Here is a 57,671-nt window from a genome sequence, read left to right on the forward strand (position 1 = left end):
GGCGATTCTGGATCGACTGTTGCACCATTCGACCACGATCAATATCAAGGGCGAAAGCTATCGCATCAAGGAAAAAAAGAAAGCCGGGTTCTTCCGTCCGGAAGGAGCCGAGGACAAACAAGAGTAGGTGGAAAAATTCGGCGCGAACCCGTCCCCTGATGGGGCGCATGAAATCGACCCAACTGGGGAATTTTCAGCCGATTATTTTGGATTTTTCAATCGGTCTGTCAAGCGTCTGTGAATATGTCAGGTTAACTGTTCTATGAAAATGTCAGGGAGATGATAGCTGATTAAACAGCCGCCGTCCTCTTGCAGACTAGCCGGATGCTGTGCTACGCTGTAACTGCTTGCTGGAGAATGGTTTTCTCCAGGGATGGTTTGCAGCGGGCTTGCGCGGGGACGCAGGCGCCGCTTCTTTTTTGGCCGTTGTTGGCGCCGGGGTCTGTGTGGCCTGTGTCTCCACACAAGGCCAGGCCCGCCCTTGATCCCACAGCCACACTTGTCCATCCATGCCGACACGCACTTCGACGACGCTCTTCGCTTCCCAGCGCGGAACACCGGGGACGGGCTTTGGCATGTAGCATTTCCCTTTCCAGAAGAACGTCTGCCCGCCGCTGATGCGCCGGTATTCCCGACGCGTGAAGATATGCTCCAAAGGCGTTTCGGGCAGCGGCCGGTAGGCCGGTTCAGCTTCTTGCGGCGCGACGGCAAACTGACGATTGTGCTTGGCGATAAGTTCCGGTAACACGCGATTGGCTTCCTCCATCGTGCACACGTTGCGCAGCCTAAGTTCGATCACCAGGCGATCCTGAAAGGTTTGCCAGAGCCGTTCGATCCGTCCTTTGGCTTGGGGTGACAGCGCCTCGATATGGGTAATGCCCAGATCGGCGAGGGCCTGTCCGAAGGTGGAAAGCGACGGCGGCTCACCGGCCAATTCCTGCTCGAGGGTTGGCTTGCCCTTGGGCGGGTGAAAAATGGAGTGTTGGTCGCTGTAGAGCGCAAGCGGTACGCCTTTGCGCCTAAGCCCCTCGATCATGACGGTCACGTAGCCCTCCAGTGTTTCGGTCGGGCGGAAGGTGGCCGCGACCACTTCCCCGGTGGCGTCATCGATGATGCCGTGCAGGGTGAGCATGGGACCGCGATCCTCCAGCCAGGCATAGGGAGAAGCATCGATCTGCCACAGCATGCCCGCCTGAGGTTTGCGGGGCCGGGGTCGGTGAGCCTTCGGACGACGGCGCAGCCGCGCGGGACGCAACCCGCCTTCCAGCAGAATGCGGCGGACCGAAGAGACGCTTAAATGGATGTTTTCGTGTTCGGCCAACAGCTCGGCAAAGTGGGTGGCATTGCTTCCGAAGTAGCGCTCCTGATACAGGAGCATAACGCGTTGTTTGAGCGAATCGGTCAAGGTGTGAGCCGGCTTACGGCCCCGATTCCCATGTGCGATCGCTTGTGCACCTCCGTGACGATATTTGGCCTTGAGCCGATACGCTTGACGGACACTGATGCCCAGGTTGCGTGCAACATCCTGTTCCGTGAGATGGCCGTCGATCCATTTTTCAATGACCATAACGCGTTTCAGTTCGTTCTTTGTCAAGGTGATCTGCTCCTTGCTCATACTGACATTTTCTCGGATCAGTTACACCCTGACAATATCACAGAACAACAACAGGATTTTTCAATCGGTCTTGACAGCGAAAAATGCAATTGTTATACTTTTCGATTCAAATTGCGTATGGGGGAGGCTTTTTGATGCTGTATTTTCTTTTCCGGCTTCCACAAGTTCACATAAATTTTCACCATATCCTGAGTCGTATGTCCTAAAATTTCTTGCAGGCTATAAGGGTCCCCGCCATTTAAGATATACATTTTCGCAAATGTATGCCTCAGGGTATGAGGACTAACCCGGACGCCTTTGATGCCCGCACGTTCTCCGTATTCCTTTAGCGTCTCCTGAAAAGTTCTGCCTGTCATCGGTAAGCCGTCTAAAGAAACAAACAAAGTGGGATTCGGGATCTCACCTCGAACTTTCAGATATTTTATCAGCACCTTTCGAACATCATCGCAAAAAGGAACGTCCCGGGGTCGTTTACTTTTCCCCAATACTCCAATCAAATAACATTGCTTCAGATCCACCTGATTCACTTTCAGCGTCAAAACTTCTCCCAATCTCAGCCCTGTATCCAGCATCAGATACAGCATGCAATAATCCCGAAACCCCGTAAAAGTCGATTGATCCGGTTGCGCCAACAATCCCAAAACCTGTTCCTCCGTGAACGAATAAATAACGGGACGCTGCCCGCTTCTTATTTTTAGGTTCGCCGCGGGATTGCTCTGTATCCATCCCTCTTTGTGCAAAAATGAAAAAAATCGTTTGATCGTTTTGATCCGGTTGTTGATGGTGTTTAGCGCATACTTCTTTTCATCGACCATATATGCGACAAAATGTTTTCGGAGTACGTCGACGGACAAACCTTCCACTTGAGGTTCTATGCCTTGTTCCAACATCATTTTACGATAACTATTCAAGTTCTCTTTTTCAAAATCCACCGTTCTGGGAGACGCCGTTTCCGTCCTCTTGGCCTGGAGGAAAAGATCGACGGCTTCATCCCACGTTAGTGTGCCATTCGAGCCATGATACGATTGTATTTCTGGTATCGTGTTTTTGCGCCGTTGTTTTTTGAAGAGGCTCTTATCATTAAAAAAAGGAACGACGTTGCTGTTCACCAGTCTTTCCCCCTCAGAATGATGGAGTCTTTTTATCCTCTTTGAATCATTTGCCGTTCGTGAACACCGAAGCGGTATTTCCGCAACCCGCTTTCCCAATAACTGTCATTCATACTTTTCGACACCGGGACATCTGCCTATGAAGTTCCCGTTCATCATTCCATATATCGCATCACTATGGGCGTTCGTGTACAACGTCAAGTTATTCCCCACATGGGCCATATGCTGCGCTCCATTGGTTGAAAAAGAGATATCATAGCCTTCATATGCTTTTTTTACCTTCCGTTTAAATTCATCAAAGGTCATAACGCATCACACCTCTAAAAAAGTATTAAGAAACCGGTTACCTTGCGTTCCGCAAAAAGAAGCTGACATCCTTGGTCTTCAATTTATCCATGAACGAAGCAAATTCTTGTTCGTTATCCACGTAAATTTCGATCACTCCAGTCTTTTGCCGCGGATTAAATCGTTTCCCGACGATCCTTCCCCCGCTGTTCGCCACCTCCCACACGTAAGTATCCAAATCCCCTTCATGATCGCATTCGCCAAAGACAAGTGTTTTAATCATCCGGCTACATCCTCCATTCCTGTTCAAAAAGTTAAGGGGTTACTTCTCCTGTATCAGCAACAGTTGGAAATCATTTTGTGCAACGGTTAGTCCATATACCTGTTTCAAACGTTCTGGACCTCTGTCAATAGATTGGACACATGGAATCGAGAAAATTACGCAACATAATCGTACATTTGTTCGCATTGAATGGGTGTGAGATACCCGATCGCCGAATGGACTCGTTTGCGATTGTAGAAAAACTCGATATATTCAAAAATCTTGCTTTGCGCTTCCTTGCGGGTCTTGAACTTTTCCAGATAAACGAGTTCCTTTTTGAGTATGCTGTGGAACGATTCGATGCAGGCGTTGTCGTAGCAGTTGCCCTTGCGGCTCATGCTGCCCTTCATCCCGTATTTTAGGAGCCGTTGTTGGTACTCATGGGAAGCGTATTGGCTGCCCCGATCGGAATGATGAAGAACCTTACCTTTGGGCCGCTGACGGCTGTAAGCCTGGTCCAGAGCTTGCAAGACCAGTTCCTTGGTCATCCGCTCATCAGCGTGCCAGCCTACGATTTTGCGCGTGTACAAGTCCATGACGCTCGCGACATAGAGCCATCCTTCGTCTGTCGGAACGTACGTGATGTCCGCCATCCAGACTTGGTTGGGAGCTTGCGCTGTGAACTGCTGATTCAGCACATTGTCATGCACTGGCAGGTTGTGCCTCGAGTTCGTCGTCGCCTTGTATTTTCGGACGGTGCGCGACTTAAGCCCCAACTCCTGCATGATGCGGGCGACGGTTTTCTCGGACACCCGCATCCCTTGCTGGCGCAAGACTTGAGCGATCTTCGGACTGCCATACAGACGGCGCGATTCCAGGAAGATGCGGCTAATTTGCTGTTTTAACCGTTCGCGGCGTTTTTTCCGTTCACTTTCCTTGCGCCGGGTCCATTGATAATAACCGCTCCGGGATACATTCAAAATCCTGCACATCTCCGACACCGGATACTTGGAGCGGTGCTTGTGAATAAACGAAAAGATCAGTTCCGGTCTTTTGCGAAGATGTGCATCGCTTTTTTTAGAATCTCATTCTCCATCTCAAGTTGGCGAATTCGTTTCTGCATGTCGAGGAAGGTCTTTTCCTCCATTTTCAGATTGCCGCTGCCGCGAAAAGCGTTGACCGGATCCTGTTTGAATTCGCTGATCCAACGGTACAAGGTATTGTCGGATACACCCAGTTCCCGAGCGACTTGCGCCACCGGTTTTCCCTGTTCCTGGATCATCCTCACGGTTTGGATTTTGAAGTCTTTGTCATACTTTTGACTCATCTTCGGACACCTCGATTTTGCTAAATTTATTGTCGCATTCTCGATTCTCGGTGTCCACTATTCAGTCTAGCATCATTCCGCAGCCTTCTGCCGCGCCAATGTTTCCACTACTGTCGGGTGTGCTGCAAACACCGTTAGCTTTAGGCGATATCCCGCTGCCTCCAACAAGCACTCGTAACGTTTGTCCAATATGTTCACCTTCTTTTGGTCAATTTTTTGTTACGCTTTGTTCCTGCAGGAAAGGCATCGTTCATGCCCTTTGTACACCTGGTCATAAATGGATGGCTCGACCCAAATCGTTTTCCCACAACTGCGGCAAGTAAACAATATTCGTTTCATATTAACGCCCCTATTTACCTATTTAAATGAATAAAACCGCCCCGAAGGACGGCTTTGAGTTTCCAAAACGATATGCTAAATTTCTTCAATATACGAGTCTGAAGGACCCTGAAATTTATTCATCATAATCAGACAATGGAACCTGTCCGGCACAAATCACAGCCGAACAAAATTGCAATCCCTCCATAATTCCTTGGTAAAACAACCTCTCCTTTTCCTTGGCCTGAATCCAGTTACTGCTCTCCTCCCATTCCAAAAAAATCTTAAACTGTTCGGGGTTCAAAACTTGCTTCAACTGTTCACGTAATGTCTCGATTTTTTGAAATTCCTGCCGGAGTACGGGATGGGCTTGGTTTTGCCGCTCCCACAAGTCAAACCGCTGCCGCAACGTCGAAATGAATTCGTATTCCATGCCACACCTCACATCGTCTCGATTGGGTGTGTCGATGGTAACTCTGCTTCGCGGCTGAAGCAAGTGGTTTTGGAATGCATCCGAATTTGGTTGTACCCTCAGAAAAACAACGAATCCTTCCGGACATTAGTCGCACAGAAGGATTAAGGGAGATAAGGTTTGCTGTTTTCATACAACACATCCGGATCGAGGTCGATGTCTCCGGGCCAGACCACCGTTCCGGCATCACGGTCAACTTTGACTTGTTTAAAAAACTGCTCGTTCTTCAGAGGTTCGAATACAGGACCTTTAAGAAAAGGACGAATATCCACAATACGATATTCCCCAGGATTGAATTCCAAAACTAGATGGAAAGGTTCGACCGGTTGGGCGCTGCGGATTTCATGCATCATTCATCGTATCACCTCGCTTAAGACAACGGCGGAATTCGGAATAACGTTTGTCCCGCTTGAGCCCGTTTCCAATTTTCCTCTAATTCCACTCTATGCGTGATCACCCAAGCTGTCAACCGGTGGCCAATGCTGGGTGGCAAATACCCGGCAATCACCTTTCCCGAAAAATCCACCGCAGCGGTGTACTCCCCTCTCACATGAATATGGGGCGGCAAATGATCCTGGTAAAAAACGGCATAAAATTACCCGTCACATGGAGACGGGATTTACCCTTGATCTTTCCGGTTATTCATCTGGGCTTTCTTTTCCATTCCGTTTGCCGGCATCAAGCCAACCGCTTATCTCGTCCAGACAGGCATACAATTGGAACCCGTCCAAAAAACCTCGGATATACAATTTCTCTTTCTCCCCGGAAACTTGAAAACTCATGTGTTCTTCCCATTCCATAAACAACTGCAATTGCTCGCGCGAAAACGATGTTTGCAGCCGGTCGAAAGACTCGGTCGCGAGCTTCCTCTTTTCCCGATGTTTGGGACAGGTTTGCATACGCTGTTCCCATTCGTCGATCCGTTTGCGGAACGCGGTTATCAACCATTCCGGCACACCACCGTACACACCTTGCTCCCCTTTCTCTCAAAATGGTGTGTCGATGGTAACTCTGCCCGGACGATAAAGCAAGTTGTTTTTACAAGGTGTTCCTGAAATGTTAATCCGCTGCCTTTATTAATTGAATTCCGTATTTTTCTGCAAACCACATGCCTTTGTCCAATGTGAAAAGATCATATTTTCTTTCTATAGATTGCGGTTGCAATTATGAGTGCATCGGGGGCTTTTACAACTCGATTCTCTTCATTTTTTTGCTCCAGTCTGATTTCTCCGGCAATTGTGGCAATTTCATGATTTACATCAATAAATCGGCTGTGCTCAATGCTTTTGACGGCTTGCATTTCAAGATCGGTTTTAGCGCCGCTGATTAATTCGCATTTGGTGATCACGGAAAAGTAAAACTCATAAAAGTCTTTTTGAAGTGCCTGGATCGTTTCGACCACTGTTTTGTTATCATTCAACAAACCAATGGCAATGTTCGTATCGAGGATGACCCCCTTTTTCACCATCCTTCCCTCAATTCCTCAATTTCCTTTAACCATTCCTTTGCCCGTTCGTCGGAAATGGTTCCCCGAATGCCCATCAAGTCCGAAATCCCTGTTTCGTCATATTCGGTCATCAGGTTGTTTTTTAAATCGATGACGATACACCCATCTTCCTTAACGTTATACTGCTGAAGCAGCTGTTTGATTGCCTCCATCGTATAATTGTCAATTTTTTTTGCCATTGTTTTTTATCACCAACCTTGACCTTTGCTTAAATGCTTTACTAAATATTATTGCTTCACTGTATGGAATTGTCAAAGCAAGAAGGATGCTTTCCGCTTCCGTTTTTACGCTAATCCCGACTGTCCTGATAACGCCGTTCTTCGAACGACCAATCGACACTTTTTCCGTCAAAATGGCGGACCGTTTTTTCGACGACCGAGCGGATGCGCCGATCTTTCGGCGGCCCGCCGTCCCATCCCCGGTCGTAATTGGCCAAACACCTGCCGAAGCCGGCCGAACGGTCGGGATAAACCTGCAGACGGCTAATTCTTCCCTCAGCTATGCCGTACATGGACGGTTCGCCAAACACCTGCGCCTCCACATAAAACCCGTAGACTTCTCCCACATAACGCTTGCCCATAAACCAATTGCCTTTTTCCGTAAACATTGCTTGTTCCTCCCTTATTGCAAAATCCGCCGGTTATCCAATCTGGAAAACCTCTCCGGCCGCGATTCCCGTCTTTTTTTGAACTGCTTCCTTACGCTCGAATTCAGACAAATATGCTAATAACGGATCAGTTTTCTGCCGGAAGGCTTCAAGCGCTTGCTTCCTTTTTTCCGGATCGTTCCAAGTCGCAATGTCCTTTTTCTCTTCGATCATTTGCAACGCCCGCCGTTTGATTTCCGGCTGCAATTGTTTCTGTTCCATTTGCAGAGCGGCAAGTGCCAGAACAACCGCAACATCATTCATCGGATCGGGATAATCCTCAACGCACCGCTTCGTAACTTCCTTCATCGGCAGTCCTTCGCGCACCAACTGCCGGAAAAGGTCACGAATGTCCAACACATCATCGTTGTCGAAAATGCCGTATCCCCATGCCCCCATGCCAATCGCACCACACCGTAGACAACATCGCTTTCGGATTGTAATCCCACGTCATCGCCGCACGCTGATCCTCCCTTCGCATGACACAGCTTTGCTCCACTTTGCCGAAAAAGCAAGTCCAGTGAGAATATGATCTTCCGACGTAGAATTACGTACCTCAAGAACAGGAAAAGGACCCTTGGAAATGCAAGAGTCCTTCTCCAACAGGTCAAACTGAGTTTCCACATCGTTGCATGCCGCGAATAAACCTGAACTAATGGGTTCCGCCCGTTCCAAAGTCGTCATACGAAGAAAGATTGGCGTGGTAAAACACGATATCCCCGTCCTTCAGTTGGAACGTCACCCCAAATGGATCGGTGAAACTGCGCTTGAATCCCTCCATTTGCCACTGGTTGTTCAGCGGTCCGTAAATGTATTGCAAATGCGGGTGATCCAGGTCCTTATTCCGGATCGTCTCGATGTTGAAATTAACAATGATATACCCGTCCCGCAGAAAAATGGGGGATTGATCGTCCAGCCGATGCGTGCGCCCATACTCCGCCAGATTCGTGCCTTTCGGCACCACATACACCGCAGCGGGCAGACTGTATTCCCCGTACCACCGCTGAACCGACGCATTGGCCCTCGCCGCATCCACTCCGGAAGGAACATTCATGCTGCCGATGAACGTCCGCAATTGCGGCGGCAGCAGCATGATGTCGTAACCGCCGACGTACGTGGACTTTTTGGTGTTTTTCAGATACTGGTCGATATACGCCTGCTTGTTTCCGCCTGCGCCGGTCAAACTCCAGAGCGAGCTTGCGGTGTTGATCAGCTCTTGCCGGGGTACATTCCGCAGCCGCTCGTCCAAAGCGATATACCGCCGCTCCGCATCGTCTGCGGATCCGATCCGGATAAACCGCTTATTGCCGGAATGGTAGTATAAATCCACTTCCTGTCGGTTCCTGCCCTGTCTGTCCACGAAATAAAATTTCGGCGTGATGCGGATGCCGTCCCCCGCTCCGAACATATTGCCTTTGGTTTTCACTTCAAACTTCACATGATATCCTGTCTTCACCGCCACATTTTTCTTACCCGGATCCGGGTGGCTGCCCTGCCGGACCGGCAACACAAACGGCGGCTGGTTGCCGCGCGGCGATCCGTCGATGTCTTTCGTGCCCACCCAATACGCGTTTCCTGTCGGCGCGGCCCCGCCTTTTTGCGTCCGGAAGACCGTCTCCCAGTTGTAGTCCGCAATATCCGTGATGCGGAAATCGTACAGCCGGCCGATCACTTCCACCGGGACGACCTGGGTCGCCACATGGTTGGACACATTCAGATTGGCGTTCATCTCGGTTCCGAACCCGGTTTGCGGGCTGTTTTCCGCGAAGGTACGGAACAGCACATCGTAGTTGCCTTCATCGACCCAAACCGGCAGGAAAAACGTTGTGGTTTCCTGCGACACCGGAATCGATATCCATGTTTCTTTCGGATAAAATCTGGATTTGTCGCCGCTGTACACATCGAACGGAAACCATACCTGTTTTTCTTTGGTATACTTCGCATAGTCGCGATCTCCGTAACCCGGGATGTTCCGATGCTGGCCTTCGGTCGGAATAGTGACGGTAAACGGCCTGTCCAAAATAAGTGCCGAACGGCCCGCGCTCGGGGTGGTTTTTTGGTTATGGGCTCTGTCGTCCGAGACTGTGGCGTAGTTCACCACCGGCGTGTGAACGGTGACGGGATTGAGACCGTGAATCGGGAAAGATTGGTTCTCCCCGCCGTTGATTCCTTTGACGAGCGAATAATCAATGGTGCCGGAACTCGGCTGGTTGGCCTTGTTTGTCTTGCTCGGTTCGATGAGATAACCTTTTCCGTACAGCACGTCCGGACCAATCACGGGCGGCGAAGGAATTTGTCCGGGAGCCGGAGCCTGTTCTTCCACCGTCCGATTGTCCATCACCATTGTGCCGTTAAACACAAGCGAATCGTTTTTGACCCGGATTTTCCCGATCGCCTTTTCCGCTTCGCCCGTCCAGTCTTCATCGGGTACGGACGGCCGGCTCGAACCACCGTTAATGGTTTGTCCGGGAAGGGTGACATCGGAATAAACGGGATGCGTAATGTGCGATTCCAATGCATCCGTATGCGCCGCGGAAACGCTCGGCGGCGAATATCCGGTCGGCTGCACCGTGACCGTTCCCGATGGCAAAGCGTAATTGTTGAAGGTGGCTTTTTGGATCCCATACACCTCAAGATTGTCGATGACCCAATAACGGTATCTCCGTTCGATCGTGTAGTTCTTAGTTACCGTTTGTGTATCCGATCGTGGAACGGTGATCGTCGTCGGGTTTCCATCGGAATCGGGCGGTCCGGGCACCCTTTCCGTCCATTTCAACGTGTATGTCTTCGTAACTCGGATCGGATACTTGCACGTTCCGGACATCTCGGCAAATTCGTTTTTGTACAGATAGGCTTTGGATGATGCATTCACATACAGGCTCTCTGAAGTCGGAATGCCCTTCAGCACATCGAATCGCTCCGCGCCGCGCGGATCCGCTTGGATGACGCCTGTTGCCGCCGGGTCCATAACCTGTGCGCTCTGCACCGTTCCTTTAACAGGCCCGGTGCAAACGGCGTGTCCTCCGCCGCCTCCTCCGCAATTTCCGTCTTCGCAGGGAGGCTGCCCACAACCGTCGGCATTCGGATCACTTTCGCAAACGTCGTTCTTTAACCTGTACATGGCGACCATATTGGTTCCGCCAACGTAGACGGTAAAGTTCCGGGTGACAACTTTGGTGTCCCCTTTATCTTTTTCCTGTACGAAATTCCGTTCTTCCGGCCTGAGAACAGGTGAAAGGTACGAAAGGTATATCTCGTAAGTTTGTTGTCGGTACTCCACTTCTTCCGGAAACGACTCCAATATTTCGTGGCCGGCGGGGAACTTTCCGACGAGGGTTTCATCCACTTTGGTTCCGTCCGAAAGGTACAGGATTTTGTTCACCGGATAACCCTCCGGGTCACCCTCAAACACGATTTGCACATCGAAATATTGCCGCAAATCGGACGGTTTTGCCCAATTTTCCGCCTTCACAATGCCCGACAACGTATGAAAAGGGCCTTTTCTTACATGCGGGTTTTCCCTCGGACCATCGACGGACACCATGATCGCGCTTGCGTACAGCGTCATACCTTGTTTAATCGCTTTTTCGGCTTTGGCTTCGCCGATCGCCGCAAGCACTTCCTCTTTCGTCCACTGAAATGTCGTGATAACCTGCGTGTCCGTGATCCGCTCGTCGATAATATGGCCGCCTTCCAGTTTAAAGTGTTCTCCCGCTTTTTGTGACGTCGGATCGCATTCGCCGGTATGATCTTCCGTTGTGCAAGTGTCATGCATGTGAATATACCAGCCGACGGTTAAATACCTCACGCTGCTAGTGGCCTTCTTAGACTGGGTGACAAAAGTAAACTTCCCTCCATCGAAATACGCTTCGTTCGCACTTGCGAGTCCCGGGAGGAAAGAAGTCAGCAAAAACAAAAAAAAGAGAATCGAAGCGATTCCCTTTACTCTTACCGCCATATATTTCATCCCGCACTTCACTCCATTTTTCGGATGATACTGTTGTCAAACAAGCTGGCCATCGTCGACAAGGCCAGATGATCGCCGTAATTACCGGAATGATTGGTGCCCAGCCAAATATCGGCGTAACCCTCGTACCAATCTCCTTTTTCAAATTTGTCGGTATCCGGATTAAAGAATGTGTCGTGAAAAATATTCTTGTACTCCGCATAGTTGTCGATCTTGAAACGAACCCTCGCTCTTACGTACCAACCTCCCAGTCCCGAATTGTACAACATGCTCGGCTCCGGCTCGACAAAACCCTCGAGTTTTATTTTGTTTTCCTTCACCCATTCGGCGTACTCTTTGTTTTGCTGTACCCGGACTTTACCGAACGCTTGGTTCTCGTACTGAAACAATTCGTCGGCCCACACAGCGGAATCAATGGTTTCATAGTCCACATTTAATTTCAAGGCAAAACCGTTTTTCACCCGCTGCATGATCTTTTTCAAATCTTCGGTCGAAAAGATCTGTTCCTTGTAAATGTCGACGGAGACTTGGGTATGCCCTTTTCTCGAATGGGGATATTGAAATTCATACATCTCATTCGGTATGTCTTCCAAAATATAAGGATAATCGTTGGCGTTTTTCGGCAAATTCGCTGTGCGTACAAGCCGCCCCCATTCGTCGTAATTTGCCGTATCGTTCTCCTTCGTCGATATGTGCACGGTTGCCGTGAGGTTATCCCAAGTGACTTTCGCCCCCAGCACTTCGCTGACAAACCGCAGCGGGACGAACGTTCTCCCGCCCTTCATGATCGCTTTCGTATCAAAGGGGACTTCCGCACCGTTCACGATGGCCTTGTTTTCACCGACGGTAAGGCGGATCCGCTTGTCTCCCCGCTCAATCGGAACCGTCATCGTATCCGCTTCCCAGCCCACTTTCGCTCCCATGTTTTCGGCGACAAAGCGGACCGGTACGAGCGTGCGTCCGTTTTCGTCAACAAACGCTTGGGCGTCGGGAAACCAGATTTTCCGGCCATCCATCACGACGCTGACAAATGCCGGCGCCGTCACCGCGGCATAGGAGAGATTTGCGAAAAGACTGACACAGACCAGGATTGCCAAGCTTAGGCTCAACCACTTCCTCAATCAACTCAACTCCTTCCCGTTTGGAATTCTGAGAAAAAAAGGAAGTCCATTCGTGTCTCCATCTTAGTCTTGTTACGTGAAACTGTCCACTCACTCTTTCAACCGTTGCTGGAACGAACGGAAACGGTAGTTGTTTTGGGGCAGGAAACACGCTGATAAACGAAAAAGCCACAATCCTCAACTTTTTGTAGGGATTGCAGCTTGTTCATTTTCGATCCTGACATCTTGTGCTCATGCAATGGCCTCAAACGATGGGAGCAAAACACCGTCCGGACCAATCATCCCCAGCGCATAAGCTTTTTCGATCATGCCCAGTTTTTGATTTTCAAATGGAACATTGCCGTTCCATTGCGCGTTCAACCGGGAACTCCGAACCTCATGTTCCGGCAAGGCGCGGGCATACTGGGGATTCACCACACGATTCTTCTGAATGGCTTTCATAAATTCGGAAAAAGTGATCCCGTCGCGGTTACCGTACTTGCTGATTCCCATATCTGCGCCATAGGTTTGAAAACGATTGACCAGCGTAACTTTTGTGTACGCGGCAAATTCCGGAGTAAATCTCCCGTTCACATCCACTGCAGAAAAAGACACGACCAACACCTCCGAATGTTCCTTCATTTACTATATCGGCACATGGACTGGAAAACATAACGGTCGGCTTTTCCAAATTCTTAACGAGCGATATTGTGGCAACTTAAAGGAACGTATCCCTTTTTCGCAGCTTCTTTTTCACTGGTGAACGTTTCCTCTACGGGGTATGGAAACGAGCAGGTGCTGTGGTAATACACCTTCATTCCGTTTTTCACCGCTCCGACGATGAACGGCTGCTTTAGCACTCGGCTGCCGCCCAGCGCGTAGTTGTTGTAGAATCGTTGTCCGACCGGGATTCCCTGCAGAAAAGCCATCACGCCGACGTCGTCGATCGTGTTGCTCCAATCCTCTCCAGATATCACAGGAAGCGAAAAGGTGTAGGAAATTCCCACACGGGCGGCGTATTCGTTGTGCCGGTTGATCCGGTACGCCAGTTCGTTCTGGATTGCGTTTACGATGGTGCTGCGCCGCACCTGTTCAAATTTGTCCGGATCGCGCAGCAGAGGGACGATGGTATCCTCCGCGATTTCACTTCGAAAGCCCTCAACCCATCTCTGACTGCCCGCCTCATAGGCGATCACATAATCATCCAGCGTAAACGACAGGCTGTTCCCCCGCGCGTCGGCATATGCGTACGGTTTTTTCGGTCCCCATACGGAGCGCATCTCCGTTTCGCCTTCCGCGTTCGTGAACTCTTCTTCGGCATAGACGTAAAAACCGTCATACCCGATGATAACCACGGCCGGAATATAACGGTTCAGCACACCTTGGGAAACCGGATCGTCGGCAATACCGAAGTTCATGTAGAGCGTCCGGTAGAACGTGTCAATCGCTTCTTCCTTGTTCACCCTGACCCGTTTCAGCGAATCGTATTGCGCTTCCCGCCCCGGATCGACGTTCATGATCAGCGCCCTGGCCGCATCGTCCACTGCTGCGTCAAGTGCCGCGTCGTACCGCAATTCGGTGATCATCGTTTTTCGCTGCATCTGAGTTTCCGTTTGATTCACCATATAGAAGGGAAACAGGATGAGCACCCCGACGATGGCCCAGTTAATCATCTTCATTCCGGACCATCCCCCCGTACGTAATGAAGATTTTGACATGGGTACTACCGGCGTTGTTCAAGAAATCGTGCAGAATCGTTCCGTTCGTCCGGTTCGTGTTTTTTACCAAAACATAAAAGGTATCGCCCACCGACAGCCTGTAGCGACGCGACCGGTCGTCTTTCCCCGCGGCATTGTCGGGGAACAAAACCGGCAAAATTTGCGCGTTAAAGAACATCTCATAATGAACCGCGTATTCACCACGGAACGTCTCCGGCCGCAACGGATCGTCATAAACCGGATCGTACCGTTTGTGACCGTGCTCCATTTGAATGTCATAGGTGTTGCCTGTGGCGCTTAGCGTCTGCACAAAGTCGTTGTACATCTCCGGAGAAATGTACCCCTTGTCCCGGACCGCGTCGACAAACGCGGTCACCGCGCGCAGCGCGACCAGTTCCGATACGTCGTCCTGATGGTCAAACGCGGCGGAGATCGGGAAAATGTACAACAGAAGGACCGCGATCAGGATGGCAAACACTTTTGAGATGCTGTTCACACCCACCTCCCCCTCTCAAATCGAGGTAAACACCACGCGCGTCAATTCTCCGTTCTGCCCCCGTTGATAGAATGGTTTGTACCTGCCGTTCACCTGGATGCCGGACAACCGGACATCCTCCTTTTCCAGATCCGGCGGGTACACCGTGCCGTTCACAACCAGTTCCACCCCGATGTCCCGGATTTGCGCGACGGACTGCAAAACTACGGCGCCCGACACGCTGCCGTCACCCGCCAGCGGAGACAACGTGGAATGAATATTGGGGTCCGCCATTTGGTTGGACTCATACGTCCACTTCAGTGCGGCGGATCCGCTTTGAAACAGCATCAGGCCCACCGTGACGGCCGCCACGAACATCAGACAAGCCGCGCTCATTTCGATCATCGTTCGGACGGAATGTCCCATTGTCTGTTCCTCCTTGCAAAACCGGGCTCCCCCATAAGGAGGAGCCCGCCATCCAACATGCATCGTTACTGTTGCACAAACACAATGCCGCGAATCACGTTGCTCCGGTCTCTCACCAGCTGCGCCCGGAACTTGCCGCTCGGATTCACATAGTTGATGTCCGCTTCGTCCATCGCGTCTGCAATCGTTCCAGGTGCGGGGCCGATGACGGAACCATACGTGACACTGTCTACGGGCACACCGGTATTAATCACTTTGCCGTACCATTGCCCGGCCGGATTTTTTCCCGTCACGATCTGAATCCCGAATTGATCCTGATCGGAAAATTTGCGGAGGGCGTTCAACACCTGACTGCCGGAGACAAGCGTATTATCATACACCGTAAACGCCGTTTGGGAAAGTTCGGTTTGAATGTTGGAGAAATTGTTTTGCGCCGCTTTCGTCGCTTCCTGAGCGGAAATAAACATGACGACCGCAATCGTGATCAGGGCGATGGCGAGAAAAATGCCGGCTGCCATCACCAGCGCTTTTTGGGCGTTGGACATCGTTTCGTTCACTCCTTTTGGAATGGATCAGAATGTTGAAGAAAAAGAAAAAAGCCTTCGGAATGAAGGCTTCGGGCAATGACCCGCTATTGAATTCGGTGAATTTGTTCATAGTACACCGACATTTGACTCAGGCTGACGTACACGAGCGGGAAAACGAGGTACAAAAAAATGAGGGACACCATCGGCGCAAAACCGATCATTTTCCCCCAACCCGCTTTCGTTTCGATCAACCGTTCATAATCCTGCTTGCGCTGCTCCCGCATAAACTCCCGCTCCGATTCCAGATCGTCGAACGCCCTGCGGATCGGAACGCTTTCCGCGGCCAACTGCAGCCTGTCCACGATACGGGCAAAGGGCGCAAACGGCGCCTCTTCCTTCAGCCGTTCCAAAGCTTGCTCCGCGCCATGTTCGTAATGCAACAGGCACTGCTGGAGCGGTTCCTTAAAAATAAAAGCGAACCGTTCCATCCATTCCAGCAGTTGTTCCACGGAGATGCGGTCCATTTCCGACAGCATGGCGATGACGGCGTGAAACTGGTCCACTTCGTGTTTCATCTCCATTTGTCTGAGCCGTCTCCGGAACAGAAGCATCCACACGGGGACAAAATAGCCGCCCCAGCCGATCAGCAGGCTGAGCATCACCTCCCACCATTTCAGATATTCCTGATTCAGCGCCTCCAGCTTTCGCAGGATGCGCTGCGCGGCAGCATGAAGCTGCTGCTCGTTCTGCGCAAACTCCGGTTCTTGCCGCAATCGGGAAAGGACCGCTTCATAAATCCGGCTTTTCGCTTCCTTTACGTCCGCCAAAATTTTGCGGTCCAGTGCCGCCGCATCCCTGGCCGCTTTCGCCTCTTCCGGAGAAAGGCGTCCGAACATCGTGTCCGGCTTGTCCCATGCATACAGAAGCTGATGCGTCGCCACCGCATGAAGCGTCACAAACAGCGCAATGGACAACAAAAATCCGAGGACGCTCACCGCCACCCGCTGAACATAAAACCACTCCAAACGAAGCGGCGAGCTCGTTTCCTTAAGCAGCATGGTGCAGCGGGCGTACTCTTTACTTCCGGGGCCGGGCATGATCCGATCGACCAGCCATTGAACCCAGGGAACCTGATACGCCCGTTGTTCCCATGGTTTTCGCCTCCGCGCCGCCGGCTGTTCCCGGTCCAGTTCCCGCATGTGGCGCAGCAGGACGTACGATCCGAGAACAATCAGCAGAACGACGATTCTGGACATCCAGCCGAGTTTGCCGGCGTAGAATGCGTCCATCGCCGGAAAGTAACTTCTTGCCCAGTTTTCGATCGGCTTCGTGAAGAGAAGCGGAATCAGCGCGATGGCGGTCAGACCTTGCAACAGGAAACTCAGTTTCTCCCGCCGCAAAATGGCCAGGTTCAGTTCGCCGGTAAGCTGGCCGAGGGCTTTCAAGTACACCGACCCGTGCTGCGTCATTTTATCCCCGTATTCCCTGACCAGATGGGAAATGCCCGCCAGTCCCTTCAAAAAGCGGTTCGGCGCGGCCTCGTAATATTGCTCCAGCCTTTCCTCCGGGTTGCTGGACGTCAGCACCTCGTAAATTTCCCGCGCATGCAGCGCCATTTCGTGCGGCGCGGTTTCCGCCGCGTCGTAAATCGCTTCCTCGACCATCCCGTGACGGTGGTAGTGATGCCTCACATCGGTGAGAAAATGGCGAAGCTGATGAAGCTGGCGGTTTTCCAGGCGGTGAACGAACGCATCGGCCATCACCCCGTGTCCGACCCATATCCCGGTCGCAAGCAGGAGCAGCATCAGCACATCGTCGGTGATCCACAGAAGCGGCACAACGGCCGCGAGCAACACCCCCCACACCGCGAGAGCCAGCTTGACCGTTTCCAGCCGCAGTTTCCATTCGTCAACCACATGCAGCACCGCAAGCCGCCTGCGGATCCCCATCAAGTACATCCGCAGCAACGGAACCTTGGCGCACCAGACGTAAATTTTCTGAAAAAAGCTGTACGCGGCCTGCCGGCGCGACGCTTTGTCCGGGAGCCGCAACTCTTCGTATTCCCGGACCGATCCGGCGCCGGTGTTTTTTCGGGACACCATTTGAAACAAAAGCGCGGCGAGCATAAAGAACGCGACGGAAAATCCGAACGCGAACGTCAGCCAAGTTTTAAGCTCCATCTTCCGCCTTCACCCCCCAATGGGCGGCCAGAAACGACCGGAACGCCTGGCGGTCGGTCTCGGACATCTGCTCGAGCATTTCCCGCACCGTCCGTTCGGAAATCGGATGAACCGCCACATAGCGGCCGTCCCGGTACTCGATCACGTTCCGCGCTTCGTACAGCGCCCGGTCCGTGCTGCGGCGGAAATACTCGGCGGCCGTGTCCATGAACCGCTCCAGTTTTTGCTCCAGCGTCCGGGCGTTCCGGTAATCGGCGGGGTACGGCACGTCCTGATCCAACGGAACGCATTCCGTGATGCGTTCAATGTAACGGTGACCGTTATAATCTTTTTTCAGATGGATGTCGAAATGAAGGACGCTGATCACCTGCTGCTCCGCCACCTTCTCGTTGTGGAACACGCCGGTTTTGAGCAGGGAATTGCGGAGCGAGAACACCAGATCCCGGAACGTTTTCGCGTGGTGCGTAAACAGCGTGAAGAGCGATGCGACCTGCGACATTTGAATCATCCACGCCGCCACCGGATCGGTGGCCACCTCGCCGAGAATGTTGACGGTTCCGTCGGTCTTCTTCTGAATGTCGAGGCCCTCCTGGCCGGAGATCGTTTCCGTTTCCCGCAAGCTCAAAATGTTGCGGTCCCTGTAGATTTTCCGCAGATGCAGTTCAAAGGTCATTTCCTGCACCCGGATCGTGAAAGTTGCGGGAATATACCGCACCATCGCCATGAGAAGCGTCGTTTTCCCGCTGCCCTGCGCGCCGGTAATCGCCGTAATCCGCGCGCCTTTGACGAGAAACGGAATGAGCCCGATGGGAAGTTCGGAGTTTTTGTCCCGAATAAGTTGCTCCAGAGTCGCATTTTGCACGTCGAATTTGCGCACAAAAAACGCCCACGATTCGGAGAACCGGGGGCGCAGAACCACCACGCGGGAGCCGTCCGCCATTTCGTTGACTTTGTAGCCGTTGGCTTCGGACAACTGGCCGGGATAATTGAACTTGTAAATGTTTTGGCACACCCGCTTTAATTCCCGCTCCGACCCGAACGAGAGGAAAGCGAGATGGATCGACTTGCCTTTGTAAAAAATCCAGACGCTGTCATGGGATTTCGGCACTTCCCTGAGCAGCGAATCCGCCCCGAATTCCCATTCCCCTTCCCAGATGGCCGGAGGGAGACCGGAAACGCCGCCCGATACGCCGTCGATCCGCATGTCCCGGATTTCGTCCACGACGCCGAATCCCTTGTAGTTTTGGTAGATCCGCTGAACGACAATGTGCAGCTTGTCCTCAAACCGCAGGCGTCGCGCTTCCTTTTTATAAATCTCGTGAATTTCCTCCGCCGTAATCCGGTACGATTCCGTTTTCCCGTCCTCGATCAGGCGTTTCGGCCGGTCCAGATCGTACTTGCGGATCAGTTCGCCGAGCGCGTCGGGCCCGTACCGTTTTTTGTACTGGTACAGTAAAATCTCGAACTGGTCCTGCGGCGAAAGTTCGTACGGATCGTCAAACGGGATGATTCGGTTGATGTTGGATTCGTCCAGCTTGTACGTCTGCAGGAGCAGATCGAACACAAACTGTTTGACGTACGCCTTGTCCCGTATATCGCCGGAGGTGCATCCGCGAAGCGCCTTTTTCAGTTCCGCCCGCTTGTTTTTGCGGCGGCGCAGTTCTTCTTCGGACAGGCCGAGATCGTACAGGTTGCTGGTCGTTAGGTGATGCAGCGCCTGTTTCACGTACTCGGTCATCGCTTCGATCGTGTACATCCTCTCTTCCGCCGGCGGTTTCTTCGGTTTGCGTTCGCTCATGCGGAAATAGAGCAACGCGCCGGCAAGGGCAAGCAACAGAACCGTTAGGAGTCCGTTCAGCACCTGCGCCATGCGTCACTCCCCCTTCCCGCCAAAAAACGGCTTGTTCAACCCGCCCCATTCGATGACCGCCTTCGCCGCGGCACGCACACTTTGCACGAAAAAATGGTTCTCGTGATCGCGGGGAACGTTGCGGTTGCGAAAACAAAAATCGATCGCGCGTCCCTCCCGCGTCGCATCCATCCAGCCGGCATTGTGCGGAACCGGAAGGAGCGGCTCCTTCACCCTGTACCTTCGCGCAATATTTTTCGCGGTATAGGAAGAGTAACGATCGTACTGGCCGAGCAACAGGATCCGTTTTTTGCCGCCCGGCCGTTCATCCGCTTCCTGATGCCCGAAGAACCGATCCAACACCAAGCGGTTCTGATTCAAATTCACGACGACCAGGTCCGCATGTTGCAGCAACGTTTGTGTCCAGGCGGAACCGGTGCCGCTTCCCCCGTCGATCAGAACCAGGTCATAGGTTGAACCCGCCGTTTCCAGCAGAAGCGGAAGCACGTCTTTCATGCCGGGCACAAACACTTTGTCCGGCTTGTTCGAACCCGGCAGCAGATCCAGCCGATCCTTGAGCAACGGGACGGTGTAGTCCCGGACCATGGCCGGCGTAAGCTTCCGGTTGCGCAGCAGCCGTTCCAGCGCATCAATGCCGGTGTCTGCCGCATGGGCCAGTTCGTCTCCCTCTTGCGTCCGCCGCCGGATCAGCGCCTGTTCCAAACTGGCGCGGCGGCTTTGCAAATGCCCGAACAAAAGCAGGGAGGACGAATATTCGAGACCCAGCAAAGCCGACAGGGCGACGAGATTGGACGTGGTCCCGGTTTGGCCCGGCACCGGGCTCCAGAACACAACACTAAGCCCCACGCCGATCCCTCCTCATCCGTTTCCACGCTCTTTTCACCGTCCGGCCGTCCAGCCCGAACAGCACTTGGGCCAGCCATTGCACGTTTTTGGCATACGTTCCGGACAGTCCTTTTACGCTCACGCGTTCCTGGTGTTGATTGCCGATCATCACCGAAAGATCCTGATCCGAAAGCGGAATCCGGAATACCGGTTCCTCCCACCGGATGTGGAAACCTGAATAAAAGGAATCAAAATACGCTTCGGGGATCGTGCTTTCCACAAACGGGCACCACATTTTGAAACACACAAGCGGCTGTTCGCTTGCCTTGTCCAAACCGAGCCGCCGCATCAGGTCCGCGTTTTTTTGCAAGGTCAACTTCTCAAAGCCGCCGCACCAGACATAGTGATCGAAAGCTGGCAAATGCCGCCCGACAAATTCGGAATGATCCGTATCCAAAAGCAACACGTCGTAATGCGGCCATCCGCCTTCCGTTTGGTTCACGTGCCGATCCAACTGCCCATATGTCAAAAATCCGACAGCCACGTCAAAGCCTTCAAACTCCGTCACAAAAGCTCCCGGACGGTCGTCAGTCCGCGGCAAATATCCCAGCACCGTTTGCGCCATCGACGAATCGACCAGCAGTACGCGTTGCCCCGCCGCCGCCAGCAATTTGCCCAGCGCTAGAAGCAAGTGGCTTTTGTCCGTCGCACCGAGAAAAGCGATCTTTTTCATAATGCCCTCCCTTTACGAAGCCGAAGGCGGCTGGTTAAACACATCTTCCAGTTTATTTGCCGGTGGCTTTTCTTGACCGTTTTCCGGCGGCATTTCCTTCGTTTCCCCCGGAGATGCTTCGGGCACCGGCGACGGTTGGCCGGCGGCGGGATCGTTCCCGGGCCGGGCTTGTCCGTTTTCCTGACCGGCCGGCGGCTCAGCCGGCGGTTGGATGGTTTGGCGGCTCGCGTTGTTTTGCTGCGTGGCGATCCGCTCGTTTTGAAGTTGCTGTTGGACCGTGACGCTGCCATGGACCACCTTCATTTTATCCACGTCGCTCATGGCTTTCAGATCGTTGTCCAAGCGGGTCCGAAGCTGTCTGGCCAGTTCCGTCTTCGCGGTTTCCAAAATGTTCGGATCCGTTTCCATCAGGTTCAGCACTTTCGGATTGGGCGGATAGTTGGGAATGGCCGCCTCCTGCATGCCCGGATCCACGTACGCGAGGGCGTACAATTTCGCTCCTTGCAGGTAGGCGTCGATGATGGCGCTGGAAGCCATCAGGATTTCCCGTTCATCCATCGTGTACCAAACGATATTGCCCGACAGTTCCTGCACTTTCTTTTTGGAAAGGACAATATAGTCCTGGCCGGTTGGGAAGTTGATCCGCACGTCCACGTACTGGCCTTTTTGCAGGTTGGTCGGAAGCTGAATGACGTTAAATTCCTGCAGCCGCAAATCCCTCGGAACGGGGCCTTCCTCAAACAGCATGGAGGACACAAGCGGTGTGTTGGCGCGCAATTCGATTTTTGTGACTTTCCCGACCGCCTGCTTCGGATCGGTGATCAGGTTTTCCGAAACCAGATCCGCGGCAAGGTCAAGCACCCGTAAATCTTCGGTCTTTAGCACCGTTCCGGCCGGGAGATCGCGAACAACTACAACCATCCTCGTTTTTTGGGCTGCTTCCCGGTTTTGGAGTTCCTGGATCCTTGCTTCGTATTCAGCTTTCATCTGGGCTGTGGTTTCTTTGGTTTGCAAAAAGCTGTACAGCACCATGCCGGTGGCAAAAAACAAAATGATCAAAATACATACGAACGAAATCATGATGATTCGTTTTCGTTGTTGTCCCCTAAATGGCATGTCTCTTCATTGCTCCTTTCCATATGGTCAGAAACGTTTGAAGCGAAAGAACCGGTTCCATCTGGGTTCCTCATGGATTCCCTTTCCGAACCAGTAACGGTCGACAAACGCATGGATTCGAGCCGCATAAGCTCCTTTCGTCGCACATTCGCCGCGCCGGATCCCTTCACCTACGGCTTCGTCTTCGGGAAGATCCAATGCATATGGCCACGGAAGAAGTTCGCGCAAACGGTCTTTCGGAATCTTCTCCCGCATCCGGTTCCAGACCACCGCGATATCCGGCGAAGGATACAAGGCGGACAAGAACGGTTTCATCCGGCCAAGATTGCGGATGCTGGCCGGCTCGTCTGTGGTCATTAACCATAACTGTTCGGCCTGCTCCAAGGCCAGCTTCGTGATGGCGTCCAAATGGACTGGAGTATCGATGAGTACCGTATCCATTTCCGACTTCAGAAAACGGACGACGGCGATCAGCTGTTCCCGCTCCAGAATCAACGTCCCTGCCTTGGCGGGGGCAGCGACAATAAAAAAACCCATCTTCGTTTTCAGAAGACAGGCTTGGCTGGCTTTTCCATCCTCGATCCGGCGTACCAGGTCGGCAATCGTCTTGTTTGGCTGGAGTTGCAAGGTGGAAGCCACGGATCCGTGCATCAAATCCAAATCCAGGATGCACACCCGGCCTCCCTCCCGAGCCAGTTTCGCCGCCAAATGAAGCAGAAAGGTGGTCGTTCCGACCCCTCCTTTGGCCGCATACGCGGCAAGAACGGAAGGCGCATACCTGGCAAGTGCTGCTGAAACCGGCGCGGCCGGCGTTTCGCTTTCCTTTTGGGTCCATAATCCGGAAGGCGGCATGGATACCGAAGAAACCGGCTCATGCCCCAAAATAAAGCGGGGGAATTTCTCCTGTTCGTGCTGTTCGTTCTGCGGGATCACTTCCTCTGAAGGAGCCTTTTGTGCCCGGTGGGAAAGCGGCACCGGGTCATCCGGCTCCATATCTTCATCTTCTTCAAAGAGTAAGGAAGACTCCCGCGATGTTGACGGAGACGAAACGTACGCTTCAAAATCCGTTTCATCCGTGGGGGTGATCACGTTGGAAATCCCGATGGCCGCCCATTTTTCTTTTGGGATATTCTCGTCAGATAACAGAAGAACAGTCATCTTTTTGCGGACGAACACGGGCACGAATTTTTCCCAACTTGCGTCCGCGGCATCGAGAACGACCAGTTTCCCTCTGACTTTATGGGCCTCGTGCAACACCCGCACCACCCATCCTTTTCCCCGAAGCCGATTGATCCACTCCTCACGATGGCACGGCCGAAAAAGAACCAGCCGCATGTGTTCCGCCCTCCTTTCGCCATGCATGCCAACCAGAATCGGATATACCGTTTCCTATCAGGGTTTGGATTCAAACCCTTCAAAAACGCCTCGTGCGTATTCGTTCCGATGTTGCCGAATCCAATTGGCCGTCTCCGGGTAACCGAGCACTTCCGCCCAGTAGATCACAACAGGGACGTCCAGCATATTGGTGCGGCCCGATTGGCGAACCGCCTCAAGACCTTCATACACTTTTTGGGAAACTTGAATCATCGCATCTTCCACTCCTTTGGTTTAACTTGTGGATATGTTGTGGATACATTGTGAATATGAAAATTCGAAACGAAAACTGTCATTCCATCCTGAAGTCCTGACCGTTCAACACCCCGCGAAGCGCCCGTTCCAGTTGCCGGTCCGTTGCCTCCATGATGGTTCGCGGATCGTATCCCCTGTCCCCCGCATAAGCAGCAAGATCCCTGCGGAAATATGCATTCGAGACGCAGTGGGAAACAATCAGGACCGTAATCCAATCCCTGGGTAACGTAATGCGATTTTTCATCGTCATCCTCCATTCCTCTTTATTGCAGGGGGAACGTCCGCCAATAATTTCGGATTTCATCCAATTCTCCGCTGTACCACAGGCTTTTCCCGGCTGATGTTTCAAATTGCCATTGCCACTGGTTAATGCGATCTCGGCGCACATACACGGTCACCGGATTTCCGTATTTGTCTTTCGTATTTAATCGAACGACATTGGGGCTGATTGGCATGGTTTCAATGAATAACAGAAACTGGGACTGGCTCATCGGGACATCCCCCCGTTTTCTCAATGGTTCCATAAAAAATTCAGTCCGCCGAAATCGTGATGGATCGACCGCACATGAGCAATGCCGCGGCAGCAAGCGGGATGGCGAAAGAAATCTTCTTATTTTCGACCCGCTGATGTTGAGTACAAGCAAGTGCCAACCAAAGCAATGAGAACATGGAAGCCCATAAACACAAACTGGCAAATCGCGAAGGACCCAAGAGAGTTCCATATGCCATCATGAGCTTTACATCCCCGCCGCCCAACCATCCTTTCAGATAGGGAACAATCAAAATGCTTGCGGATAAAAAACCTGTCAAACTTTCCATCGTATTTCCATCTAAAACGTTCAGGAGGAATCCGCAAAAGATCCCTCCCAAGCTCACTCCATTCGGAATGATATGATCCTTTCCGTCGTACCAAGCGGCAAGCAATGCCATGGTGGCCACCAAACCAACGGACAACCCGGTGATCATCATTTCTTGTATACGCGGAAACCTGTCGGCCCCTGGTCAATGCCGAAGCGATAATGGTACATGAACAAAGCATAATCCACAAGCTTTTCGGCTTCCGAATAAGTGAATACCTCGATTGAACCGCGTTCACAAACTTGCTCTACCTTTTCCTCCAGCTCAGCATCGATATGCTCCCACTTGTGCCCATTCACCATGTCTCACCTCCGAAGTACTTCGATCGGGGCTCTTCTGTCCGATGAATCCGTCATCGACTTTCCACAGCTTCCGATCCTGTCGTCTGCTCGTCCATGTTACACTCGATTGAGAATCGTCCGGGCCGTTTCGGCATCGATCACGCAAACGTAACGGGCATAGTTGTACCCTTGAGGATCCACCGCCAGCACGCGCTTTTTGTCCGTAAGAATGAGCAGTGGGCAGTCCTTATGCTCCCGAATGACATCCAGATCTTCAAGCCGAATCGCCGCATCCATCTCCTGGGGAGTAACAAGAAAGATTGGAACATCCCGGTAAAGAATGTGTGTGGTATCTGGGTTTCCTTCATATCCCGGAATCCGATTGTATTTCCGCAATTTCTCGTACACTTTCACATCCATTTTCATCATGCGTGGCCCTCCATCCGTACAACTGGAATCAATCCGCCTTCTCTGGCGGGTAATTGGTAATGAACAACTCCTTAACCGGCTGCCGGCCGCTTTGTTGTCTGCAGAGGGTATACCGGGTTTCCACCTCTTCGATGTAAAACGGTTTGTACCATTCACGAACCACAGGATGGTCGTTAATGCTGAGGAGAAATTTCCCTTTAATCCCGGTCAGCAAATCCCGCAATTGAAGCTGATGCTCTTTTGTGAATTTGTAAATGTATCCCGAAAGCTCGAAATAGGGAGGATCGCAATAAAAAAAAGTGTCCGGCGAATCGTACCGCGGGATCACTTCTTCAAAGGACCGGTTTTCAATGTACACTCCGATCAGTCGTTCATGGGTCTCCTTGAATTTCTTCTTCACATCGCTCATATTATAGGCGGGCCTTGTCCGGGAGTATCCCCAGTCGTCACAATCGTTGTATTTGCCCCCGAAATGGGAATAGACCCGGTAGTAGAAGTCATAGGCGCGCGTCACGGGGTCCCGTTCCTCGTTCCTTCGCGCCATGATCCGTTGGAATTCGTCGCGGGCGTACAAAGCCCATTCAAACCTTTGCGCCAACTCCTCCCAGTTTTCCTGGATCACGCGAAAAAAATTCACCAGCTCCGAGTTAATGTCGGCAAACACCTCGACTTTTGACCGTTCCTTTCCGAACAACACCCAACCGGCGCCTCCAAAAACTTCCACATAGCACGTATGAGGGGGAAAACGACGGATGATTTCTTTCCGCAAGCGGGATTTTCCCCCTTGCCAACGAATCGGGCTTTTGAGCATACCGATTCCTCCTTTGCCTAGACGCTGTTTCTGTCGATGGAAGGATGGCTGTTGCCATTCCCCATTCCTTGTGACAAATAAGTCCGCAATGTCTTTCCCCGGTAAAAAATGCGATCATCCGGTACACTCAGGTCTTTCGCATACTGAAAAACTTTGTCCAGGATACATTTCCATTGGGAACTCTGTCCCAGAAAATAGATTTCTTTCCCCGGTACAACCCCTACGAGATAAAATTCACCCTGGTCTTTGATATACAACTGTAAATCCATGGCACAACCGACGCTTTTTTTAGAAAAAAGAAACGGGTTAGTATTCCCTCGGAAGCAAAGCCGTGGCTACGAGATAATCACCGTAATTATCGAAAATCACCCATATTTTTTCAGGTAAATGGAGATTCACGGTGTCCAGGATTTTGTCGTTCCCATCGGTAATCTCTACCCGCCCATTTTTCGGTTGAAAGGAAATAAACGGCGATTTGTCTTTATGGGCGATCGCTTTGTCAAACAACGTCCGTAGCACATGAGGGGGCAAATCCAGTCTTTCAACGCCCCTTGTCATCACCGTTTGAATCGGCTTTCCCATACGAATCCTCCTCATTTCCAAAATTCAAAATGGTCAAATGGCATAAAAAAACGACTTCGTTTCCGAAGCCGTACTTGCCCTTATGCTGTTACCAGCGTCTAGAACAAAAAATCATAAGAACTCGTTTTCCTGAACTTGCGATAAAATTCTTCCGGGTCGTGGCAATTCAGTTTGACGGTTAAGTACCCTTTTTCGGCCAACGGGTCGACCATGCGATCCAGCACGATACCGCCGCACTTCACCACATCCGAAGCATACGCATCCAGATCTCCGTTGTGCTCACATTCCCGAAAACGCAATATGACTCTAATCTTTCTCACCCCTGTTTTTTACGGGCTATGTTGACCGGAGGCATTTTTTGAGATCGCAGAAGAAACAAGCCGTTGTACAGAATTTGTATCAGATCCCGATGGACCACCCAAGGTTCGACAACCATTCTGCCCGTTTTCACATTGACAACCCGGAATGCGACCGATTGCGGAGCGGTCGGAAGAAATTTCATTTGTACAGCATACATGGGAGGGGTCCCTTTTCTTCCAACCTCCTCCCACCCGTCTTTAAGCAAAGAATAACTCTGCGTCTTCTTCCAAATCATGATATCTCTTTCCTTTCCACTGCAGCGGTTCCCGAGTATATATCTGTTTTCTAACTACGGAATCCATTTTTCCATCGGGTCGACCGATTGACCGTGCTCTGTCATCCCCAGATGGAGATGCGGTCCAGTGGAACGGCCCGTTGATCCGACCGCTCCGATCATTTGGCCGGTATAAACGAACTGACCGGCTTCCACACCGATCACCGACAGATGCCCGTAAAAACTATCGACTCCATTTTGATGGTCGATGCGAATGTAATGGCCATACCCTCCGTAATTCAACGAAGCGGCCGTGACGAACCCGTCCCGAATGGCCAATACGGGTGTTCCTACCGGAGCGGGCAAATCGATCCCGTCATGGAACGCGGTTTCCTCTGTAAATGGATCGCTGCGTAGGCCGTATGAGCTTGAGACCGTGGTATGGCCGATCAACGGCCACAGCCAACCGTCCACCCGAATCAAGGCGGATCGGTACTTCGCTTCCACATCGACAATTTTCGCGATTTCGTCTTCTCCCAGCCGAAGCGAACGAAGCGCATCATCAAAGGATCCCTGCCAGTGGGATACGGTTGCCGCAAGCGAAAAGATGGCATCTTCGGGATTGTCGGGATCCATCGCTCCATCTCCATCGCCGTCGCGGTGAAATTGCTCCCAAAGAAAGTCGGGAAGACCTGAAAAACCAACCCCTTCATTCACGGCGGGATGGCGGCCGAAATCCGTATTCACTTTGACGATGGCCGCAAGCTGCGACCAGGAAACGAAGCCGTTTTCCGCCCGCAGAAAGACCGTTAGCAGCGGAAGGGGAACGTCGAGTTGTTCCACATGGCCCAAAGGTGTCCCTTTGTAAGTGGCTTCCGATGAAGCAACCAGCATTCCCATCAGCGCCACGCCCAACAACAGAAACAGCATCACCAGCATCACGCCGCCGATGCCGACGGAACCGATGATCCAGTACACCCGCTTTTTATTCGTCTGCGGCATTCATGGAAGCCTCCTGTCGATGTTCCATTCCCATCACTCCGTCTCCTCGTCGCTTTCCGGTTTCGGCTTTCGTTTGGGCCACCATTGCTTGGCCTTGTCTTTGGTCCTGTTCCAGGATTCCTTCGTCTTATTCCAGGATTCTTTCGTTTCGTTCCAGTGCTGCGTCACTTCGGCTTTGGTGGTTTGGTACATCTGATGCGGCGTCGGCGCTTCAAAAAAGCTGAGGATGTGCTGCAAAATCTTTTTGCGGAACAGGAAGGCGCAGAAAAACAAAAGGCCGACAAAGATTTGCTGGATGACCAGCAGCCCCGAGCCCCTTGCCACAATGTCGGAAATCAGCAACGTGAGTCCCAAATAAAAGCCGTAAACCACCTTTGTCCCCAGCGTCCCGATGAGCCACGTAACCCACTTGCGGGTGAATGCAAAACCCCTTTCGGGAAAAACACCGAGCAGAAACACGATTGGCGCAAGGATGATGATGGCCAGCGCCATCTCCTGCGCCAGAACCAAAATGAGCGAAATCGTCCCGACAAAGAGCAGCAACGTCAAGGTGGCAAGCAAAGCAAGCAAGGCGATCAGAAAACGGGTTCCGGCGGAACCTCCCCAAAAATGACCGACCAGATCGTCGTGATTGCCGTGGTCGATGTTGGGAGAACCCAGCACTTTGCGAAGGATATCCCGCTGCGGCATGCTGGGCGCGTATTGCCGGAGCAGGTGCGACCACTCCTCCCCGGGCCGAACGTTCAGTTCCACTTCCTCGTCCCGCGCCAACTTTTGAATTTCTTCGGCCTCCTCTTCGGTCACACGGACGTCATCGGCATTTTCCCGGTTCAATTCGCCGATGGTCCAAGGGCGATCCACAAACAGTTTCCAGATCCGGTTGGACGTATTGATCAATTGCTGATCGGCCGCGGACAACAAGCCTCCCTCATGAACCTGATCGCCGGTGACGGCCTGATACGGCGCGGCGAGCGATCCCATCGTAATCTGGGTAAGCTGGTCCATTGTTTTTGACACCCATCCGATGCTTTGACCCGCATTGGCCATGAACCAGAGCCCGCCGGCCAGGACCAACACGGCGCCGATCGTTCCCGACGTAAGCCTTGTCGTCTGGTTTTTCCAGTACCCGACCGCGATCATCCATGCCGCCAGTAGCAAAAGAATGAACGGAAGAAAACGAAAAAACAAACTCGTTTTCAAACCGTCCATAATCGGCAGGATGATGGATAACTGCGCATTCACCAGGTCCGTATGAAAACCGAGTTGCATCAGAAATATTCCGAAGCGGACCATCAGCGTATTGAGATAGAACAGGAAATTGGACAGACCGTTGAGCAAGATCGGGAACGGGTTATGCATGACCGGCTTCCAGCCTTTCCATTCGATGAAGTCATAACCCAGATCCCACGCATAGTTGTCGGGAGGATACGCTTTGTAATCCAGCGTTTTCTCGCCGGGGACGATCCCCATCTCCTGTTCGTTCGGGATGATGCGATCCATGGGATCCCCCTGCCCGGCATATGCAATCGCCGTATCTTCCGCAAACAGAAGGCAGAAACAGAGAAACAATAGAGCCGCCCGTTTGCTCATGGCATTCCCTCCCGTGCCCCGGAACTCGGCGTGGTATGAAAGATGCGAAGCAAATCATCCGGGGTCGGTTCGATCCGGACTCTTCCGATCCGGCCCGAAATATCTTTCATGAAGCAGTCCCCGGATTTCAGCTCCCGAAACGCATGGATCATCTCCTCGTCCTGCGGGTCCAGACCAAGCAGCGTCAAATTGTCCGCGATCGCCCGCGGGTCCTCCGTCCGGAAACAGAAAATGCAGCCGAGATTGTTGCGTGTCTCTTCTTCGGCCACATCGGAAGGATTTTGCGTGACGATGAGCGGAACGACATCAAAGGAGCGGCCCATGCGAATAATTTCATCGATCAGGAGCGCGCCTTCCGGAAAAGCTTTCAGCATCCAGCTTTCATCGATGCCGAACACTTTGAGCACATCATGGGGGCTGTAAAACATAAACTCCCGCCCCAGAGCGGCCACCAGATACATAATCCCCAATCCGAACCGCTCGTTCGGGGTCATCCCCCCTTGCAGCCGGTCGTTTCCCCGCCTTTTCGGCAACGGAAGACCGGCCAGGGTAATGACCACAAAACGCGCATGGGTCAACCGGGTCTGCTCCTCGCCGTCGCGGGCAAACACAAATTTGCCGTAAGGGCTTTTGGAGTACGACTGCAACCGGTTGACACACCTTCTCGCTTCCACCCGCATCGCTTCCACCGGCGCTTCGTCCGCCAGGTGTTGCATTTCCCTGATGAGTTGAAACAAATCCCGTTTTTCACCGGCAAACGTTCGCTCCACCGCTTCCATAATGACATCCGCCCGCTCGTCGTTTTTCGTCCCTTCAAGGAGCAAACTCAAAAAGTCCAGGACAATCCCGTGGTTCCGCTCCTCACTCTGCGACATCCGAAACGGGTTGAACCGGGTGTTGGAGTCCGCGGCGAAATTGAGCAGCACCATCTGCCGGCGGATTTCGGGAATAAACATAAAACAGGCGTCTTCCCCTTTGGGATCGATCGCAAACACGATGCCTCCCTGGTTAAACGCCTGATAATACAACGTCTTTTTCAATACCGATTTTCCGGATCCGAGGGTGCCGACGACGACCATCGCCCCGGAACGGTTCAACGCTTTCATGGGCCGCTGGAGATCGAGCAACACCGGAATGTTGTGCACCGTGCGGCCGATATACTCCCCGTCCGGGTCGCCGATTTCGCGGCTGCCATGCAGAACGGCCGCGGCCAAATATTTCGGGTCCATCGGGATTCGGCGTTGTTCGTCCATCCGCGAGCCGGGCAGAAAAAGCTGAAACGCTTTTGCCTGATCGGCCGGCGAACGAACGATGCGCACGTGGCGCGCCGCGTACAATTGCAACAGTTGGGACACCCGCTCTTCCAGTTCCTTGCGGTTTGCCCCGGATACGTTCAGCCAGGCGGACATCCAGACGAGCGGCATCCCTTTCTGGAGCTTGTTTTCCAATACCCGCCCCCGTTTTCCCGCCCATTCCAGCGTAAGCGGCGCTTCTTCGGAAGCCTCCCGGTACTCCCTGCGTTGATCCCGCAGCACTTTGCGGCTTCTCTGCAAACCGCCGGCCGCCTCGTGCGGTGTCTCGACCTTGAAGTGTAGACTCACTTCCGCCGGAAACGGAAGATCTTCCAGCATGTAGAGCCACTCATTTCCGACGGTCGGGATATCCTCCGGCACATCGACGACGGCGAAAAACGCCTGATAGCTTTTCACCCCGTCTTCCCGGTCATCGTGATGGACAATCCACGTTTTCATTTTTTCCTCGCCAACCAGATCCCCGGAAAGCTGCAGAGGCATCGATTTTTTCGGGCGCAGGCTCACTTTTTCGCCTTTGACGATCACTTCGTGAACCGAATCGGCCCGCAGCGCAAGTTCCGGTTCCCGTGTCAGCCCCCGGTAAAACCCGCGGCGGATCAGCCATTCGATGTCTTTCGGTTGGCAGCGCTCGCCTTGCAAATGGCTGAACACATGGGCATATTGCAGCGCCTCCGCGGCCCTCGCCTGGATGACCCGTTCCATCTCCAGTTCGCCGCGCGGCCGGTACCAGAACTGTTCCTGCACGCTCCGGACCAAATAGCCGAGGACACGCTTTATCGTTTCCATCGTATGGCGAAGCCCGGAAAAATCGATTTCGGGCATGTCGCGGAATCCCGAGGAAAGCCGAAGCAGCAAATAGAGGGAACGCTGCCAGGGCCGGCGTTCGGCGAACCGTTGCATGACGGCCTGAACATACCGCTCGTATTCGGGGCCCGTTCCCTTTCTTCCGGCCCTCCACTGTTCCGCATCCATCATGCGGGTCACGGACAACAGCTGACCTTCCCCATGAAAGCCGTGCAGAAAATGCTGAAAGCTGGCCACCGTTCCCCGCTTTTTTTCCAATGACTGATAAGCATAAGGTTTTAACGGGATCTGGTACACCGCCCAAGGCTGCAGCAGGTGATCGAACAGAAGGTTTTGTTCCCAGTAGAGGATCGGAAATTTCACAACGTCTCACCTCCCCTTGGACGACAGGACGATGAATCGGGCAAAAGGTTTGAATTCCGGGACGGTTTTGGAAGTCGCCGGATGTGCCAATGGCCGGAATCCGTCACATGCACTTCCACCGCATCTTTCGTCGTCCAATGTTGGTTCCGGGATTTCTCCCATGAAGCCGGCGCCCGGGACCGGAAGTGGAGCCGCCCCGTTTCCACGGGGATGACGGCCAATCGCCCACGCTTCCCTTTCCATTTCACTCGCACGCCGCCGGGCAATTTTGCATACACCATCCGTTTCACGCGTCCCTGAAAAGGGGTTCGCCCGCCAATCCATTCCTCCAGCCCGTCCGCGCATGACTGAAGCGTATACGGCCTGCACCATCCTTCCAAACGGAGACGCCCCTTTCTTTCGGAAAACCGGACTTCCCGCCACCCGATCAGCCATTTCGGACGCAGCAAAAATTTCAGCACATCGAGCAAAAATCCCGGCACGCTTTTCCCAGCCGGGTCGAGTTTGACACTGTAATACGCGGCGGCAATGGGTCCCGCCAGCATTACAACGAGGGGATCCAACGGGATCAGCCAGGCCAGAACGGGTATCACGTAGCAAAACACGAAAAAGATGAACACATAGACGAACCAGAGGATAATCCCATCCTGCCGGATCGGGACCCAGAGCCGGATATCCCCGATGTGATAAATGAGCGGGCGAACCCGGTACAACGCCCGGTACGATTCCGCCTTTTCTTCCTCCATCCCGCATCACCCCGGCAACGTGTCGGTCAATCCGTCGATTTCAATATTCAGTTTCCTGAGCACGTACAGTGCCAAATATTTCGCGATGCCGGGGAAGAATACGAAGACCCCGAGGATGACCGACAGGACAATATGGCTCCATAACCGGTTGTTCTCCCCGTTGGCATACATTTTGACACCGCGGTAAATGGCGATGGTCAAAAAAATCGCCTGGAGGATGCGTTTGATCACGAGAAGACCGGTATCGATAAAATCTCCGTTCACTTCCCCCACCCCCAAACCAACTTCTTATCCGATCGACTGAACAAAAAACTTTTGATTGTCCTCCTTTACCCGAAGTTTCCACACTTGCGGAAACACGGTACCGGTAGCCGCATCCCGCACCGTGAACATCGCCCTTACGGTGTAAGGACCGCTGCCGTACACTTGCATGTCGTCCAGGGAAACCCACTGAACGCGGCCCTGCAAGGGGATCAAAGTGCGGTCGCTGTCCACATAATTCGCCAAATTCCCCGGCACGGCTTCCGCGCACATCGCCTTTAAAAATCCCTCGATCGAAGGACGCATTCTGAGTTTCACTTCACTCGCCGCGTGAGGCTCGGCTTGTCCTTCATCGGGCAGTTCCGGCGGCTCTTGCACGGGAAGAAGGACAGGGAGATCCATAACGGCTGCTCCCTGTTCCGGCCGCACTCCCACCGGCACTTCCACGTACCAGATGCTGCGGGCCGGATTCAAAACAACCGCCCGAAGTCGGACCGTATACCTGCCGTTCCCTTGCCGTTGTAAAGAGACGAACTCCACCGCCAGGACCGTTTGTTTGGTTTCTTTCCCCGCCGGCTGAAGGAAACTGAAACGGGCAACATCCGACCGGTTGACGTAAGGTTTCAATCTTCCGCCGCGTTCCTCGGATGTTTCCTCTCCGCTCCAGGTCATCCACTCGCGGATAAAATTCGCCGCCGTGCTGATGGCCATCTGTTGCTCCAGCATCATTTGTTCGGCTTGTTGGGATTCCTCCGCCTCCGGCCGGATCCACAGGGAAATGGAGCCGAGCGCGGATACCGTGAGCATGATCCAGAGCAGGATTCTGGGTACCAGTCGCAGGCCCATCCGGCTTCACCTCTTTTTCTTCCACTTTTCCGCCGGCGATCGTTCCCGCTGCTGCTTGCCCAAAAGGGGTAGCGCGTGGGACACGGGGGAGAGGAGATCCATTTCCCACAAGGTCTGCCGCTTGCCTCCCGCCCCCAGCCAGAGCGCTTGTAGCGGCCCGTGTGCGATCCAATCCGGCTCGCTGATCGCCCAGACTTTCGGCACACGCTGTCCAAACAACACACCATGTAACAGCGGATCCCAGACGTCTTCCAGAATGTGCCGGGTTCGCCCCGGAATTTTCGTCAGCACCAGCACGTGCACCGACTCCACACGTTCCCAAATACCCGCCAGTACCCGCGCATAGTTGAGCAATTTGTCTTGCAACCGGCTCAAATTTTCCGATCCGGTATCGTACTCCAGGTGAAACACCAATCTCCCCTGGGGCCTGACGTACAGGCCGCAACCATCCGGACGAAGCGGATAATATTTGGCACCGGAACTTTTAAAGTGGGCATAACGTTCCGCCGCATCCCGGGCGGACAACCATTCCGCCATTCCTTCCTGTTCCCGGGAAAGGCTGTGGCGAATTAGCGAAATGAAAAACTCGTTGGCCCCGTATTCGTGCTCCAATTGCACCGGCGGGTCCTGCCACGATTTCTGCCGAAAATGCTGCTCTTCCCCGGACAATACCGCCGCGACTTTCGCTCCGTCCGGCAAAAGGGCATACCCGACACGGTGATTTCGCAAAAACGTGAGCGGAACCCGCCGCACCAGCCCTTGGCGCTTCAATTCCACCATCATTCCGTAAATGCTTGATTTCCGGTAATGGAGCAGCACTTCCAACTGACCGGCCGTCAGGACGGTATGTTGGTACAGCGCCAGCAGCACTTCCTTTTTTGCTGCCTCATACATGTGCGGCATCATTCCTCCCTTCTTTCGGGGGGCGGAGTGGAGATGTGATTGTCTCGTTTTCTTCAGCGGTGCGATGCCGCGTTGTTTCGCGCTTTGTTGGCACTGAACAATGAATGGGTTTTATGTCTCATGTTGTGTCTGTTTTTATGTCCGGTTCGATGTCGGGTTTATGGTGCGTACGGTCACTTTCTCCTCCCCCGGTTTCGGTCTGTCAGTTTCGCTTCGTCAAGGCGATGCAACATGAGCTCCCGGTCGACGTCCTCCACGGGGCGGCCGTCATGCCGATCGGAATAGGCCCAGGCTTTGCGGATCCATTCTTCGTGCAAAATCGGTACCATGTCGTTCTTCATCGTAAAAAGTTCCAACTTTCCGTTTTGTCCTTTGGTCCTCACGATGGCGTTCAATTCGGGCAAATTCATCAGGTCGCCCGGGGTAATCTGCGGTTTTAACCAGCGCGTCAGCCGATCGGCATCCGGACCGCCAAGCTGCAGCAAAATAAGCGTCCCCACGTTGCCCAAAATGGCTTCAAGGATGCGGTCAGACAACTGGGTTAAATATTGGGTGGCCAAAAAGAGCGAAAGACCGAACTTCCGGTCTTCCGACAAAATTTTGGCCACAATCTCCGTGGCGAATAGGTGCACCTCATCGGCAAAAAAGAAATGCGCGCGGGAGCGGTGCGGCGGCCGCCTGCGGCATGTAAAGTGATAATCGATCATAAACAGGCTGGCCAGTATCCTGAGCAGATCCGGAACACATCCTGAACCGTCAATCAGGACCATGTGTCCTTCATCCATCACCTGACGGGTATGGATGCTGCTCTGAAGTTGTCCCAGCATCCGGCGGGACGTCGGGTAGGTCGTCAGCGCTCCGAGCTTGTTGAGAATCGGTCCCAGATGCTCCCCGATATTATGGATTTGCTGAAACTCCGTCGTCCAGAAATGCAGCAAGTGCGGAGACAGGTGCGGCAGGATTTGAGCCCGGTACGAATCGTTCAAAAAGATCTGGACGATCCCAAGCACCGTTTGCGGAGGAGCGGAAAGCAGGCTGAGCACGGCATTGCGCAGGTAATGTTCCGCACGGGGACGGGAACCCGGAAACAGTTGCTGCAAGGTTGCAACAAACTCCCCCGTGAGCGATTCCGCTTCTACCTGATGGTCGTTTTGGAACAAGTTAAACCCGCGCGGCCGATCCGTCGGACCGAGCGGGATGATATGCAGACGCGGATACAAGGATTCGGGAATGTAACTGAGCAGCGTTTCAATCCCTCCGCCATGCGGATCGAGAAAGGTAAACCCCGGCGCTTTCTCCGGATTCCGCTCCAGTTCCCGCACCATTCGGACCATGATCGACAGCAGCGTGGACGTTTTTCCCGAACCGGTGGTTCCCGCCAAAAAAGTGTGCTTCAGCAATTGATTCACCGGCATCCGGATGTCCCGTTCCATGCCCGGCACATTGCTCTTGCCGATGAAAATCCCTTCGTTCAAATCGTGCGGCGGCGCGATCATCTTGGTTGTCACGGACTGAATATGAGCCGCTGACGTTGTGCCCGCATCCGGCAACCGAAGCCAGGCAGCAAGTTCGGAAGCGGTCAGCAAAACCGGCCGGGATGGCGTTCCGCCAGCGAAGCGATGCTGGATTTTTTCCGCGGCAACCGGGTGTAAAAAAATCCCGTTGAGTTCCCGCATCGATTGGAGGGCGGCATTCATCGTTTGCAGCCGGGCTTTCGAAGAAAAGGAATGAATATATGCCCGAAAGCTTGTCCAAAAACCCGGTTCCTCCTCTGATCGTTTGCCCTGCAATGCCCTTAGCAGACTCGATTGATGTTCGGTGAGCTGGCGTTGTTTCGGCCTCGTCTTCGAATCTGTGCTCATTTCCCGCCAGATGGCTTTCAACGAAACCGGTTCATTGGCCGGCGATTGCAGCCATTTTTCCGCTTTCACGATTCGCTTGCGCAGGTCGCTTCCGGCGGCTGGAGCAAAGGTCATGTCCAGCCACACTTCTTCCCCGTCCCGGAGTTCTCCCGCTCCCATCGCCATCATCATGGCGTTTAGCGGGTCCTTAAAGGCAAAGGGCACGACAGAAAGCAGGCCGCGGTTCACTGTCCGCCCTTCCGCTCCCAGTGCGGATTCCTGGACTTCCGGAAGAAAAAGGGCATCTTCAGACGCAGGCAACAAATAGATGCCTGAAAAATGGGTCTGAAATGCCGCCGTAAAGCCCATCACCCGAATATCCGGAACGGCATAAAACAGGCGAATCCGGCCAGCCGGCCCTTTGCACTGAACCAGAAAACGGAAATAAAGCTGACCGTAACGCCAGCGAAGGGAAAGGGGTAATCCCAGGTGAGCAATGTGCCTGACAAATGACGCAACTTCACCGGGACCGGCTGAAGACAAGTCCGCTGTCGGGCAAATCTCGAAAACTTTCATCCGGCCTACCGGCCCCTTGCCCGGCTTGCACCATTTCGGAAACAAAAAAGAGAGCATCGCCGCTCCCCCTTTCCATCGCCGATACCCTTTTCCGAAGACAGGTTGATTTCTCCCTCCTTTCCGAAAACGAAAAAGGAACGAACTCCCGACGGCGGGATTTCGTCCCTTTTTTCTTACGATACCATCTTAACAGGATTCCATTACAATTTCGACACAATTTCGTAACAATTTAGGCCCAATTTCGGCGCATGTTTGTACCAAAAAATCCCCATTTTCGTTACATGAAAATCACATTTTTGTTACATATCCCGTGTTGATGGCCGTTTCCGCTTCATCCATCGGGCCATCTCCTCGACTTGCCGCATGACAAAAAATTGATCCTCTTCTGCAATCCCTTCAAGCAATAAGTGTAAAAAATGCCAACTTGATGATCGAAAAACCACTGTCATTGGCCGTTCCAAATTCACCGTCCATAACAGTGGCTGATGTCAAATACTAACGATCAGTCCGCTTTAATTGATAATATAGGATACATCGAATTGAACAGTAGATTGAGACGGGTTTCCTACATAAATAGAATATTCTTCAGTAGTGTTAACCTGAAGCGTCGCCGAATCTTCACCTCCTGTGAGCGTTGCGTAATAAATCGTGTTTGTTGATTGGGACAGAAGCCCAACCTGAAGATCAGAAGTGGTCGGAGTCCAAGATGCATTAATCGTCACTTGCGATCCCTTGCCAATCGTTTGTCTGTCAAATGTGTATCCCTTACCCGGACTTAGATTTCCGGTACCCAATGGTTCTATACCGCTCGGTTGAACAGAGGCCGTCATTTTTGTCGTTGTAACGGCTGGATTAGGGCTGTTTAAGCCATTCTCAGGAAGAGCGCTCAAAAACCGATGATCCCCGGAGCTCTCATTTAAAGTAACGGTATCATCACTTCCCAGACCATTGATGAGGGAGCCATTTTGAATCACCTCGATTGATCCCGATTTCACAGCCGCTTCAACCTCTGCACCTTCACTTCCCAGGCCATTAACAGCAGGGGTAGGGACAGATTCGAAATAAGAATCAAGAAAAATGTGTTTACTTTCATTATTCTTAATCGATCCGCCAACTTTCTCAGAAGCTATGTTAAGTTTCCTTTCAGCAGTAATAGCTGGCTGAGTGGCATTTTCATTTCCGGCATATGCAGCGGCCGTACCTATGAATACCATGGCAAGCGTCATTGCAAAGGCAAGCATGCGAACCGATTTTTTTCTCTTTGAACCTTCACTTTTCAAGATCATATCAATTCTCCTCTCAAGATATTTACGATGGTCACTGAATGCGGAATATAATTTGGCCTGCCGATCTGCTACATTCCAAAGAACGTTAAGGATTAATCCGCAATATCTCCTCCTTTCCTGAGGATCCATTGATTTAACCACGTTTTCGTCACAGGAAAATTCACAGAACCGATCCAAGTCCCGCCGGGCCATGCATGCAAAAGGGTTAAACCAATGAATCGCATTGATCAACATCATCAGGCCTTTTACCCATGGGTCACGTCGCTTGTAATGCGTCAATTCGTGAAGAAACACATGGCGGTATTCTTCCGGTGTAAATTCCATGTCGGGCAACACAATGCGCGGCTTAAACAATCCATAGAGAAAAGGTGTTGTGATGTGGGGCGATATGTAAACCGGAATGACTTTTTTGATGCCCAGTTCCTGTCTGCATTCCGAAAGCGCATTGAATAATGGTCCATCACTGGTTAACCGGCACATTTGAACCATGCGGAGATGCAACCTGAAATGCTGTGTAAGTACGACACTGATAAAAACAATCGTCCCCGCCATGAAAATAAAAGGTGAAATTTGAAAAATAAATGACGCTATCCCCTGGTGAATGCTTTCCACGGCGGGATTAAGATGATCTGCGGGAATCGAAACAAGAGGTTGAAGCGGCCCAGTAACAGAGACTCCTTCTGTACCCCTGACCCCGCCTCTTGTCGCAAAGTCCAGATCCATCGCGGGAACCAGTTTATAGTAGGGAACAAGGAAAAACGAGTAGAGGATAAGGTAAGAATAATAATGCCATCTTGCCGTGAAATATTTTCCGGTTAGCTTGTTGAGAATTTTGAGTATTAGATACAAAGCCCCCGCCACAACCGACATAAGGAACAATTCGTCATACGCATGAGTCCACATAGTCCACCTATTCTTCCAATCTCTTCATCAGTTTTTCAATATCTTCTCTTGTCAGATCACCGCTGTCGCACAAAGTACTGATCAAGCCCAGCACGGAGCCTTTATGAACATCCTTGATAAATTGCCTGGTTTCAAAGTTCCGGTATTCCTGTTCCGTAATGCACGGCTCGTAATGGTTCGCTTTTCCGACTCTAATGGCCTTGATGATTCCTTTTTCCATTAAGCGGGCCAAAAACGTGATCACTGTGTTTTGCTTCCACGTGTTGCCCTCGGGCAAACGTTGAATGATTTCCGACGTCGTTACCGGTCGTGAAGCCTCCCAAATAATCTCCATGATTTGTTTTTCCGCGTCGGATATTTGTTGAATTTTCTTCATGCAAATCCTCCTGTTTTAATCTACATTGTGTAGGTTAATTTCATTCTACATATTGTAGGTTGAAATGTCAATCCCCATTGAACTCCAACTCTGAAAAGGTGTCCGAGCACTAAAAGCAGCCGCTGGCGAATCGGATTGCAGAACGGGACCTGATGCGGAACGTAACAGTCATCCATGCGAAGTTCAGCGCCAGGCAGATCTAATTTCCCCTGATCCAGTGCACAGACCCTGCTGAACACAATACACTGAAACACCAACATAAGTTCCATGCGCAAGCCTTGCGTCAATTTCAAAAGTTTTGTTGGACAACCATTGGCCCGAGTTCGACAGTAAATCGGCATTTTGGGGCACATGAAAAATCAAGAATCGCATAATAGCAAGGGTCTTCGGGTTTGCCAATAGAAAAAATACGAATTTTCATAGGCACACGTTTTGGTTTATGTTTTCTTGTATATAGCGATTTTTTATGTTATTATATAGGCATGTACATACGCCGCGTTTCTCGAAAAAATAAAAATGGATCCACAACCGCTTACCTCCAATTAGCACACAATGAATGGGATCCCATCGCTAAACACGCCAAAGCCAAGGTCATTTATTCGTTCGGTCGGGAAGATGAAATCGATCGCTCAGTCCTGGAACGCTTGGTGCAAAGCATCGCCCGCTATCTTACGCCGGAAGCGGCTTTGCAAGCACAGAATGCGATCGGCGAAACGGCCCAGTTCCTGTTCCAGTCCAGCAAACGTCTGGGTGGGGCCTGGTTGCTCCATCAACTGTGGCACAAGATCGGCCTGGATGTAATCCTCGAGAAACTGTTCAGCGATCGCAAGCATCAAGCGTCGATTGAACGTCTGATCTTCGCCATGGTGGCGAATCGGGCGCTGAATCCCTCGAGCAAGCTGGCCATGGAAGATTGGGTGAAGGAAGATGTGTATCTGCCAGGCATAAGCGAGGTAAGCAGTCAGCAACTGTACCGGGCGATGGATGAACTGCTGGACGTTCAGTCGGAGCTGGAGCACCAGGTGTATTGCTCTGTCTCAGATTTGCTGAATCTGGAGGTCGATCTGCTCTACTTCGACACCACCTCCTCTTACTTCGAAGTCGATCCGTTCGATGTACCGGAAGACGACACTTTGCGCAAGCAGGGATTTTCGAAGGACAAACGTCCGGATCTGGTTCAGGTCGTCATCGGATTGGCTGTCACCCGTCAAGGAATTCCGATCCGCTCGTGGGTATGGCCGGGCAATACGTCGGATATGTCCGTCGTCGATCAGGTCAAGCGCGACTTGGTCGGCTGGAAACTCGGCAGAGTGATCAGCGTCATGGATCGGGGATTCTCCTCCGAAGACAACTTGCGCACATTGCAGCGCACAGGCGGCCATTATATTGTTGGGGAGAAAATGCGATCCGGCAAAGAAACGACGGACGCAGCGATGAGCCGCAAAGGCCGATACCATCATGTTCGCGAGAATCTGCAAGTCAAGGACATCGTCGTCGGTGATGGAGAAGCACGCAAGCGCTATGTCTTGGTTCACAATCCCAGGGAAGCTGAGCGGGATCGCCTTCGCCGTGAACAGATGATCGACCACCTGCAAGTGGAACTGAATGCACTCAAGCAGTTGAGCGGCCAAGCCCATACGAAGGCAACGTGTAAGTTGCGCTCCCATCCGACCTACGGAAAGTATTTGCGCCAGCTCAAGGACGGGACGCTCAAGCTGGATAAGCAGGCGATCCGCGATGCGGAGAAGTACGACGGCAAGTATTTGATCCGAACTTCGGATGACACGCTTTCCGCGGAAGATGTGGCGCTTGGCTACAAGCAACTCGTCGATGTGGAGGATGCGTTCCGTACGCTGAAGACGACACTAGAACTTCGCCCGATGTTTCATCGTCTGGAGGAGCGCATTCGCGCGCATATTCTACTCAGTTGGCTGGCGTTGCTGCTGGTGCGCATTGTCGAGGTGGAAACCGGCGAAACTTGGAGTGCATTTCGCAAGGAACTGGATCGCATCCATCTCGGACATTTTTCTTCGAAAAACGGAGACGTGTACCAGAGCACCGAATTGACCGCCAAACAACGAAAAACCTTTGATACGCTTGGGATTGAGGCTCCTCCGAGGTTCCTCGAAATCCAACCCAAGTCATAGATACACGCCGTTTCACATGCTTATGCCCGAAAACCCAGACTGCGCAAGGGATGACGGGCATTTTATTTACCTAGCAACTGTCGAACTCGGGATCGATGGGAGAGCGATTGGATCATGAGTATCCTGGATCGCGAATATTTTCAGTTGCATGGAGCAACGGGGACATCGAATGACGAACAGTAGCGGCCGCTGTCAGGAGGCATCCTGAATGATATTTTTTGATCTGGATGACACCCTGTTGGATTTCAAAAAAGCGGAACGAAATGCCATAAAAGCGTTCTATCGTCAATTCGGCGGCAGACTGAAACGGTCTGAGGAAAAGTTTGTCGAAGATTGGATGGAAATCGGCAAAATTCACTTCAATCGATTTTTGCGCGGAGAACTTACATTTGAACAGCAGAAGATCGAGCGGATGATGGATCTTCTTTCGGGAACCGATATTGAAATAAACCGGGATCGTGCACTGGAATATTTCGGGATATACCTTCATCATTTTGAAGAAAACTGGATTTCGTTTGAGGATGTTGTCTCCTGTTTGGATTCATTGAAGGGCTATAAACTCGGGATCATCACAAATGGCGATCCAGTTCAGCAACGAAGAAAACTGGAAAAGCTCCGGATATCGGATTATTTTCAAGTTGTCGTTGCTTCCGGGGATATTGGCGTATCAAAGCCTGATCCCGAGATCTTCCTGGAGGCCTGCAAGGTTGCTCGGCGAAAGCCGGAGCAGTGTATCATGATCGGCGATAGTTTGGAAACCGATGTATTGGCTTGCGAGAAGGTTGGAATGAAAGGCGTCTGGCTGAATCGCAAGAATGATGAACGTCATGCCAGAACCATAAGAAGTCTGACGGAGATTCATCAATATTTGGGATGACGGGTAGCGGTGTGACCGCCGCACGATGTCCCACGTCCAGTTCATGACCGGGAAAGTGATCTTCGATCCGCACGGCGTTGTGGGGCAGCTCAAGCAAGAAGCAAAGGAATGGAAAGCGAAAAAAAATAACGGGATCGCTCCGTCACGGATCGAGCTGAAGAAATACGGGTTATGGGACGCGTATGACAACCTGTCGGATTGCTTTGAATCGGGCAGGAGCGATTTTGATTACGTCTATTATCAATCGCTGTACCTTGTCTTCAACGAATACTGCGCGCTGCTGAATATCGAGAGGATACGCAAAGTTGTTCATGACGGCTGTTGAGGTCGAGTCGGACCGGACTTAAGGTCTGCTGAACAAGCCAGCTTGGCAGTGTAAAATCTTCGCGGGAGTAAGAAGATGGAGGAAGCGAGCATTAGAAAAAGAGCTTCTCCCTTGGTGAAGCGAGTTTGCCGAAATACGCACCGAAAGGAGGAAGCTCCATAAGCAACTTGACCCCAACGATTCCGCAGATGAAAGAACTGGAGCGATGGTTGTTTCGAAAAATGCATCTAAACGGCTGTTCAGCTGACCCATGCCGCCAAAGACGCGCGAGCGAGGGGATCTGCCTTGTAGACGGCTTTCGGGATCGCCGGCACGCGGTCACGGTTGAAAAGCCGTTTTCGGGCGAGCAGATCGGTGTCTTGCGTCCGCGCAGAATTTATTTCCGAACCTCCAACGCCCGAAGCAGCATCACCACGGCTTCGACCCGCGTGGCGGTAGCGCCGGGCGCGAAGCGCAAACCGTCGCGGCCGAGGACAATGCCCGTTTCCCGCAGCGCTTCCGCCGCGCCTTTCGCCCAGGCCGGAATGGCTTCGTCATCGGTAAAGTCGGTCCGTACCACGTTGCGGTCGGCCATCCCCAGTGCTCTGGCGATCATCACCGCCATCTCCGCGCGGGTGACGGGCTTATCCGGGCGGAAGCTGCCGTCTGCGTACCCGGACACGATGCCTTTCTCAACGGCCAGCGCCACCGCTTCCTTGGCCCACTTAGCGATCCGGTCCTTATCGGCGAAGGGCGGCGCCTTGGAGCCGGATGCGCCGGCGGCTGTTCCCTTGGTATCACCCAGCCCCAGGGCCTGAACCAGCATGACGAGAAACTCGGCGCGGGTGATGGGGTGGTTCGGCCGGAATGTCCCGTCCGGATAGCCTTTCACCCAACTTTTCGCCGCCGCTTCCCGAATGAACGATTCCCCCCAGTGGCCGGCGATGTCGGTAAAGCTCGGCGCCGGTGTTGCCGGAGGCGTCTCGATTGGCGGCTCTTTCTCCGCTTCGGTCGCCAGAATGGCAAACTTCGCGAAACGGTCCGTCTCCGCCGTCACCCATTCGCCCTCCACCTTGCCGCCCATGCTGATCCACTTCTGCTGTTCTTCGTCATAGTAGAAGATGGAGACCTTCCGGTTGTCTTCCGATTTGGCGGGATCAAACTTGATCGAGATTGTCACTGGTTTCCCGAGAGGAACGGGCTTGTCTCCGGCAATCTCGAACACGGCGCTGGCGAAGGTCTGCCCCTCGCCGGCCGATGCCGCATCGGCCGCTTTCGTGATGGTCACGAACAGGGGTTGTTCAGTGGTGCCAGCCGGGATTGAAAGGACGAAATCATTCCCCAAGCGGATCGTTTTCCCTTCCCCCGCGGCAACGAACCACTGGTTCAGAGGCAGAACTGAACCTCCTCCGCTTCCTCCTCCGCTTCCTCCTCCGCTTCCTCCTCCGCTTCCTCCCCCGCTTTCTCCTCCACTTCCCGCGGAAGGGTCATAGACGCGCACCGTGCGCCGTACCTGGTCCGCGGCGTTGCCCGCCGAATCCGTCACGTCATACAGAATCGTATACGTCCCCAACTTGGCCGTATCGACCCTATCGCCGGAGACGACCACCCTGGCCGTGACGTCGCCGTCCAAGTCATCCGTGGCGGTGTAGCCCGGGTCTGCAAAGGCGGAACCCAGCGGCGCCTGCATCGCCGCGTCGCCGCGCAAGGTAATAACGGGTTTGACGCGATTGATGTTCGTGATCTCGATTTGTTGAACCGCCTCGTGGCCGGCCTGATCTTTCGCATAGACACTGAGCCAGCCGTTGTCCGTTACGAGGATTTGCGCGTTCAGGGTCGACGGATCCGACAGATCCAGCGGAGTGCCTTTGCCGCTTGCAAAGTACGTTTGATCGTGCTGACCGTCTTCATATTTGACCTCAGCCAAGTCGCCATCTTGGTCTTCAACTTCTACTGTAACGCTGACAGCCTGATTGGTCGGGGCTTGCGGAGCGCTCAAGCGGATGCTCGGAGAAGAGACGTCGATGTAGAACGGTTCGGAATGACGGGACCAATGTCCGGTCCTGCCATTGTCAACTTCGATCTCGGCCATGACGTGCAAATACCAGATGCCCGTCTTATCAGGCGCGAGGATTTCGGCCCCGCTGTTGAAAGAAGTCCAGTTTTCGGAAGCCGGATCTGCGGAATCCCATACGGGCAGCGCGTCAGATTCGCTCCACTGATAATACGCGCCCATGAACGAGGAATTTACCGTTACCTGTGTCTTCGCGCTTCGCACCCAGACGTGTCCGCTCCCGTCCGGATTGAACGCGATGTCGCTCGGATCTATGGACTCGATGGGGATAAATGGATAAGTGCCGGCAAATTGAGTTGCATATTTTTCGGGAGCGATGATGTTTACGGAGGAATTCCATTTGCCAGAAGGGGCAAATACATCTATGCCAAAGGTTGTGTGATCTCCCTCAATCACCACAATCGATATCAGGTTATATGCGAAGGCTCTATAATCGATATAACCGACATTCTCCGGAATGGTCACGCTGGTGAGTTGATTACTGTAAAAAGCAAAACCGCCAATCTCCGTGACGCTGTCCGGAATGGTCACGCTGGTGAGTTCATTATTGTAAAAAGCCATTTGGTCAATCTTCCTGACGCTGTCCGGAATCGTCACGCTGGTGAGTTGGTTGGACCGAAAAGCCCCAATGCCGATCTCCGTGACGCTGTCCGGAATCGTCACGCTGGTGAGTTGATTATTGTAAAAGAGATCAAACGCAATCGTTGTCATATTGTTCGAAAGTTTCACGCTTTTGAGCTGGTTGTTGGCAAACGCAGAACTGCCTATCGTTGTCACGCTGTCCGGAATGGTCACACTGGTGAGTTGATTACGGTTAAAAGCATATGGGCCAATCTCTGTTACGCTGTCCGGGATGGTCACGCTGGTGAGTTGATTATTGGCAAAAGTATATGTACCAATCTTCGTGACGCTGTTCGGAATCGTCACCTTTGTCAGCTTGTTTGGATTAGAGGTACGATCAAATGCCCTATCCCCGATTTTGGTCACGGTCAGTCCGTTGATCGTTTCGGGAATGTCCACTTCCGTGTCGGCTCCATCGTATCCCGTAATTACCGCCTCATTAGACCCCAAAACAATGTAATGAAAACCTTCAAACACCAATTCGTCGGCCCTCACCTGTCCCGCGTGCGAGCCAACGGCCAGCAGCGTCACGAATGCAAGCATCCATGCGCACTTGGCGAGAAAACGCGATTCGACCTTCATGTTGCAAACGCCCCACCTTTCGAAACGTGTCGACAAATTATTTCATAGATTAATAATTTAACTAAAATATAGCAGAAATCGGGAAAGTTGTCACGCTACCTGTCAACGCCGGGTTGAAATTGACCCGCTAGCGCCGACTTAAAATTGACCCACCCACGGTCTCAAGTTTCCTTGTCGGCAAGTTGCCGCCGTTCTTTCAGGCGGTAGCTGTTGCCGCGAATGTTCAGGATGTGCGCATGGTGTAACAGCCGATCTAGCACGGCCGTTGCCAGTGCGCGATCCCCTGGCAGCTCGCCCCATTCGCCGAAGCTTTTGTTGCTCGTGATGACAAGGCTTCCACGTTCGTAACGTGCGCTCACGATGTGAAAGAACAAGTTGGCGGCCACCGCGTCCAGCGGCATATACCCGACCTCATCCACGATGACCAGTTTCGGTCGAAGGTAGACGCGCATGCGGCGATCCAGGAGATTCTCCTCGTACGCCTTGCGTAAGTCGCTCATCATCCGGGTCAGACTGACGAAATAGACCGACAGCCCTTGCCGGATCGCTTCCACACCGAGCGCCACAGCCAGATGGCTCTTACCAACGCCGGGAGGCCCGAGCAACATCACGTTTTCTTGCCTTCCCACAAACGTCATCGTCGCCAATTCCCGAACCATCCGCTCATCAATGCTGGGCTGAAACGAAAAGTCGAATTCCTCCAGCGTTTTGCGATAGGGCAAGTGCGCCAGCTTCGTCCGCACTTCGAGATTACGCTGCCTCCGCTTTGCGCGCTCGTAATCGAGCAGCGTCTGCACAAAGGTCAGGTAGTCGCTTTTATCGCGTGTGGCCCTCCGCAACGCATCCTCCAGAATCGTCGCCGCGTGTTCCAGTCCCAGTTCGGCCAGGCGTTCGCGAACGTCAATCACGGCACTCACGCGCTCACCTCCGCCAGTCGGTCATAAAGATCGAGCGAGAGAGTTTCCACCGTTTCCATCGGGACTTGTCGCGCGCACGGCCGAGCGGCGGCGTGGCCTTGGGCAGCCTGAAGGCCGGCGTACTGACCAGGCAGCATGACGACAGCACGCGAACGGTGCACCTGGGAATGTTCGGCGACCAGCCGGCCGTCGAACCACACCTCAAGGCGGCCCCGCAGCAAGCGTACGGCGACTTCCCGACCGCTGTAGGCCCACGGCACGCCATAGCGCACCCCGTCGAAGCTGACAAAGCCATCCTGACTGACGCGCCGCGTCTCGAAGCGAAACGGAGCGAGTTTCTCCTCAGCGGGCAAGTCCTGGAGCTTCTCCCGCGGCAGCCGGTCACAAGGGCGTTCGCCCGTGGTGCCGTGCACACGGCGATTTTTCTCGTCACACCACCTCCGAGCCTGCGCGTTCAAGTCTCCGAGATCGGTGAATGTGCGTCCGGGCAAGAAGTTGTCTTTGACGAAGCGAACGCCGCGCTCCACCTTGCCTTTTGTTTGCGGACGCCGTGCGCGACAGACTCTCGGTACCCTGCCAATGGCAGCGGCGAAATCGGCAAACAACGGATGCCACCGCGGCTTGCGATCGTCGCCCATCCCCAGGATCACCGTCTTCATCCGGTCGGTGAGCATGACGTTCGGAACACCGCCAAAGTACTCCAGCGCATGAATGAGGCAATGCAGGAAGCTGCGGATGTCGCAGCGTTTGGCGAATTCGACGTATATCGCCCGCGAATAGCCGAGCACCATGACGAACACCGGTACCTTATGGAGGACACCCTGTTCATCGATGTACTCGCCTATAGTCTTGCCACCTGTATAGCCTTGAAGCTGGATGCGTTCCCACAGCATCTCGCAATTGGTGATGCCTTGGGCTATGTAGTCGTCGAGCAAAGGTTTGAACGGATCCAGTTTCGAGCCGCGTTTGGGGCGCGGCTGGCGCTCGGGGATGCCGTCTGAGCGCAAATATTTGCGTACCGTGTTGCGAGCGATAACCGGTCTCTCGGACGATTTCGCGAATGCTCTTGCCCATAGCTTTGAGTTCGTGTAAGCTAATCACTGTCCCACTCCTGAGCATAAACAGTCTCCTCTGCGTATCTTGGTCGATATCCTCAGAGGGCTTTTATTCTACAGGGGTGGGTCATTTTCTTTCCGGCGATCCCGGGTCAATTATACTCCGGCGGCAACAAATCTGCAAGTCAAGGACATCGTCGTCGGTGATGGAGAAGCACGCAAGCGCTATGTCTTGGTTCACAATCCCAGGGAAGCTGAGCGGGATCGCCTTCGCCGTGAACAGATGATCGACCACCTGCAAGTGGAACTGAATGCACTCAAGCAGTTGAGCGGCCAAGCCCATACGAAGGCAACGTGTAAGTTGCGCTCCCATCCGACCTACGGAAAGTATTTGCGCCAGCTCAAGGACGGGACGCTCAAGCTGGATAAGCAGGCGATCCGCGATGCGGAGAAGTACGACGGCAAGTATTTGATCCGAACTTCGGATGACACGCTTTCCGCGGAAGATGTGGCGCTTGGCTACAAGCAACTCGTCGATGTGGAGGATGCGTTCCGTACGCTGAAGACGACACTAGAACTTCGCCCGATGTTTCATCGTCTGGAGGAGCGCATTCGCGCGCATATTCTACTCAGTTGGCTGGCGTTGCTGCTGGTGCGCATTGTCGAGGTGGAAACCGGCGAAACTTGGAGTGCATTTCGCAAGGAACTGGATCGCATCCATCTCGGACATTTTTCTTCGAAAAACGGAGACGTGTACCAGAGCACCGAATTGACCGCCAAACAACGAAAAACCTTTGATACGCTTGGGATTGAGGCTCCTCCGAGGTTCCTCGAAATCCAACCCAAGTCATAGATACACGCCGTTTCACATGCTTATGCCCGAAAACCCAGACTGCGCAAGGGATGACGGGCATTTTATTTACCTAGCAACTGTCGAACTCGGGATTGGGATTCTCTTCTATAATGTTCTTGTGTGCTTTTGAAGTAGTATGGGAAATAAAATAAAAAAGAGACACATTCGCTGTCCGAATGTATCTCTCTTCCCTTTATGAACATGTCTGCAGATCCGGACCCGTTGTTTCATTGTTCATCGTTTCTTTACCGTCCAGAAAATCGGGCAAACATGTTTCACCGCCCATGGCTTGGTAGATCTTGTCCAAGATTTTATTGCGCCGCCAGTAATACATCCTTTTCGATAAGTGCAAGCGATCCATGGTCAAAGAACTGGCCAGTTGACTGAAATAACGAATTTCCACAAACTCTCTTTCCTCCGGGGTGAGCGTGGGGAGAGAGACGTCGATCAGGCGAATTCGCCTTTCCAGTTTGAACATCTCGTTTTCCAATTCCGAACGATGCACAACCGTTTTTAAAACGGGATCTTTCTTCCGGCCCTTTCCATGGATCGCTACCAAATCAAAGTGCTGTGCCAGGTTCGGGATGTCTTCCAGTTGAATTTTCAATGCTTCAATTCTGGATTTCCACAGATTGTAGGACAGCAACCAGGATTCGACCAAACCGTAAGGGGTCGTTTGTGTCATTCCCTCCTCCCCCATCCTTGCTGCCGTATGCTTCCCTCCACTCGAAAACGCGAATCGTGACGTATCCTTCCTTCCAAAAAGCAAAATTGACTTTCTTCGCGGCCGCGAATCGGCTCGAACAAATGGCCGTGGTGAGGCAAAACGCCAAGGCTCATCGTCATCCCTCCTTTCCGTAATCAGGGACTTCGGAGGTAAAATCAACTGAAGCCGAAACGGAGGGTCCCTGTCAGACGTTTACCGTCACCAAAAAACCGTTTTTCTCCAAACCTGCTTAGGAAGGGCTTGAGCGGAAATGCGGGGCAGGCCTGTCCACTTTGATGCGATTCTTCTTCATTCCTCATCACCTCCCTTCTGATTCAGCACCATTTTACAGGTGAAAAAGAAGCCAATGACTTGGCTTCTGCTGAATCCTGCATATGCTTTTTAACGCTTCCTTCTTCGCTCCCACCTCCATTTTCGCTGATTAAGGTGAACATATCGAATTTCGATAAACGTGATGCAAAGCGTCAGTCCCACAATCATCCATACAATGACCCAGGCACACAACTTCCCATCCAACACAGATCCCGTAAGCGCTCCCTTCCAGTCAACCGAAAATCCCAAGCAAAATAGGTCAAACGATCCAGTCTGTATTTTTTATGATACGGGACTCGACAAAATATGGAAGGATGATTTTTTCGTCATCCCCCTTGAATTGGGCCTCTCCTTTAAAACAGCCCTTTTCGTTTCGCGATTTGCGCCGCTTCCTGGCCCGAGGTGGCCCCCAATTTCTTCATGATATGTCGAATATGGGTTCTGACGGTGTTCGTTGATATTTGCAGATATTCGGCAATGCCGGATCGGGTATATCCCTGGGCCAGTAATTGAAGAATTTCTTTTTCCATGGATGTGATCCGTTGCTGCAATTCACTTTGTCTCAGCCGGTGCAATTCCCCCAGGATCACGCCCGCCACTTCTTCCGGGATCACCGTCACGTTTTGATGGGCCTGACGGATCGCTTCCGGAAGTTTTTCATATTTCGTCTTTGGGATATAATTGACGGCCCCGGCGGTGAAGGCATCCAGAATCACTTCACTTTCTTCCACGGAAGTCAGCATCATCATTTTGACAGCCGGTTTTTGTCGCAACATGTCCAAAGCCGCATCCAGCCCGTCGTACTTTCCGGGAGTCAGCACGATATCTATAAGAACGACATCCACTTCCGTCTGTTGGAAGATCGAAAGGGCTTCTTCCTTGGTTGCCGCGGCATGCACCAGACAAAAATCCGGTTGTTTCCCCAAATACGCGGCCAAAGCGTGTTGCCACACCGGATCATCCTCCACGAGCAAAATTCTGATTTTCTCCAAACCCGTTCACCTCCTATTCAACACTCGGGATTAGACCTGTTTTTCGGCTTTGGAAAAAAGAGCGTCACCGTCGTGCCTTCGTTTAAAACACTTTCAACCTCAATAAACCCCTCATGTTTTTGCATGACGTTGTAGCAAAATGACAATCCCAATCCAAAATTTCCGGATTCCTTCTTGGTCGAATAAAACGGTTCCATCACATGCGGCAAATCTTCCGGTGAAATACCTACCCCGTTGTCCATGACTTCCACAATGACGTGTTTTTGCGTCTCATAAAGAGAAAGGTACAGCCTCCCCCTTTCTTCCATCGCCTCCATCGCGTTGGTGAAAAGATTTTTCAATACTTCCCGGATCAACACTTCGTCACAAAACACCGAAGTGTTTCCCGTCGAATCTACGATTACCTGAAATTGTTTCTGTTCCAAATAAGGCCGGATATGCGACAGGCTCATTTGGATGATGTCTTCCAGGTTGCACCATCGTTTTTTCACTTCGTCGTCCCGAAGTTGGCTTTGAATGCGGGAAACCAACGTAAGCAAATGTTCCGAAGAATCCAAAATGGCGCGGCCATATTGCTGGATTTCCGTTTGGTGGTTGGCTGCGGCAGCGGATTGAATCAGTTCTGCCATGATTTTAATCTTCCCCATCTCATTTTTTATTGCATGGTTGATGATGGACGTTCCCGCTGTTGTCGCCCGAAGAGCATGATGCAAACTGTTTTTTTCAAACCGAAAGCGGACACCGAGAATGCCATGCTTGGACAACAGCAAAAAAGTGAAAAACATCACTCCGATCACCACGGGCGCATATCTCCAGATTTCGGGCCACCCGGGAAAGAAAGCCTCCGTCGTATAGAGGGCTGTCGCCTGAAACACCACGGGCGGAATCACCAAAATATTCGTATGCATTCGGTCCCGCCTGAACCAACCGTTTTTTTCGATTCTCGTACTGTACAGCAAAAGAAGCGTTCCGATGATGAAATATGGAACGCACCAAACGAAATACATCCGGTAATCCGGCTGAATGTCCGGAGCAAAGGGAGTGATCCAAAACATGACGGGAATCGGTAAAAATAATAGGAAGGAGATGACTTTTTTGATTCTCTCCCGAAACAATTCAGAGTAACAAATCGCGAACATCAGGAAACAATAAGGGGTTCCCACCAGATTCAGAAAGGAACCCGCCAAATGGATTTTGAACAAGATCAGCTCCAAAGCGTTTGTGCCAATCTGAAAATGATGCAAATACGGCAATATGTTTTCCGTAATGGTTAGGGAAAGTGCTCCGCCGCCGGCGACAAAAAGCGTAAGCGAGATCCACCTGGCCGCTTCATATTTGGGATTGGTAATGAGCAATATGGCAGCCAACGTCCATAATACAATAAGAACTAATACCATACCATCATCCTTCCCCCTTTCACGAAACGTCTTATTCCTTCAACAACTATACTAAGCGATATCAAGTAGTATATGACCTTGTTTTACTGGTGCTCGCAGCGCTGAACAATACGATTATCAGCTTTATGAAGGCATCGTTGAAATGAATGAAACCTATTCTGCACTCTGAGAAGGGAACGAAGTGCAAACCTCGTAAAAGCAGCAGTGTCCCAGAGCAAACCTGGCAATACTTAACAACGCAGTGTACTTTTATGCGTAAGATTGTCAATGATTAACAAGCGTCTTAAAGTCGTGGAAGAAGGATCGTACCAAGAAGTTAGATGAAGTCCTCGGTGCGAAATTGTAAAGAATGTACTGATGTGTGGCGAAGAATTCAGTACATACGCCAAACCTAAGTTGTAAATAAAGACAAAAAAGACACGTACCCAAGAGGTAGTGCCTAGCTGTCATTACAATAGGGTAACCCGGCGATCATTGCATTGATAGCAATGCATTAGACCCGTGGCTTTGCGCCCCTGTCTTTCGAACAGGTTTGCCATTTTTCCTATTTTGTTCGACATTTTTATAGGATTATTTTACCATGAAGAAACATAAAAATGAAATTGATAAATAGTACATCCAGATAGTTTCATAGTAGGTTGACATTGTTACCGTAACGATAAGTATTATAGAAAATTTTTTACCTGGTGCCCCCTGAAAAATTCCGGGGTTTCGAATAACAAATAAAAGGAATTCAGCACCTTGATCCGGGAAAAGGTTATTGTCCAGACAACCAAACCCCTATCGAGGTGAATGACTGAATTCCTATGTATCATGAATTCAACATTCGCCTCGAAAATCCTGTTTGAGGTGAATGAAATGTTAAAGCTTCGCGAAGATCAACTCACACTCTGGGATGCGATTCTACCGGAACCGTTCCGTTCTTTACCGGAGGAGCTTGCCAAAATCGATGCTTTGTTGGATGATCCCGCCTTTATGAAGCCATTCATCGAAAAACATCCTTCTCAGCGTGGGCGGCCAACCATTCCGGCAGAAACGTATCTGCGTTTGATGGTTCTCAAATTTCGCTACAACCTGGGATATGAGACGTTGGTTAAAGAAGTGGGCGACAGCATCACGTGGGGAAGATTTTGCCGCATTGCCATCGATGCGAACATGCCCGATGCCAGTACGCTGATCAAAGCCCGTAAGCGCTATGGTGACGACATGATCGAGCAACTCAATGAAGCCTTGCTCCTAAAGCTGCAAGAGAAAGAACTTCTGAAAACCAGAAAGATTCGGATCGATACCACCGTCGTGGAATCTGACGTCCATCATCCCACCGATGCGACCCCTGCTTAGGATGGCGTTAACGTTATCACGCGGTTGGTCAACCGGATTCGTAAAGTCGCTTCTCAAGCGGTTCAAGGGTTTCAAGACCGCACGCTGAGGTCAAAAAGAAATTTTGTCCATCGCCAAGCTGCTTCGCCGTCGAACTCGGCAAACTTGGAACGAAATCAATACCATTACCGAGAGAGCGACCCACATCTCGGAGAGCGTCTGCGATCAAGCCCAGGAAGTGGCGAAAAACATAAGCGAAAAAAGCAAGGCGGCCGCTCAAGCACTCAAGACGAAGCTGTGTGATGCGATAGATCTGACACGCAAGCTGATCGCCCAAGCCCAAGAAGTGGTCGCCGGCAATCGGGTCATTCCCGATCGGATAATCAGCTTCTTCGATCCGGAAGCTCGCCCGATCAAAAAAGGCAAGCTGTCGAAAACCGTGGAATTCGGCTACAAACTGTGGATCGACGAAAATGAGGATGGTTTGATCACGGGCTATGAACTGTACCAAGGGAATCCATCGGAGGATGATCTTCTGGTACCAGCCGTGGAGAAACACATCGCCCGATTCGGGAAAGCACCGAACGCCATCGCGACGGACCGGGGATTCGGAAGCCGAAAGAATGAAACTGCGATTCAAGGGCTTGGTGTTCAGCGTGTGAGTATTCCGGCCAAAGGTAAGAAGAGCAAGGCCCGAACCGAACATAAAAAGCAGTTATGGTTTCAGGACCTGCAACGCTTCCGTGCTGCGGGCGAAGCAAAAATTAGTTTGCTCAAACGCAAGTACGGATTGAATCGCAGCCGGTACAGGGGCTTTTTCGGCTCAAAATCATGGATCGGCCTAGGGATTTTGACTCATAACCTCGTAAGAGCGGTTCAAATGGTCAAGTAAGGAACAGCAACAGGAACAAACTGGTAATCCCCCCTGTAAAAATTCAAGCGAGGGAAGAGCTCTTCTCAAAATCCGATTTTTTCAGGGGACACTAATTAACTTAACTCACAGCCTCTCTTACTTTCTCTATGGTCATGCGTTCTAAAAACCTGGAGAATTTTTCTTTCTTTTTCCCATTTTGCCGGAACAACTCGATGAGTTTGCGTACGACTGGAACCAGCTGTTGCTCCGTTAACCCCGAAAGGAACAATACACCTAGCGTCGGTTTCAGCGATTTGCCGTCGCCGCCGACATAAATATCGTAGGTGTCTCTCATTTTGACGATCCCAATATCTTTTAATAAAGGCTCGCTCGTGCCTAACGCGCAGCCGGCATACCCGATTTTCAGAGGACTCGGCACTTCATGGCCGGAAATCGCTTCATCCAGCGATCGCGCCACATCCAAACCGGCGTCTTCTGCGCCGCGGCAAAAATTACAAGCAATAAGGCTCTTCGTTACAAATCCTGCGGGGTGGATTTGCAAACCCGCTTCCTTCAGTTTTTCTTTGATTTCCTCTGCTCTTGCTTCGTCCACTTCGACATATAGCTGCTTGAATGCGGTTAATTCGATTTTGGCGTTTTCCCCAACCGTGGCCCCTAGAGCAGCTAAATGCTCCGGTTTAAATAAGGTTCCCCCGACTTCAAATCCGGGAGTGACCGCGAACTTCACAAAGCCCATTTCCCTCAACCTCCCCATGAAAAACAAGATTTTTACACCTTTACTCGCTGTAACCGCAATGCGTTCAATACGACAGAAACAGAGCTTAGCGCCATTGCCGCTCCGGCCACCCACGGAACGAGAAAACCCGCGGCGGCGACAGGGATGCCAAGCGAATTGTAGGCGAGCGCCCAGAACAAGTTTTGTTTGATGTTCGTCATCGTTTTGCGACTCATGTAGATCGCATCGGGAATGCTGTTCAGGTCGCCGCGCATTAAGGTAACGTCCGCCGCTTCCATCGCCACATCCGTTCCGGTGCCGATGGCCATCCCGATGTCGGCTGTCGCCAGTGCGGGCGCATCGTTGATCCCGTCGCCCACCATCGCCACCTTTTTGCCCTGAGACTGCAGTTTCTTCACTTCCTCCGCTTTCCCTTCCGGTAACACTTCCGCCAGAACATGGTCGATGCCGACCTGCCGCGCAATCGCCCGCGCCGTTCGTTCATTGTCTCCCGTTATCATGATGACTTCGATGCCCATTTGTTTTAAACGCGATACCGCTACCCGCGACGTTTCCTTAATCGTATCGGCCACTGCAACGATTCCGGCATATCGGCGGTCGATGGCGATCAGCATCGCGGTCTTTCCCGCTTCCTCCAATTGCTCCATCGTCGCCAACGCCTGATCCACCGACACCTCATATTTGGCCATCAGTTTGCGGGTACCCGCGAGAACTTCCCTCCCTTCCACGACGGCACGGATCCCGTAACCGGGAATCGCCTCGAATTCGTCAGCCTTAGGCAGTTCGATCCCTTTGGCGACAATGCCCGATACGATCGCCTCGGCAAGGGGATGTTCGGAAGGTTTCTCCGCGGCGCCGACCAAACGCAAAAATGCGGTCTCATCCGGAATCTCGGAGATCACGTCCGTCAATTCAGGCTTGCCTTTTGTAATCGTGCCGGTTTTATCCAAAACGATGGTATCGATGCGATGCGTCAATTCCAGGTGCTCGCCGCCTTTGAACAATATGCCGAGTTCAGCCGAGCGGCCCGATCCCGCCATAATGGATGTGGGGGTCGCCAGACCGAGCGCACAAGGACAGGCAATGACAAGGACGGCGATTGCCTTTTGCAAAGCGCCCGCAAAATCGCCGGGAGCAGCCCAAAAATACCAGATCAGGAACGTCAGAAGCGCGATGCCGACGACAATCGGAACAAATATGCCCGAGATGACGTCAGCCACCCGCTGGATCGGCGCCTTGGAACCTTGCGCCTCTTCCACGACCTTTATGATTTGTGCCAGAGCCGTTTCTTTGCCGACTTTTGTCGCTCTTATTTTGAGAATTCCGTTTTTATTAACGGTCGCGCCAATTACGGTATCTCCCGCGCTTTTTTCCACTGGAATGCTTTCCCCGGTCAACATCGACTCATCCACCGAGGAGTTGCCTTCCAGA

57 protein-coding genes, 4 pseudogenes and 1 riboswitch (2 of these 62 only partly in view) are annotated in these 57,671 nt (G+C 52.2%); of the genes and pseudogenes, 6 read left to right on the forward strand and 55 right to left on the reverse strand.

The genetic code is table 11. The features are described from left to right. On the forward strand, positions 1 to 127 hold the 3' portion of the coding sequence (istB, locus tag THEAE_RS0113995; RefSeq protein WP_028987905.1) for an IS21-like element helper ATPase IstB. The gene continues 659 nt to the left of window position 1, outside the view; 127 of the gene's 786 nt are visible here — the last part of the coding sequence; its start codon lies beyond the left edge, outside the window; its stop codon occupies positions 125 to 127. Positions 128 to 316: 189 nt separating this feature from the next. Here the strand turns inward: istB (THEAE_RS0113995) and THEAE_RS0114000 are convergent, their stop codons facing one another. The 46 genes and pseudogenes from THEAE_RS0114000 to THEAE_RS0114230 all read right to left on the reverse strand — a co-directional run bounded on the left by THEAE_RS0114000 (position 317) and on the right by THEAE_RS0114230 (position 40,452). Continuing rightward, the gene (locus THEAE_RS0114000) at positions 317 to 1,594 is read right to left on the reverse strand and encodes an ISNCY family transposase (RefSeq protein WP_028987906.1); all 1,278 of its coding nucleotides are present in this window, start codon (positions 1,592 to 1,594) and stop codon (positions 317 to 319) included. A 113-nt stretch (positions 1,595 to 1,707) separates the two neighbouring features. Next, positions 1,708 to 2,724, reverse strand: a complete 1,017-nt coding sequence (locus THEAE_RS0114005; protein WP_028987907.1) for a tyrosine-type recombinase/integrase — start codon at positions 2,722 to 2,724, stop codon at positions 1,708 to 1,710. A gap of 343 nt (positions 2,725 to 3,067) precedes the next feature. Further along, positions 3,068 to 3,292, reverse strand: coding sequence for a hypothetical protein (locus THEAE_RS0114015; RefSeq protein ID WP_028987908.1), 225 nt, complete (start codon positions 3,290 to 3,292; stop codon positions 3,068 to 3,070). Positions 3,293 to 3,447: 155 nt separating this feature from the next. After that, a protein-coding gene (locus tag THEAE_RS0114020; protein WP_198285773.1) for an IS3 family transposase occupies positions 3,448 to 4,598 on the reverse strand; the annotation gives its coding sequence in 2 pieces (ribosomal slippage) (positions 3,448 to 4,352 and positions 4,352 to 4,598; 1,152 coding nt in all). A 454-nt stretch (positions 4,599 to 5,052) separates the two neighbouring features. Next, positions 5,053 to 5,349, reverse strand: coding sequence for a hypothetical protein (locus tag THEAE_RS0114030; protein WP_028987910.1), 297 nt, complete (start codon positions 5,347 to 5,349; stop codon positions 5,053 to 5,055). A 143-nt stretch (positions 5,350 to 5,492) separates the two neighbouring features. Next, positions 5,493 to 5,741 (reverse strand): DUF2442 domain-containing protein, encoded by a 249-nt coding sequence (locus THEAE_RS0114035; protein WP_028987911.1) that lies wholly within the window; start codon positions 5,739 to 5,741, stop codon positions 5,493 to 5,495. A gap of 17 nt (positions 5,742 to 5,758) precedes the next feature. After that, positions 5,759 to 5,962: pseudogene (locus THEAE_RS22685) on the reverse strand (DUF4160 domain-containing protein); the annotation flags it as partial. A gap of 64 nt (positions 5,963 to 6,026) precedes the next feature. Then, a complete protein-coding gene (locus tag THEAE_RS0114040; RefSeq protein ID WP_028987912.1) occupies positions 6,027 to 6,356 on the reverse strand; it encodes a hypothetical protein in 330 nt (109 codons plus the stop codon). Between the two features lie 164 nt (positions 6,357 to 6,520). After that, positions 6,521 to 6,853: a PIN domain-containing protein gene (locus THEAE_RS21090; RefSeq protein WP_169729995.1), complete on the reverse strand. Its 333-nt coding sequence runs from the start codon at positions 6,851 to 6,853 to the stop codon at positions 6,521 to 6,523. Further along, positions 6,850 to 7,074, reverse strand: a complete 225-nt coding sequence (locus THEAE_RS0114050; RefSeq protein ID WP_028987913.1) for a hypothetical protein — start codon at positions 7,072 to 7,074, stop codon at positions 6,850 to 6,852. Before THEAE_RS0114050 ends, THEAE_RS21090 begins: the two co-directional genes overlap by 4 nt. 110 nt (positions 7,075 to 7,184) lie before the next feature. Continuing rightward, positions 7,185 to 7,502, reverse strand: coding sequence for a DUF7678 domain-containing protein (locus THEAE_RS0114055; RefSeq protein WP_028987914.1), 318 nt, complete (start codon positions 7,500 to 7,502; stop codon positions 7,185 to 7,187). A gap of 33 nt (positions 7,503 to 7,535) precedes the next feature. After that, complete coding sequence (locus THEAE_RS0114060) at positions 7,536 to 7,940, reverse strand: DUF4259 domain-containing protein (RefSeq protein WP_028987915.1); 405 nt, start codon at positions 7,938 to 7,940, stop codon at positions 7,536 to 7,538. A gap of 253 nt (positions 7,941 to 8,193) precedes the next feature. Beyond that, entirely contained in the window at positions 8,194 to 11,499 is a 3,306-nt protein-coding gene (locus THEAE_RS0114065) for a DUF5704 domain-containing protein (protein ID WP_245605566.1), read from the reverse strand. A gap of 17 nt (positions 11,500 to 11,516) precedes the next feature. Beyond that, positions 11,517 to 12,629: a copper amine oxidase N-terminal domain-containing protein gene (locus THEAE_RS0114070; RefSeq protein ID WP_028987917.1), complete on the reverse strand. Its 1,113-nt coding sequence runs from the start codon at positions 12,627 to 12,629 to the stop codon at positions 11,517 to 11,519. Between the two features lie 231 nt (positions 12,630 to 12,860). Continuing rightward, a complete protein-coding gene (locus tag THEAE_RS0114075; protein ID WP_028987918.1) occupies positions 12,861 to 13,223 on the reverse strand; it encodes a hypothetical protein in 363 nt (120 codons plus the stop codon). Between the two features lie 80 nt (positions 13,224 to 13,303). Further along, positions 13,304 to 14,287, reverse strand: a complete 984-nt coding sequence (locus THEAE_RS0114080) for a hypothetical protein (protein ID WP_028987919.1) — start codon at positions 14,285 to 14,287, stop codon at positions 13,304 to 13,306. Beyond that, positions 14,274 to 14,822 (reverse strand): hypothetical protein, encoded by a 549-nt coding sequence (locus THEAE_RS0114085; RefSeq protein WP_028987920.1) that lies wholly within the window; start codon positions 14,820 to 14,822, stop codon positions 14,274 to 14,276. The genes THEAE_RS0114080 and THEAE_RS0114085 overlap by 14 nt, the downstream gene beginning before the upstream one ends. A 15-nt stretch (positions 14,823 to 14,837) precedes the next feature. Then, on the reverse strand, positions 14,838 to 15,290 hold the full coding sequence (locus tag THEAE_RS0114090) for a hypothetical protein (RefSeq protein ID WP_245605567.1): 453 nt from the start codon (positions 15,288 to 15,290) through the stop codon (positions 14,838 to 14,840). 2 nt (positions 15,291 to 15,292) lie between these two features. Beyond that, entirely contained in the window at positions 15,293 to 15,772 is a 480-nt protein-coding gene (locus tag THEAE_RS0114095) for a hypothetical protein (RefSeq protein ID WP_028987922.1), read from the reverse strand. An 86-nt stretch (positions 15,773 to 15,858) separates the two neighbouring features. Continuing rightward, positions 15,859 to 17,934, reverse strand: coding sequence for a hypothetical protein (locus tag THEAE_RS0114100; protein WP_028987923.1), 2,076 nt, complete (start codon positions 17,932 to 17,934; stop codon positions 15,859 to 15,861). Next, on the reverse strand, positions 17,924 to 19,804 hold the full coding sequence (locus THEAE_RS0114105; protein ID WP_028987924.1) for a Flp pilus assembly complex ATPase component TadA: 1,881 nt from the start codon (positions 19,802 to 19,804) through the stop codon (positions 17,924 to 17,926). Before THEAE_RS0114105 ends, THEAE_RS0114100 begins: the two co-directional genes overlap by 11 nt. Positions 19,805 to 19,807: 3 nt before the next feature. Beyond that, the gene (locus tag THEAE_RS0114110) at positions 19,808 to 20,650 is read right to left on the reverse strand and encodes a CpaE/TadZ family protein (protein WP_028987925.1); all 843 of its coding nucleotides are present in this window, start codon (positions 20,648 to 20,650) and stop codon (positions 19,808 to 19,810) included. Further along, on the reverse strand, positions 20,640 to 21,362 hold the full coding sequence (locus THEAE_RS0114115; RefSeq protein WP_028987926.1) for a hypothetical protein: 723 nt from the start codon (positions 21,360 to 21,362) through the stop codon (positions 20,640 to 20,642). The genes THEAE_RS0114110 and THEAE_RS0114115 overlap by 11 nt, the downstream gene beginning before the upstream one ends. A 12-nt stretch (positions 21,363 to 21,374) precedes the next feature. After that, the gene (locus tag THEAE_RS0114120) at positions 21,375 to 22,478 is read right to left on the reverse strand and encodes an SAF domain-containing protein (RefSeq protein WP_028987927.1); all 1,104 of its coding nucleotides are present in this window, start codon (positions 22,476 to 22,478) and stop codon (positions 21,375 to 21,377) included. 27 nt (positions 22,479 to 22,505) lie between these two features. After that, positions 22,506 to 23,813 (reverse strand): CpaE/TadZ family protein, encoded by a 1,308-nt coding sequence (locus tag THEAE_RS0114125; protein WP_028987928.1) that lies wholly within the window; start codon positions 23,811 to 23,813, stop codon positions 22,506 to 22,508. A 57-nt stretch (positions 23,814 to 23,870) separates the two neighbouring features. Then, a complete protein-coding gene (locus tag THEAE_RS21095) occupies positions 23,871 to 24,065 on the reverse strand; it encodes a DUF5049 domain-containing protein (protein WP_039944476.1) in 195 nt (64 codons plus the stop codon). A gap of 79 nt (positions 24,066 to 24,144) precedes the next feature. Next, the gene (locus THEAE_RS0114135; RefSeq protein WP_028987929.1) at positions 24,145 to 24,357 is read right to left on the reverse strand and encodes a hypothetical protein; all 213 of its coding nucleotides are present in this window, start codon (positions 24,355 to 24,357) and stop codon (positions 24,145 to 24,147) included. Between the two features lie 13 nt (positions 24,358 to 24,370). Continuing rightward, positions 24,371 to 24,598 carry a hypothetical protein gene (locus THEAE_RS0114140; RefSeq protein ID WP_028987930.1) on the reverse strand — a complete coding sequence of 76 codons (228 nt, stop codon included), beginning with the start codon at positions 24,596 to 24,598 and terminating at the stop codon, positions 24,371 to 24,373. 40 nt (positions 24,599 to 24,638) lie between these two features. Then, positions 24,639 to 25,061 carry a prepilin peptidase gene (locus THEAE_RS22190; RefSeq protein ID WP_211233505.1) on the reverse strand — a complete coding sequence of 141 codons (423 nt, stop codon included), beginning with the start codon at positions 25,059 to 25,061 and terminating at the stop codon, positions 24,639 to 24,641. Positions 25,062 to 25,072: 11 nt separating this feature from the next. Further along, positions 25,073 to 25,267, reverse strand: a complete 195-nt coding sequence (locus THEAE_RS0114150; protein WP_028987932.1) for a hypothetical protein — start codon at positions 25,265 to 25,267, stop codon at positions 25,073 to 25,075. A 96-nt stretch (positions 25,268 to 25,363) separates the two neighbouring features. After that, positions 25,364 to 25,675 (reverse strand): hypothetical protein, encoded by a 312-nt coding sequence (locus THEAE_RS0114155; protein WP_028987933.1) that lies wholly within the window; start codon positions 25,673 to 25,675, stop codon positions 25,364 to 25,366. 28 nt (positions 25,676 to 25,703) lie between these two features. Continuing rightward, entirely contained in the window at positions 25,704 to 26,486 is a 783-nt protein-coding gene (locus tag THEAE_RS0114160) for a DNA adenine methylase (protein ID WP_028987934.1), read from the reverse strand. A gap of 17 nt (positions 26,487 to 26,503) precedes the next feature. Next, on the reverse strand, positions 26,504 to 26,755 hold the full coding sequence (locus tag THEAE_RS0114165) for a hypothetical protein (protein WP_028987935.1): 252 nt from the start codon (positions 26,753 to 26,755) through the stop codon (positions 26,504 to 26,506). 37 nt (positions 26,756 to 26,792) lie between these two features. Beyond that, positions 26,793 to 27,068: a hypothetical protein gene (locus THEAE_RS0114170; protein WP_028987936.1), complete on the reverse strand. Its 276-nt coding sequence runs from the start codon at positions 27,066 to 27,068 to the stop codon at positions 26,793 to 26,795. A gap of 98 nt (positions 27,069 to 27,166) precedes the next feature. Next, on the reverse strand, positions 27,167 to 27,367 hold the full coding sequence (locus THEAE_RS0114175; RefSeq protein ID WP_028987937.1) for a hypothetical protein: 201 nt from the start codon (positions 27,365 to 27,367) through the stop codon (positions 27,167 to 27,169). A gap of 17 nt (positions 27,368 to 27,384) precedes the next feature. Next, the gene (locus THEAE_RS0114180) at positions 27,385 to 27,663 is read right to left on the reverse strand and encodes a hypothetical protein (RefSeq protein ID WP_028987938.1); all 279 of its coding nucleotides are present in this window, start codon (positions 27,661 to 27,663) and stop codon (positions 27,385 to 27,387) included. A gap of 54 nt (positions 27,664 to 27,717) precedes the next feature. After that, on the reverse strand, positions 27,718 to 28,644 hold the full coding sequence (locus tag THEAE_RS21105) for a M23 family metallopeptidase (protein WP_039944477.1): 927 nt from the start codon (positions 28,642 to 28,644) through the stop codon (positions 27,718 to 27,720). 33 nt (positions 28,645 to 28,677) lie between these two features. Then, on the reverse strand, positions 28,678 to 30,234 hold the full coding sequence (locus tag THEAE_RS21110) for a hypothetical protein (RefSeq protein WP_052330032.1): 1,557 nt from the start codon (positions 30,232 to 30,234) through the stop codon (positions 28,678 to 28,680). Then, on the reverse strand, positions 30,231 to 32,714 hold the full coding sequence (locus THEAE_RS0114195; RefSeq protein ID WP_028987939.1) for an ATP-binding protein: 2,484 nt from the start codon (positions 32,712 to 32,714) through the stop codon (positions 30,231 to 30,233). Before THEAE_RS0114195 ends, THEAE_RS21110 begins: the two co-directional genes overlap by 4 nt. Beyond that, the gene (locus THEAE_RS21115; protein WP_052330034.1) at positions 32,711 to 33,460 is read right to left on the reverse strand and encodes a TcpE family conjugal transfer membrane protein; all 750 of its coding nucleotides are present in this window, start codon (positions 33,458 to 33,460) and stop codon (positions 32,711 to 32,713) included. The genes THEAE_RS0114195 and THEAE_RS21115 overlap by 4 nt, the downstream gene beginning before the upstream one ends. A gap of 6 nt (positions 33,461 to 33,466) precedes the next feature. Further along, positions 33,467 to 33,724: a hypothetical protein gene (locus THEAE_RS0114205; RefSeq protein ID WP_039945253.1), complete on the reverse strand. Its 258-nt coding sequence runs from the start codon at positions 33,722 to 33,724 to the stop codon at positions 33,467 to 33,469. A gap of 24 nt (positions 33,725 to 33,748) precedes the next feature. Further along, positions 33,749 to 34,567 (reverse strand): conjugal transfer protein, encoded by an 819-nt coding sequence (locus THEAE_RS0114210; RefSeq protein ID WP_028987941.1) that lies wholly within the window; start codon positions 34,565 to 34,567, stop codon positions 33,749 to 33,751. 6 nt (positions 34,568 to 34,573) lie between these two features. Continuing rightward, positions 34,574 to 35,473 carry a replication-relaxation family protein gene (locus THEAE_RS0114215; protein ID WP_342665761.1) on the reverse strand — a complete coding sequence of 300 codons (900 nt, stop codon included), beginning with the start codon at positions 35,471 to 35,473 and terminating at the stop codon, positions 34,574 to 34,576. Between the two features lie 170 nt (positions 35,474 to 35,643). Beyond that, positions 35,644 to 37,944 (reverse strand): type IV secretory system conjugative DNA transfer family protein, encoded by a 2,301-nt coding sequence (locus THEAE_RS0114220; protein WP_052330035.1) that lies wholly within the window; start codon positions 37,942 to 37,944, stop codon positions 35,644 to 35,646. A 455-nt stretch (positions 37,945 to 38,399) separates the two neighbouring features. Beyond that, positions 38,400 to 40,043 (reverse strand): M56 family metallopeptidase, encoded by a 1,644-nt coding sequence (locus THEAE_RS0114225; protein ID WP_169729996.1) that lies wholly within the window; start codon positions 40,041 to 40,043, stop codon positions 38,400 to 38,402. Positions 40,044 to 40,083: 40 nt separating this feature from the next. After that, the gene (locus THEAE_RS0114230) at positions 40,084 to 40,452 is read right to left on the reverse strand and encodes a BlaI/MecI/CopY family transcriptional regulator (protein WP_028987945.1); all 369 of its coding nucleotides are present in this window, start codon (positions 40,450 to 40,452) and stop codon (positions 40,084 to 40,086) included. 482 nt (positions 40,453 to 40,934) lie between these two features. On the opposite strand from THEAE_RS0114230, the gene THEAE_RS0114235 reads away from it, so the two are divergent. From THEAE_RS0114235 to THEAE_RS0114245, 3 genes are all read left to right on the forward strand, one after another. Beyond that, positions 40,935 to 42,599, forward strand: coding sequence for an IS1634 family transposase (locus tag THEAE_RS0114235; RefSeq protein WP_028987946.1), 1,665 nt, complete (start codon positions 40,935 to 40,937; stop codon positions 42,597 to 42,599). Positions 42,600 to 42,807: 208 nt separating this feature from the next. After that, the gene (locus THEAE_RS0114240) at positions 42,808 to 43,476 is read left to right on the forward strand and encodes an HAD family hydrolase (protein ID WP_028987947.1); all 669 of its coding nucleotides are present in this window, start codon (positions 42,808 to 42,810) and stop codon (positions 43,474 to 43,476) included. 25 nt (positions 43,477 to 43,501) lie between these two features. Next, the gene (locus THEAE_RS0114245) at positions 43,502 to 43,801 is read left to right on the forward strand and encodes a hypothetical protein (protein ID WP_028987948.1); all 300 of its coding nucleotides are present in this window, start codon (positions 43,502 to 43,504) and stop codon (positions 43,799 to 43,801) included. Positions 43,802 to 44,177: 376 nt separating this feature from the next. Here the strand turns inward: THEAE_RS0114245 and THEAE_RS22195 are convergent, their stop codons facing one another. The 3 genes and pseudogenes from THEAE_RS22195 to istA form a co-directional block, all read right to left on the reverse strand. After that, positions 44,178 to 47,057 carry a leucine-rich repeat protein gene (locus tag THEAE_RS22195; RefSeq protein ID WP_028987949.1) on the reverse strand — a complete coding sequence of 960 codons (2,880 nt, stop codon included), beginning with the start codon at positions 47,055 to 47,057 and terminating at the stop codon, positions 44,178 to 44,180. Between the two features lie 161 nt (positions 47,058 to 47,218). Further along, positions 47,219 to 47,974, reverse strand: coding sequence for an IS21-like element helper ATPase IstB (gene istB, locus THEAE_RS0114255; protein ID WP_039944479.1), 756 nt, complete (start codon positions 47,972 to 47,974; stop codon positions 47,219 to 47,221). Further along, positions 47,971 to 49,093, reverse strand: a pseudogene (istA, locus tag THEAE_RS22690) (IS21 family transposase). The gene istB (THEAE_RS0114255) and the pseudogene istA overlap by 4 nt, the downstream one beginning before the upstream one ends. Before the next feature lie 108 nt (positions 49,094 to 49,201). Between istA and THEAE_RS21125 the strand changes: the two are divergent. Beyond that, a pseudogene (locus THEAE_RS21125) lies at positions 49,202 to 49,882 on the forward strand (IS1634 family transposase); the annotation flags it as partial. A 193-nt stretch (positions 49,883 to 50,075) separates the two neighbouring features. On the opposite strand, the gene THEAE_RS0114270 reads toward THEAE_RS21125, so the two are convergent. The 4 genes from THEAE_RS0114270 to THEAE_RS21130 form a co-directional block, all read right to left on the reverse strand. Next, positions 50,076 to 50,567, reverse strand: coding sequence for a hypothetical protein (locus tag THEAE_RS0114270; RefSeq protein ID WP_028987952.1), 492 nt, complete (start codon positions 50,565 to 50,567; stop codon positions 50,076 to 50,078). After that, complete coding sequence (locus THEAE_RS23090; RefSeq protein WP_156920637.1) at positions 50,564 to 50,722, reverse strand: hypothetical protein; 159 nt, start codon at positions 50,720 to 50,722, stop codon at positions 50,564 to 50,566. The genes THEAE_RS0114270 and THEAE_RS23090 overlap by 4 nt, the downstream gene beginning before the upstream one ends. Positions 50,723 to 51,274: 552 nt before the next feature. Beyond that, positions 51,275 to 51,913: a response regulator transcription factor gene (locus tag THEAE_RS0114280; protein WP_028987953.1), complete on the reverse strand. Its 639-nt coding sequence runs from the start codon at positions 51,911 to 51,913 to the stop codon at positions 51,275 to 51,277. 17 nt (positions 51,914 to 51,930) lie between these two features. Beyond that, positions 51,931 to 53,310 (reverse strand): sensor histidine kinase, encoded by a 1,380-nt coding sequence (locus THEAE_RS21130; RefSeq protein ID WP_052330037.1) that lies wholly within the window; start codon positions 53,308 to 53,310, stop codon positions 51,931 to 51,933. 455 nt (positions 53,311 to 53,765) lie between these two features. Further along, positions 53,766 to 53,857, reverse strand: a riboswitch (cyclic di-GMP riboswitch). 311 nt (positions 53,858 to 54,168) lie between these two features. Here THEAE_RS21130 and THEAE_RS22200 point away from each other — a divergent pair. Then, positions 54,169 to 55,522: pseudogene (locus THEAE_RS22200) on the forward strand (ISNCY family transposase). Positions 55,523 to 55,622: 100 nt separating this feature from the next. Here the strand turns inward: THEAE_RS22200 and THEAE_RS0114300 are convergent. After that, positions 55,623 to 56,240 carry an NAD(P)/FAD-dependent oxidoreductase gene (locus THEAE_RS0114300; RefSeq protein WP_028987954.1) on the reverse strand — a complete coding sequence of 206 codons (618 nt, stop codon included), beginning with the start codon at positions 56,238 to 56,240 and terminating at the stop codon, positions 55,623 to 55,625. Between the two features lie 32 nt (positions 56,241 to 56,272). Next, positions 56,273 to 57,671 carry the 3' portion of a heavy metal translocating P-type ATPase gene (locus THEAE_RS0114305; RefSeq protein ID WP_281169610.1) on the reverse strand. 1,043 nt of this gene lie beyond the right edge of the window, so the window shows 1,399 of its 2,442 coding nt (coding positions 1,044-2,442); the start codon falls outside the window, past its right edge — the gene reads right to left on this strand; it ends in the stop codon at positions 56,273 to 56,275.

The sequence above is a fragment of the Thermicanus aegyptius DSM 12793 genome (assembly GCF_000510645.1).
Lineage (GTDB): Bacteria > Bacillota > Bacilli > Thermicanales > Thermicanaceae > Thermicanus > Thermicanus aegyptius.

What these genes read in the sequence shown, in the direction of transcription:
- THEAE_RS0114015 (WP_028987908.1), bottom strand. Translation starts at nt 3,292, where the DNA reads ATGATTAAAACACTTGTCTTTGGCGAATGCGATCATGAAGGGGATTTG.
- THEAE_RS0114030 (WP_028987910.1), bottom strand. Translation starts at nt 5,349, where the DNA reads ATGGAATACGAATTCATTTCGACGTTGCGGCAGCGGTTTGACTTGTGG.
- THEAE_RS0114035 (WP_028987911.1), bottom strand. Translation starts at nt 5,741, where the DNA reads ATGATGCATGAAATCCGCAGCGCCCAACCGGTCGAACCTTTCCATCTA.
- THEAE_RS0114050 (WP_028987913.1), bottom strand. Translation starts at nt 7,074, where the DNA reads ATGGCAAAAAAAATTGACAATTATACGATGGAGGCAATCAAACAGCTG.
- THEAE_RS0114055 (WP_028987914.1), bottom strand. Translation starts at nt 7,502, where the DNA reads ATGTTTACGGAAAAAGGCAATTGGTTTATGGGCAAGCGTTATGTGGGA.
- THEAE_RS0114060 (WP_028987915.1), bottom strand. Translation starts at nt 7,940, where the DNA reads ATGGGGGCATGGGGATACGGCATTTTCGACAACGATGATGTGTTGGAC.
- THEAE_RS0114065 (WP_245605566.1), bottom strand. Translation starts at nt 11,499, where the DNA reads ATGGCGGTAAGAGTAAAGGGAATCGCTTCGATTCTCTTTTTTTTGTTT.
- THEAE_RS0114080 (WP_028987919.1), bottom strand. Translation starts at nt 14,287, where the DNA reads ATGAAGATGATTAACTGGGCCATCGTCGGGGTGCTCATCCTGTTTCCC.
- THEAE_RS0114090 (WP_245605567.1), bottom strand. Translation starts at nt 15,290, where the DNA reads ATGCATGTTGGATGGCGGGCTCCTCCTTATGGGGGAGCCCGGTTTTGC.
- THEAE_RS0114095 (WP_028987922.1), bottom strand. Translation starts at nt 15,772, where the DNA reads ATGTCCAACGCCCAAAAAGCGCTGGTGATGGCAGCCGGCATTTTTCTC.
- THEAE_RS0114100 (WP_028987923.1), bottom strand. Translation starts at nt 17,934, where the DNA reads ATGGAGCTTAAAACTTGGCTGACGTTCGCGTTCGGATTTTCCGTCGCG.
- THEAE_RS0114105 (WP_028987924.1), bottom strand. Translation starts at nt 19,804, where the DNA reads ATGGCGCAGGTGCTGAACGGACTCCTAACGGTTCTGTTGCTTGCCCTT.
- THEAE_RS0114115 (WP_028987926.1), bottom strand. Translation starts at nt 21,362, where the DNA reads ATGAAAAAGATCGCTTTTCTCGGTGCGACGGACAAAAGCCACTTGCTT.
- THEAE_RS0114120 (WP_028987927.1), bottom strand. Translation starts at nt 22,478, where the DNA reads ATGCCATTTAGGGGACAACAACGAAAACGAATCATCATGATTTCGTTC.
- THEAE_RS0114125 (WP_028987928.1), bottom strand. Translation starts at nt 23,813, where the DNA reads ATGCGGCTGGTTCTTTTTCGGCCGTGCCATCGTGAGGAGTGGATCAAT.
- THEAE_RS21095 (WP_039944476.1), bottom strand. Translation starts at nt 24,065, where the DNA reads ATGATTCAAGTTTCCCAAAAAGTGTATGAAGGTCTTGAGGCGGTTCGC.
- THEAE_RS0114135 (WP_028987929.1), bottom strand. Translation starts at nt 24,357, where the DNA reads ATGACGATGAAAAATCGCATTACGTTACCCAGGGATTGGATTACGGTC.
- THEAE_RS0114140 (WP_028987930.1), bottom strand. Translation starts at nt 24,598, where the DNA reads ATGAGCCAGTCCCAGTTTCTGTTATTCATTGAAACCATGCCAATCAGC.
- THEAE_RS0114150 (WP_028987932.1), bottom strand. Translation starts at nt 25,267, where the DNA reads ATGGTGAATGGGCACAAGTGGGAGCATATCGATGCTGAGCTGGAGGAA.
- THEAE_RS0114155 (WP_028987933.1), bottom strand. Translation starts at nt 25,675, where the DNA reads ATGATGAAAATGGATGTGAAAGTGTACGAGAAATTGCGGAAATACAAT.
- THEAE_RS0114160 (WP_028987934.1), bottom strand. Translation starts at nt 26,486, where the DNA reads ATGCTCAAAAGCCCGATTCGTTGGCAAGGGGGAAAATCCCGCTTGCGG.
- THEAE_RS0114165 (WP_028987935.1), bottom strand. Translation starts at nt 26,755, where the DNA reads ATGGATTTACAGTTGTATATCAAAGACCAGGGTGAATTTTATCTCGTA.
- THEAE_RS0114170 (WP_028987936.1), bottom strand. Translation starts at nt 27,068, where the DNA reads ATGGGAAAGCCGATTCAAACGGTGATGACAAGGGGCGTTGAAAGACTG.
- THEAE_RS0114180 (WP_028987938.1), bottom strand. Translation starts at nt 27,663, where the DNA reads ATGATTTGGAAGAAGACGCAGAGTTATTCTTTGCTTAAAGACGGGTGG.
- THEAE_RS21105 (WP_039944477.1), bottom strand. Translation starts at nt 28,644, where the DNA reads ATGCCGCAGACGAATAAAAAGCGGGTGTACTGGATCATCGGTTCCGTC.
- THEAE_RS21110 (WP_052330032.1), bottom strand. Translation starts at nt 30,234, where the DNA reads ATGAGCAAACGGGCGGCTCTATTGTTTCTCTGTTTCTGCCTTCTGTTT.
- THEAE_RS21115 (WP_052330034.1), bottom strand. Translation starts at nt 33,460, where the DNA reads ATGGAGGAAGAAAAGGCGGAATCGTACCGGGCGTTGTACCGGGTTCGC.
- THEAE_RS0114210 (WP_028987941.1), bottom strand. Translation starts at nt 34,567, where the DNA reads ATGGGCCTGCGACTGGTACCCAGAATCCTGCTCTGGATCATGCTCACG.
- THEAE_RS0114215 (WP_342665761.1), bottom strand. Translation starts at nt 35,473, where the DNA reads ATGATGCCGCACATGTATGAGGCAGCAAAAAAGGAAGTGCTGCTGGCG.
- THEAE_RS0114220 (WP_052330035.1), bottom strand. Translation starts at nt 37,944, where the DNA reads ATGCTCTCTTTTTTGTTTCCGAAATGGTGCAAGCCGGGCAAGGGGCCG.
- THEAE_RS0114225 (WP_169729996.1), bottom strand. Translation starts at nt 40,043, where the DNA reads ATGTCGGTTGTGGCGGGGGCTTTGTATCTAATACTCAAAATTCTCAAC.
- THEAE_RS0114230 (WP_028987945.1), bottom strand. Translation starts at nt 40,452, where the DNA reads ATGAAGAAAATTCAACAAATATCCGACGCGGAAAAACAAATCATGGAG.
- THEAE_RS0114235 (WP_028987946.1), top strand. Translation starts at nt 40,935, where the DNA reads ATGTACATACGCCGCGTTTCTCGAAAAAATAAAAATGGATCCACAACC.
- THEAE_RS0114240 (WP_028987947.1), top strand. Translation starts at nt 42,808, where the DNA reads ATGATATTTTTTGATCTGGATGACACCCTGTTGGATTTCAAAAAAGCG.
- THEAE_RS0114245 (WP_028987948.1), top strand. Translation starts at nt 43,502, where the DNA reads ATGTCCCACGTCCAGTTCATGACCGGGAAAGTGATCTTCGATCCGCAC.
- THEAE_RS22195 (WP_028987949.1), bottom strand. Translation starts at nt 47,057, where the DNA reads ATGAAGGTCGAATCGCGTTTTCTCGCCAAGTGCGCATGGATGCTTGCA.
- THEAE_RS0114270 (WP_028987952.1), bottom strand. Translation starts at nt 50,567, where the DNA reads ATGACACAAACGACCCCTTACGGTTTGGTCGAATCCTGGTTGCTGTCC.
- THEAE_RS23090 (WP_156920637.1), bottom strand. Translation starts at nt 50,722, where the DNA reads ATGAGCCTTGGCGTTTTGCCTCACCACGGCCATTTGTTCGAGCCGATT.
- THEAE_RS21130 (WP_052330037.1), bottom strand. Translation starts at nt 53,310, where the DNA reads ATGGTATTAGTTCTTATTGTATTATGGACGTTGGCTGCCATATTGCTC.
- THEAE_RS0114300 (WP_028987954.1), bottom strand. Translation starts at nt 56,240, where the DNA reads ATGGGCTTTGTGAAGTTCGCGGTCACTCCCGGATTTGAAGTCGGGGGA.